Source organism: Pseudomonas sp. CJQ_9 (assembly GCF_043106615.1).
Classification (GTDB): Bacteria; Pseudomonadota; Gammaproteobacteria; order Pseudomonadales; family Pseudomonadaceae; genus Aquipseudomonas; species Aquipseudomonas juntendi.
This window is the reverse complement of the sequence record NZ_JBICMS010000085.1, coordinates 1-43911: the sequence shown is the minus strand read 5'-3', so window position 1 is coordinate 43911 and position 43911 is coordinate 1. Positions and strand designations below refer to the sequence as shown.

At 62.6% G+C, this 43911-nt stretch carries 36 protein-coding genes and 1 rRNA gene; 22 read left to right on the top strand and 15 right to left on the bottom strand.

Features of this window, described 5'->3' with window-relative positions:
- Positions 1-57: 57 nt before the first annotated feature.
- The 9 genes from rrf to ACF8SD_RS17555 all read left to right on the top strand — a co-directional run bounded on the left by rrf (position 58) and on the right by ACF8SD_RS17555 (position 9845).
- Positions 58-173, top strand: a 5S ribosomal RNA gene (gene rrf / locus ACF8SD_RS17595).
- A 229-nt stretch (positions 174-402) separates the two neighbouring features.
- The gene (locus ACF8SD_RS17590; RefSeq protein ID WP_392484554.1) at positions 403-2046 is read left to right on the top strand and encodes an acetolactate synthase large subunit; all 1644 of its coding nucleotides are present in this window, start codon (positions 403-405) and stop codon (positions 2044-2046) included.
- Positions 2047-2269: 223 nt separating this feature from the next.
- Positions 2270-3166 (top strand): nitrilase family protein, encoded by an 897-nt coding sequence (locus ACF8SD_RS17585; protein WP_392484553.1) that lies wholly within the window; start codon positions 2270-2272, stop codon positions 3164-3166.
- Between the two features lie 10 nt (positions 3167-3176).
- Entirely contained in the window at positions 3177-4331 is a 1155-nt protein-coding gene (locus tag ACF8SD_RS17580) for a hypothetical protein (RefSeq protein WP_029885572.1), read from the top strand.
- Positions 4328-5317 carry an asparaginase gene (locus ACF8SD_RS17575; RefSeq protein ID WP_392484552.1) on the top strand — a complete coding sequence of 330 codons (990 nt, stop codon included), beginning with the start codon at positions 4328-4330 and terminating at the stop codon, positions 5315-5317. Before ACF8SD_RS17580 ends, ACF8SD_RS17575 begins: the two co-directional genes overlap by 4 nt.
- 94 nt (positions 5318-5411) lie before the next feature.
- On the top strand, positions 5412-5963 hold the full coding sequence (locus tag ACF8SD_RS17570) for a UPF0149 family protein (protein WP_392484551.1): 552 nt from the start codon (positions 5412-5414) through the stop codon (positions 5961-5963).
- Between the two features lie 214 nt (positions 5964-6177).
- The gene (locus ACF8SD_RS17565) at positions 6178-6807 is read left to right on the top strand and encodes a glutathione S-transferase family protein (RefSeq protein ID WP_029885569.1); all 630 of its coding nucleotides are present in this window, start codon (positions 6178-6180) and stop codon (positions 6805-6807) included.
- A 21-nt stretch (positions 6808-6828) separates the two neighbouring features.
- Positions 6829-8865 (top strand): pyridoxamine 5'-phosphate oxidase family protein, encoded by a 2037-nt coding sequence (locus ACF8SD_RS17560; protein WP_392484550.1) that lies wholly within the window; start codon positions 6829-6831, stop codon positions 8863-8865.
- Positions 8866-8948: 83 nt separating this feature from the next.
- Positions 8949-9845, top strand: a complete 897-nt coding sequence (locus ACF8SD_RS17555; RefSeq protein WP_392484549.1) for a LysR family transcriptional regulator — start codon at positions 8949-8951, stop codon at positions 9843-9845.
- Positions 9846-9866: 21 nt separating this feature from the next.
- On the opposite strand, the gene ACF8SD_RS17550 is transcribed toward ACF8SD_RS17555, so the two are convergent.
- From ACF8SD_RS17550 to ACF8SD_RS17515, 8 genes are all read right to left on the bottom strand, one after another.
- A complete protein-coding gene (locus tag ACF8SD_RS17550) occupies positions 9867-10736 on the bottom strand; it encodes an aldose 1-epimerase (protein WP_392484548.1) in 870 nt (289 codons plus the stop codon).
- A 25-nt stretch (positions 10737-10761) separates the two neighbouring features.
- Positions 10762-11685, bottom strand: coding sequence for an EamA family transporter (locus ACF8SD_RS17545; protein ID WP_173890799.1), 924 nt, complete (start codon positions 11683-11685; stop codon positions 10762-10764).
- A gap of 154 nt (positions 11686-11839) precedes the next feature.
- Positions 11840-13120 (bottom strand): TRAP transporter large permease, encoded by a 1281-nt coding sequence (locus ACF8SD_RS17540; protein WP_173890798.1) that lies wholly within the window; start codon positions 13118-13120, stop codon positions 11840-11842.
- The gene (locus ACF8SD_RS17535) at positions 13121-13648 is read right to left on the bottom strand and encodes a TRAP transporter small permease (protein ID WP_173890797.1); all 528 of its coding nucleotides are present in this window, start codon (positions 13646-13648) and stop codon (positions 13121-13123) included.
- Positions 13649-13712: 64 nt separating this feature from the next.
- Positions 13713-14684, bottom strand: coding sequence for a TRAP transporter substrate-binding protein (locus ACF8SD_RS17530; RefSeq protein WP_029885563.1), 972 nt, complete (start codon positions 14682-14684; stop codon positions 13713-13715).
- A 67-nt stretch (positions 14685-14751) separates the two neighbouring features.
- On the bottom strand, positions 14752-15633 hold the full coding sequence (locus ACF8SD_RS17525; RefSeq protein ID WP_392484547.1) for an SMP-30/gluconolactonase/LRE family protein: 882 nt from the start codon (positions 15631-15633) through the stop codon (positions 14752-14754).
- A gap of 24 nt (positions 15634-15657) precedes the next feature.
- Complete coding sequence (locus ACF8SD_RS17520; RefSeq protein ID WP_392484546.1) at positions 15658-16464, bottom strand: NAD-dependent epimerase/dehydratase family protein; 807 nt, start codon at positions 16462-16464, stop codon at positions 15658-15660.
- A gap of 158 nt (positions 16465-16622) precedes the next feature.
- Positions 16623-17867: an OprD family porin gene (locus ACF8SD_RS17515; protein ID WP_392484545.1), complete on the bottom strand. Its 1245-nt coding sequence runs from the start codon at positions 17865-17867 to the stop codon at positions 16623-16625.
- Between the two features lie 312 nt (positions 17868-18179).
- Here ACF8SD_RS17515 and ACF8SD_RS17510 point away from each other — a divergent pair, with 312 nt between their 5' ends.
- The 7 genes from ACF8SD_RS17510 (at position 18180) to ACF8SD_RS17480 (ending at position 26724) form a co-directional block, all read left to right on the top strand.
- A complete protein-coding gene (locus ACF8SD_RS17510) occupies positions 18180-20561 on the top strand; it encodes a glucose/quinate/shikimate family membrane-bound PQQ-dependent dehydrogenase (protein ID WP_392484544.1) in 2382 nt (793 codons plus the stop codon).
- Between the two features lie 215 nt (positions 20562-20776).
- Positions 20777-21751 (top strand): 2-dehydro-3-deoxygalactonokinase, encoded by a 975-nt coding sequence (locus ACF8SD_RS17505; RefSeq protein ID WP_173890792.1) that lies wholly within the window; start codon positions 20777-20779, stop codon positions 21749-21751.
- A 12-nt stretch (positions 21752-21763) separates the two neighbouring features.
- Positions 21764-22384: a 2-dehydro-3-deoxy-6-phosphogalactonate aldolase gene (locus ACF8SD_RS17500; protein WP_173890791.1), complete on the top strand. Its 621-nt coding sequence runs from the start codon at positions 21764-21766 to the stop codon at positions 22382-22384.
- 38 nt (positions 22385-22422) lie between these two features.
- Positions 22423-23571 (top strand): galactonate dehydratase, encoded by a 1149-nt coding sequence (dgoD, locus tag ACF8SD_RS17495; protein ID WP_173890790.1) that lies wholly within the window; start codon positions 22423-22425, stop codon positions 23569-23571.
- Between the two features lie 58 nt (positions 23572-23629).
- Positions 23630-24940, top strand: a complete 1311-nt coding sequence (locus ACF8SD_RS17490; RefSeq protein WP_173890789.1) for an MFS transporter — start codon at positions 23630-23632, stop codon at positions 24938-24940.
- A 60-nt stretch (positions 24941-25000) separates the two neighbouring features.
- Positions 25001-25792 (top strand): IclR family transcriptional regulator, encoded by a 792-nt coding sequence (locus ACF8SD_RS17485; RefSeq protein ID WP_173890788.1) that lies wholly within the window; start codon positions 25001-25003, stop codon positions 25790-25792.
- Positions 25793-25887: 95 nt separating this feature from the next.
- Positions 25888-26724: a hypothetical protein gene (locus ACF8SD_RS17480; protein WP_173890787.1), complete on the top strand. Its 837-nt coding sequence runs from the start codon at positions 25888-25890 to the stop codon at positions 26722-26724.
- 352 nt (positions 26725-27076) lie between these two features.
- Here the strand turns inward: ACF8SD_RS17480 and ACF8SD_RS17475 are convergent, their stop codons facing one another.
- The 5 genes from ACF8SD_RS17475 to ACF8SD_RS17455 all read right to left on the bottom strand — a co-directional run bounded on the left by ACF8SD_RS17475 (position 27077) and on the right by ACF8SD_RS17455 (position 34399).
- Positions 27077-28300, bottom strand: a complete 1224-nt coding sequence (locus ACF8SD_RS17475; RefSeq protein WP_173890786.1) for a type II toxin-antitoxin system HipA family toxin — start codon at positions 28298-28300, stop codon at positions 27077-27079.
- Positions 28300-28566, bottom strand: coding sequence for a helix-turn-helix domain-containing protein (locus ACF8SD_RS17470; protein WP_283246111.1), 267 nt, complete (start codon positions 28564-28566; stop codon positions 28300-28302). The genes ACF8SD_RS17475 and ACF8SD_RS17470 overlap by 1 nt, the downstream gene beginning before the upstream one ends.
- 313 nt (positions 28567-28879) lie before the next feature.
- Complete coding sequence (locus ACF8SD_RS17465; protein WP_392484543.1) at positions 28880-29416, bottom strand: Bro-N domain-containing protein; 537 nt, start codon at positions 29414-29416, stop codon at positions 28880-28882.
- Between the two features lie 202 nt (positions 29417-29618).
- Complete coding sequence (locus ACF8SD_RS17460; protein WP_029885549.1) at positions 29619-30869, bottom strand: ribonucleotide-diphosphate reductase subunit beta; 1251 nt, start codon at positions 30867-30869, stop codon at positions 29619-29621.
- 650 nt (positions 30870-31519) lie between these two features.
- Positions 31520-34399 carry a ribonucleoside-diphosphate reductase subunit alpha gene (locus ACF8SD_RS17455; protein WP_173890784.1) on the bottom strand — a complete coding sequence of 960 codons (2880 nt, stop codon included), beginning with the start codon at positions 34397-34399 and terminating at the stop codon, positions 31520-31522.
- A gap of 746 nt (positions 34400-35145) precedes the next feature.
- On the opposite strand from ACF8SD_RS17455, the gene ACF8SD_RS17450 reads away from it, so the two are divergent.
- Both ACF8SD_RS17450 and ACF8SD_RS17445 read left to right on the top strand, forming a co-directional pair.
- Positions 35146-35844: a response regulator gene (locus ACF8SD_RS17450; RefSeq protein WP_173890783.1), complete on the top strand. Its 699-nt coding sequence runs from the start codon at positions 35146-35148 to the stop codon at positions 35842-35844.
- Positions 35841-37448: an ATP-binding protein gene (locus tag ACF8SD_RS17445; protein ID WP_392484542.1), complete on the top strand. Its 1608-nt coding sequence runs from the start codon at positions 35841-35843 to the stop codon at positions 37446-37448. Before ACF8SD_RS17450 ends, ACF8SD_RS17445 begins: the two co-directional genes overlap by 4 nt.
- A gap of 3 nt (positions 37449-37451) precedes the next feature.
- Here ACF8SD_RS17445 and ACF8SD_RS17440 read toward each other — a convergent pair whose 3' ends face one another.
- Together ACF8SD_RS17440 and ACF8SD_RS17435 are read right to left on the bottom strand one after the other, a co-directional pair.
- The gene (locus ACF8SD_RS17440; RefSeq protein ID WP_392484541.1) at positions 37452-38153 is read right to left on the bottom strand and encodes a 4'-phosphopantetheinyl transferase; all 702 of its coding nucleotides are present in this window, start codon (positions 38151-38153) and stop codon (positions 37452-37454) included.
- Positions 38154-38328: 175 nt separating this feature from the next.
- On the bottom strand, positions 38329-39120 hold the full coding sequence (locus tag ACF8SD_RS17435) for a dienelactone hydrolase family protein (protein ID WP_173890780.1): 792 nt from the start codon (positions 39118-39120) through the stop codon (positions 38329-38331).
- Positions 39121-39249: 129 nt separating this feature from the next.
- Here ACF8SD_RS17435 and ACF8SD_RS17430 point away from each other — a divergent pair, with 129 nt between their 5' ends.
- The 4 genes from ACF8SD_RS17430 to ACF8SD_RS17415 all read left to right on the top strand — a co-directional run bounded on the left by ACF8SD_RS17430 (position 39250) and on the right by ACF8SD_RS17415 (position 43645).
- On the top strand, positions 39250-39855 hold the full coding sequence (locus ACF8SD_RS17430) for an outer membrane protein (protein ID WP_197886317.1): 606 nt from the start codon (positions 39250-39252) through the stop codon (positions 39853-39855).
- A 149-nt stretch (positions 39856-40004) separates the two neighbouring features.
- On the top strand, positions 40005-40682 hold the full coding sequence (locus ACF8SD_RS17425) for a response regulator (protein ID WP_009682561.1): 678 nt from the start codon (positions 40005-40007) through the stop codon (positions 40680-40682).
- A complete protein-coding gene (locus ACF8SD_RS17420; protein ID WP_173890778.1) occupies positions 40679-42025 on the top strand; it encodes an ATP-binding protein in 1347 nt (448 codons plus the stop codon). Before ACF8SD_RS17425 ends, ACF8SD_RS17420 begins: the two co-directional genes overlap by 4 nt.
- A 297-nt stretch (positions 42026-42322) precedes the next feature.
- Positions 42323-43645, top strand: a complete 1323-nt coding sequence (locus ACF8SD_RS17415; protein ID WP_054911991.1) for a dicarboxylate/amino acid:cation symporter — start codon at positions 42323-42325, stop codon at positions 43643-43645.
- Positions 43646-43911 lie beyond the last annotated feature (266 nt).

The following is a 43911-nucleotide window of genomic DNA, read 5'->3' as shown; positions in this document are numbered from 1 at the left end:
ACATCACATATCCGAATTCGCTGGGCTGTCCATCTGGACATTCTGGCTACAGAATTTCTTGACGACCATAGAGCATTGGAACCACCTGATCCCATCCCGAACTCAGTAGTGAAACGATGCATCGCCGATGGTAGTGTGGGGTTTCCCCATGTGAGAGTAGGTCATCGTCAAGATTCATTTCGCAAAACCCCTATCTGCGCATGCAGGTAGGGGTTTTGTCTTTCTCACGCCGTTGTCCCGGGCTGCGACAATATTACCGCCCTCACAACGTGACTTTCCCTCGGCTACCCTTCGTCAAGGCTTAGGTCCGGGGCATCCCTGCCCCTCGACCTGGCGATGCCAGCGCACCGTGCTGCGCATTTCTGGACTTCCACCGTCCCATCACTTGAGGTAGCAAGCAAGATGGCCAAGGCCGCCGATGTCGTTGTGCAATGCCTGGAAAACGAAGGTGTCGAGTATGTATTCGGCATCCCTGGCGAGGAAAACCTCGACCTGCTCGAATCCCTGCGCAAGTCGAAGATCAAACTGGTACTGACCCGTCACGAGCAGTCTGCAGGCTTCATGGCGGCTACCTACGGCCGCCTGACCGGCAAGACCGACGTCAGCCTGTCGACCCTCGGCCCGGGTGCCACCAACCTGGTAACGGCCAGCGCCTATGCCTACCTGGGCGGCATGCCGATGATGATGATCACCGGCCAGAAGCCGATCAAGAAGTCCAAGCAGGGCCGCTTCCAGATCATCGACGTGTGCGGCATGATGGACCCCATCACCAAGTACACCCACCAGTTCGCTTCGGCCGACAACATCCCCTCGCGCATGCGTGAAGCCTTCCGCCTGGCTGAAGAAGAAAAGCCGGGTGCCGTGCACCTGGAACTGCCGGAAGACATCGCCGCCGAGCAGACCGACGCGCTGCCGATCCCGCGCAGCCTGCACCGCCGCCCATTGGCCGAGCACGTGGCCATCGAAGCAGCGATTGAAAAGCTACACAAAGCCCGCAGTCCGATTTTGGTTATCGGCGCCGGTGCCAACCGCAAGATGACCGCCAAGGTCCTCAAGCAACTGATCGACAAGACCGGCATCCCGTTCATCACTACCCAGCTGGGTAAAGGTGTGGTCGATGAGCGCCACCCACGCTTCCTGGGTAACGCTGCGCTGTCGTCCGGCGATTTCGTGCACCGTGCGATCGAAGCGGCGGACCTGATCGTCAACATCGGCCACGATGTGATCGAGAAGCCGCCGTTCTTCATGGTGCGTGGCGGCACCGAAGTCATCCATATCAACTTCCGTTCCGCCGAAGTCGATGCCGTGTACTTCCCGCAGGTTGAAGTGATCGGTGACATCGCCAACGCCGTGTGGCAGATCGCTGAAGGCCTGGGCGACACTTCGCACTGGGACTTCACCCGCCTCATGGCGATTCGTGAAGCCAACGAAGCCCAGATCGCCGAAGGCGCCGACGATGACCGCTTCCCGGTCTACCCACAGCGCCTGGTGGCCGACATTCGTCGCGTGCTGCCGTCCGAAGGCATCGTGGCCCTGGACAACGGCATCTACAAGATCTGGTTCGCCCGTAACTACAAGGCGCACAAGCCGAACACCGTGCTGCTGGACAACGCCCTGGCGACCATGGGCGCTGGCTTGCCATCGGCCATGGCTGCACACCTGGTCTACCCGGATCGCCCGGTGATTTCGGTGTGCGGTGACGGCGGCTTCATGATGAACAGCCAGGAGCTGGAAACCGCCGTGCGTCTGGGCATGCACATCACCGTGGTGATCCTGCGTGACGACGGCTACGGCATGATCCGCTGGAAGCAGGCCAACATGGGCTTCACCGATTTCGGCCTGGACTACGGCAACCCGGACTTCGTCAAGTATGCCGAAGCCTACGGCGCTAATGGCCACCGTGTGGAAAGCGCCGACGGCCTGCTGCCGCTGCTGGAGCACTGCATCAAGACCCCAGGCGTGCACGTGATCGACTGCCCGGTCGACTACAGCGAAAACGACCGCATCCTCAACAGCGAGCTGCGTGAGCGCGCGCTGGCGGTGTAAACAGATCCACAAGCCCTTCATAGGGCCAGCAGGCGCAGGGAGCTTATGATCCTGCGTCAGCTGGCTGTGGGCAATCACTCCTTCCCGCTCTTTATCCTAGGGCGTTTCCCACTCACTCCTCTCCAAGATCCTTCAACTGCTTGAGAATCGCCCGACTGTCTCTCCCAACCCCAACCCCGCTCTACTGGCGACCTTCCAAAACAACCACAAAAAGGAAGTCGCCATGTCCGAACATTGCCCCCCCGTCAGCCCTGTCCGTATCGCTGTCATCCAGTACGACCCACAAGTCGGGCTAGAGTACTGCGATGGCAACCTGAGCAGAGGCCTGGCACTGGCCCGGCGTGCGGTGCGTGAAGGTGCCAATCTGATCGTGCTGCCCGAGCTGGCCAACACCGGGTACACCTTTCACTCCCGTGCCGAGGCCTATGCCCATGCCGAAACGTTGCAGGCGGGCCGCAGCCTGAAAGCCTGGGCTGATTTCGCCAGGGAATATCAGGTGTACCTGGCAGCAGGATTCGCCGAGCGGGAGGGCTTTAAGCTCTACGACAGCGCCGTATTGTTTGGCCCCGACGGCCTGCTTGGCCACTATCGCAAGGCCCACCTGTGGAACCAGGAAAAGCTCTGGTTCACCCCTGGCGACCTCGGCTTCCCTGTATTCGAGACGCCAATCGGCCGTATCGGCCTGCTGATCTGCTGGGACATCTGGTTCCCTGAAGTGCCACGGCTCATGGCAGCGCAAGGGGCAGACATCATATGCAGCTTGAACAATTGGGTGTGGACACCGCCTCCACTGTTCGATGAAACAGGGCGTTGCATGGCGTCGTATCTGACCATGACAGCCGCGCATGTGAACAATGTCTACATCGCCGCCGCAAACCGTATCGGCAGTGAGCGAGGAGGGCGCTTTCTCGGTTGTTCGTTGATTGCCGGAACCAACGGTTGGCCCATTGGTGCTGTGGCCAGTGCGGAGGAGGAAAGCATTGTCTACGCCGATGTCGACCTCAGCAGCGCGCGTTCAGCGCCGATCTGGAGCAGCCTCAACGACCTGCAGCGTGATCGCCGTACCGACCTCTACGATGCTGCGCTTGGCTACCGCCTGCATGCGCCTATGCCACGCTGAGGATCCGCACATGAAGCCATTACTGCTGCCCAATCGGCAGCACGCCCCCGTGCTGATCTTCACCTGCCTGGCAATGCTGCTGGCAGCCAGTCTTGCGTTAGGCCCGTGGCCAGACTACGGGCAACTGGCGGCGACACTGGACCAACCGCTGAGTCGTTTGCGCTGGATAGTGGGCGATATCAGCGAGGTCGCATTCTACAAGCATGAGCTGCCTGCGCTGGGCTTGCTGCTAGGCGCCAGCCTGGCACATTGGGCCCATCTTCGGGGGTACCGCTGGCAGGGTTTTGCCATCTGCTATGGAAGCGGACTGTGGCCATGGGTGTTCACCAGCTCGCTGATGGGCCTTTTACTTAGCCATGCCTTGTGGGGATGGACCTTGGCCAGTGGTACCTGGCAACCAACGTTCGTGGCCTTCGTGTCGTTGCCGGCAGCCATGGTGCTGTTGTATGGGGCGGGCTGGCGTGTGGCGATAGCAGGCGCATTGCTGGGGGCATTACTGGTAACCCCGGCGAGTCTGCTGCTGGTCAACTACCTGTGCTACCCCCTGCAGTTGCCTGTGGTTATCGGCAACGTGGGTGGAATGGCCGTGGCAAGTGCCGCCGCTTTCCTGCTGTGCAAGCGCTACCCGTCATGGGTCCGTCAAAGCCACGAACCCGACGTTGTGAAGCCTGTGGCCAGCCAGCCATCCTACGGTGTGATCTGGACTTTGCGGCGTGTACTGGCCGATTTCAGTGAAGCCCCCTTCTTTGGCAATGAGCTGGCCAGTCTGGGTCTCCTACTGGGTTTGTTACTGGCTTACCTGTTGGCCCCGGCAGCACCTGCATACGGTTCAATGTTGGCGTTGCACATACTGGCCGGACAGGTCTTGGCATCCTTGGTCGGGGTCGTATTCTGGCGCGGCCAGTGGCAAGCCCGGGGGTGGTATCCGACTTATATTCCGATTGTCTCGATCGTGCCGGCCGCCGTGCTGACGCATGGCGGTAGTTGGCAAGTCATTGTGGCCAGTGCAGTGCTGGGGGCCCTGGTGGCTCCGCCGCTGGCAGTGGCGATCACGCAGCGGTTGCCGGGTTATGTGCATGGCTACATCGGCAACGTGGTGTCGATGGCGATCAGCACGTTGGGAATCGTACCGCTGATCGGGTTACTGGTGGGGGGAGAAGGATGATTGAGCATTCGGACCTGCCCAAGCTGTCGATCGCCAGTTTGGGCGGGACGGTCAGCATGCAGGCTACAGCGGGTGGGTGTGGCGTAACGCCCACCCTGGACTGTGAGCAGCAACTGCTTCAGGTACCGCAGTTGCGCGAAATGGCGCAGTTGACTGTAACGTCATTGAGCCTGGTCCCCAGTGCATCGCTCAGCTTCAACGCGTTGCTGGAAGTACTGGCCTGGGCTCGCTGCGAAGTCGAGGGCGGTGCCCGGGCCGTGATACTGACCCAAGGCACCGACAGCCTTGAGGAAACGGCCTATTTCCTTGACCTGCTCTGGCCATTCGATGCGCCTTTGGTGATGACCGGTGCAATGCGCTCGCCCAGCCAGCCGGGCAACGATGGCCCGGCCAACCTTCTGGCTGCGGCCCAGGTTGCATTGGCACGAGGCAGCGGTGGGCGTGGTGTGCTGGTGGTGATGAATGATCAGATCCATCGTGCGACAAAGGTTCGCAAGACAGCCAGCCTGGCGATAGCGGCATTCGACTCGCCTGGTTTCGGTCCTGTGGGGGAAGTTGTAGAAGGTGTTGCAACCTACCGCCATCCCCCAGACAGGCGGGAGGTACTCCCGCTACCGGGGCGTACCGACCAGCGCGTCATCCTGCTGGAGGCGTGCCTGGACGCCGACACTGTATTGCTGCAGGCTCTGCCCGCATTGCGCTACGACGGGCTGGTCATCGCCGGGTTCGGCGCCGGCCATGTTTCCGGCAATTGGTCTGATGTTCTGGAGCACATGACGCCAACCCTGCCAGTCATTGTCGCCACTCGTACAGGTGAGGGGGCTACAGCCCGCGCAACATACGGTTTTTCCGGCTCCGAGATCGACTTGCAGAAAAAAGGTGTGCACATGGCCGGGCACCTCTGCCCGCGCAAGTGCCGCATCTTGCTGTGGCTGCTGATTGGCGCCGACCGGCAGCATGAGTTGCCGGGTTGGCTGCCCACCTGAGGAAATTTGCCCGTGCAGTGCCTTGCACGGGCAACCCTTCAAGCATTGCTGTGCTAGGGTGCACACACTTTTGCTAGCAAGGATTCCCTGCCCGATGCTCCCGCCACTCAGCGAAAAAGAACTGCACCGCCTCGAAGACCTGTTGATCACTTACGGCAACGACTACTCGGTACTAAACCTGGCCGAGCTCAATGGCTTTTTCACTGCGCTGGCTAGCTCGCCGACCACGGTCACCCCTGAGCACTGGCTGCCGGCAGTGGCAGGTGGCAAGGTGCCCAAGTTCAAGAAACCGGCCCATGAAGAAGCCTACGTGGCATTGCTGCTGCGGTATGCCGGCCAGGTAGCTGAACAGTTGGGCGACCACATCGATCAGTTCGAGCCGCTGTTCGAGGAGACAGAAGACGAGCAGGGCACCGTGGTCGTGATGGAAGAATGGTGCTTCGGCTACATGCGCGCCACCCAGATCGCCAACTGGGAAGCTTTACCGCCGGAGCAGGACCAGTTGCTCAAAGCCATCTCTTTGCACGGGCTGGAGGATAACTTCGAGCTGCTGGACCAGATGAGCGAAGCGGATATCCAGGCTTGTGTGCCCAAGGTGATCGAAGCTGCGCGTGATTTGTACCGCTACTTCAAGAAGCCGCACTGAGGCACACGGGCTCGGTTGCTGCGGTACTTGCCGGGGCCGCACTGCTGATCCGTCAGCAAACGCCCGAAAAACGCAGACTGTTGTTTGTCATGGGCGGTTGATTATTCCATCTGGCGAAATTATGGTTTCCCCCGCGCACCGATTCTGCTGCCAGTCGAATCAGTGCAGCATGTGCTCCATCAGCCCAATCCGGTGCTGACCAGGAGCCAAGCCCATGTCGAACCCGATCAAACTCTACAACTTCCCCAAGTCCGGCCATGCCCACCGCATCGAGCTGATGCTTTCGCTGCTCAACCTGCCTACCGAGCTGGTGTTCGTTGACCTGGCCAAAGGTGCGCACAAGCAGCCGGACTTCCTGGCCCTCAACCCGTTCGGGCAGGTACCGGTCATCGATGACAACGGCACGGTGATCGCAGACTCCAACGCAATCCTCGTTTACCTCGCCAAAAAATATGACAACGGCACCTGGCTACCCGAAGCGCCAGCCGCTGCCGCCCGTGTACAACGCTGGTTGTCGGTCGCTGCAGGCCCGCTGGCCTTTGGCCCGGCCGCTGCACGCCTGGTGACCGTGTTCGGCGCTTCGTTCAACACTGACGAAGTGATTACCCGGGCGCACACCCTGCTCAAGGTGATTGATGCCGAACTGGCCAAGTCGCCGTTCCTGGCAGGCGACACGCCGACCATCGCCGACGTCGCCAACTACTCCTACATCGCCCACGCACCGGAGGGCAACGTGTCGCTGGAGCCGTATGCCAACGTACGTAGCTGGCTGGCGCGGATCGAGGCATTGCCGGGCTTCGTACCGATGCCCCGCACTGTCATCGGGCTGCAGACCAGCGTCTGATCCCCTGCGAGGAACGCCACCATGCAACAGTCCCCCGATCACCGCCCCTCGCCTTGGCATGCGGGCGAGAAAACCCTGCAGGAAAAGGTCGGAGTAGCAGAGCGCATGGAGGCGTTCGGGCAAAAGGTCATTCGTGACTACATGCCCGACCAGCACCGCACGTTCTACCACCAGTTGCCGTTCATGGTGGCGGCCAGCGTAGACGCTCAGGGGCGGCCCTGGGCGACGCTGCTGGAAGGGCCGGAAGGTTTCGTCAGTTCGCCCAACCCACGCCAGTTGACGATTGACACCAGGCTAGCGGCCGATGACCCGGCGACCCCTGGGTTGGTCGCCGGGCAGGCAATCGGCCTGCTGGGCATCGAACTGCACACCCGCCGGCGCAACCGCCTCAACGGGCAGATCCGCCAGGCGGTCGCAGGGCAATTGCAGGTGACGGTAGAGCAGTCGTTCGGCAACTGCCCGCAATACATCCAGTTACGCGACTACACGCGCGTCGCCGAACCGGCCCAGGGGCGCATCGATGCGACATTCCTGGATGCCACGACCGCCAGTATGATCCAGTCTGCCGACACCTTCTTCGTCGCCAGCTATGTCGAGCATGACACCGGTCAGCGCTCGGTGGATGTGTCCCACCGAGGCGGTCGGCCAGGATTCGTCAGGGTCCAAGGCAATACGCTGACCATCCCCGACTACGCCGGTAACCTGCACTTCAACACCTTGGGCAACTTGTTGGTCAACCCGAGGGCAGGTTTGCTGTTCATCGACTTCAGTAACGGCAACGTGCTGCAGGTGGGCGGGCGTGCCGAGGTGCTGCTGGAAAGCCCGGCCATCCAGGCGTTCGAAGGTGCAGAGCGGCTGTGGACGCTGGAGGTCGACCAGGTGGTGTGGCGGCCGGCTGCGGTTTCCCTGCGCTGGGCCTTCAAGGCGTACGCCCCCACCAGCCTGATGACCGGTACCTGGGCCGAGGCCGATGCGCGTTTGCAGCAACGTCAGCAGCAGCGCCAATGGCAAGCCTGGCGGGTGCTGCGGGTAGAGCAGGAGAGCCGCGATATCCGTTCGTTCTACCTCCAGCCGCCCAACGGTACCGCTGTGGCGTTTGCACCCGGGCAACATGTACCGGTGCAGGTCAAGCGCGACGGTGAGGCACCGCTTATCCGCACCTACAGCTTGTCCAGCGCACCTTCCGACGGCTATTGGCGCATCAGCGTCAAAGCCCAGGGCCCGGTTTCCCGCCACCTGCATGCGCGCATCGCGCCAGGCGATGTGCTTGACGTTCGCCCACCCATGGGCAGTTTCACGCTCGACATACAGAGCACGCGGCCGTTGGTGCTGATTGGCGCTGGCGTAGGCATTACGCCGTTGCTGGCCATGCTGCGTGAGCAATTGAGCCATGGGCAGGCCCGGGCTATCCACGTGTTCCAGGGGGCGCGTAGCCTGGCCGACCTGCCGTTCAGGCAGGAGCTGGCGAGTCTGCAGCAACGGGCCGAGGGCTTGCTGCACATTCATCGCGCCCTGAGCCAGCCGGAAAGCCATGCGCTGCTTGGGCGGGATTACGAGTTTGCCGGGCGCCTGGGCATCGGGCAGGTCAAGGCGACGCTGGCACTGGACGACTACGAGTTCTACCTGTGCGGACCGGGCAGTTTTACCCAGGACTTGTATGAAGGGTTGCGCGGCGTGCATGTGCCGGATGCGCGGATTCACGCAGAAGCGTTTGGGCCGTCGACGTTGCGCCGGCACACGCACGCCGACCAGCCCGCCTTGCAGCAGCCACCCGCTGCCAGCGAGCCAGTACCGGTGTACTTTGCGGCGTCGGCCAAGGAGGCGCGCTGGGCACCCGGCGGCGGTACCTTGCTGGAGCTGGCCGAGGCGCGCGGGCTGGCGCCGGAGTTCAGCTGCCGGGGTGGCTCGTGTGGTACCTGCAAGACCAGACTGGTGAGTGGCCAGGTGCATTACCCGAATCCACCGGCAGAGCTACCGGAGGCGGGGTCGGTGTTGATCTGTTGTGCCGTGCCGGCGCAGGTGCAGGCGGGGGTACAGGCCCTGGTGCTGGACATCTGATACACCAGCCCCGCCTCCTCGCGGGCAGCAGAAAATACCCAGATGAATAATAATCCCGACACCTCATGCCCCCAGGAGCTCGCATGGACCAGATCCACCTGATGAAGGTATTCGTCGCCGTAGGTGAGCTGGAAAGCTTCGCCGCTGCTGCCCGCCGCCTGGCCATCTCCCCGGCCGCCGTCACCCGTGCCGTCAGCGCCCTGGAGGAGCAGCTGGGGGTCAAGCTGCTGCTGCGTACCACTCGCAGCGTGCGCCTGACCGAGGCAGGCGGCCGCTACCTGGAGGACACCCGGCATATCCTGGCCAGCATTCACGAGGCCAACGAAGCGGCGGCCGGCATCAATGCCACACCCAAGGGCGACCTGGCGGTGACTGCACCGATCCTGTTCGGCAAGAATTTCGTCATGCCCAGCATCGTTCGCTACCTGCAGCAGTATCCGCAAGTCGACGTCGCCGCCTACTTTCTCGACCGCGTGGTGAACCTGGTCGAGGAAGGCATGGATGTGGCCGTGCGCATCGGCCCGTTGCCCGACTCCGGGTTGAAGGCCCTGCGGGTCGGTCAGGTCCGGCGCATGTTGTGCGCTGCGCCCGACTACCTGGCGCGCCACGGTGTGCCCAGGCACCCCTCTGACCTGGCCGGGCATGCGGTGATCGGTACCACCAACCTGTCCCCCCGAGCCGGCTGGCGCTTTGGCGTGACCGATGAGCCGACTTTGGTGCGCATGAAACCGCGGCTGACGGTGACCAGCAATGATGGGGCTATCGCTGCGGCCTGCGGTGGCTTCGGGATTGCCCGTTTATTGTCATACCAGGTGGCTGATGAACTGGCGAGCGGGCAGTTGCAGGTGATTCTGGCCGAGTATGAGGAAGCACCCTGGCCGATTCACATACTGCACCGCGAGAGCAAGTACGGGTCGGCCAAGGTCAGAACCTTCATCGACATGCTGGCGCAGGCGCTGCGGGACCAGCAGCTGGAGTGAGCACGTAGCGCCTACAACGCGTTACAACGCTTGGTACTGCATGCTGAACCCCAGGCTCATCGTGTCACCCTGTTGCAACAGCCTCAGCCCGGGCCGGCCGGGCAGGTGATGGGCGTTGACCGGGTGGCTGACCGGCTCGAAGCAGAAGAAGCCTTGCCCCAGCGGGCAGAACAGCAAGAAGTGCTCCGCCCCGCTGGCGCGACAGGCCAGCCGGTAGCCAGCCCCCGGCTGTTCGATCACACAGTGCCCCGGCCAGCCACTGAAGGCGTGGTCGACCAGCGTCTCGGGCAGGTGGCCCAGTGCTTCGAACCGCCACGGCTCGGGCACCGTGGCCTGATACGACGGCAAGCGCCCAGCCTCGGCCAGCCACACCTGGCGCGCGGGCGCAGACAGCCTGGTAGCCGGGTAGCGCGGAAAATAAGGGTGCAGGCCCAACCCATACCAGTTGGCCGAATCATCCCGGTGCGTCACATGCAGGTCCAGGGTCAGGCAGCCTTCATGCAGGTGTATATCCAGCGCGGCCTGGTAGGCGAAGGGTACGGTACTGTCCAGCGTCAGCCGTGCGCGCTGTTCGCTGTGATGCGCAACGTGCCAGGCTTGCTGCCAGGCGCTGCCATGAATGGGATAGGGGTCGTGCTCGGTATTCGGCGCCAACGCCTGCCAGCCCTGCGGCCGGGCATAACCACCCTCGGCAACCCGATTGTACCAAGGCGCCAGTGGGTAGCAAGCCAGCCGCCTGGGCGCGGCGCTGGCCAAGGCAGCTGCGTCGGAGTGGCGCAGCAGTGCCTGCCCGGTTGCCTTGACCTGCCAGTTGACCAGGCTGGCACCCAATTCCGGCGCCAGGCTCAGGCGGGTCAGGCGGTCCTGCAGGTGCAGTGTGGTCACAGCCATGCAAGGTTCCTCTGGAGCAGAGCGATCAATTGGCCCGCCGGTAAGTCAGCAGCACGATGCCGCATACCACCACGGCGCCGCCGAGCAATTGCAGCGGGCCCAGTTGCTGGTCGAGCAGGGCCCAACCCAGCAGTAAAGTTGCGATGGGTTCGACGTTCATCACCGGGGCGTTTTGCGCCATGTTCAGCCTGGGTACGCAGACGAACAGCAAGCTGAACGCCAGCCCGTACAGCAGCACCAGGCTGGCCAGCGCCACCCAGCCACTGCTGCTGCCCGGCAGCGACAAACCGGCCGGCATCACCCCGCTGGCGCCCGCGAGCAGCATGCTGGAGAACACGATCAGCAGGGTCAGCAGGCTGCGTACCGGGCCCCGCACGCTAGCCAGCTTGTGGTCGGTGATCCACAACGCGCATGCAAAGGCACAAGCGGCGCCGAAGGCCAGGCTGACCCCCTGCCCCCAGTGCGGGTTGCCCGCACCGCTGTCGGCCAGGCGTGCCGGCACATCCAGCGCCAACACCAGGCCGCATAGGATCAAGCCCATGAACAGCACGGTGCGGCCAGTGGGGCGCGCACCGCCCAGCGCCCAGGTCAGCAACGCCAGCAGCATCGGGAAGGTATTGCCCACCAGCAAGGCCAGGGCCACCGGAATGCGCGCCACCGCCGAATAAAGGCACAGGCTCTGGGTGGCGATGAGCAAGCCAAGCAGCAGTTGCCAGCGGTGGGTGCCAGCGGGCAGCGCCAGCGCCTGGCGTTGCCACAGCAGTACCCCGGCCAGCACCAGGAAGGTGAGGCCGGAACGGCAGAGTATGGCCAGCAGCACGCCGGTGCCGTCATCGAAGGCGATGCGTGCGGCGATGTGGTTACCGGCGAATGAGCAGGCAAGCAGAGCCAGCAGGGCGATGGCCAGCTTGCGCGGGAACAGCGGGGGAGCAGAGGAGGGGACAGCCATGTGCAGGATCCGTTTGCAGGTAGGGCCAAGGGGGCTGCTCAGCACCCCATCGCCGGCAAGCCAGCTCCTACAGGACAGCACCGCTGTTAGGCTTGCGCAATACCTGTGGGAGCTGGCTTGCCGGCGATGGGCCGCAAAGCGGCCCCGCTTTTATTTACAGCACCACGCTAGGCAGCCACAGCGAAATGGCCGGAATGTAGGTCACCGCCATCAGCACCAGGAACAGTGCCAGGTAGAACGGCACCATCGCCTTGACCGTCGATTCGATACTCACCTTGCCCACCGCCGAGCCGACGAACAACACGGCGCCCACCGGCGGTGTGATCAGGCCAATCCCCAGGTTCACCAGCATGATCATGCCGAAATGCACCGGGTCCACGCCGATGCCGGTGATCACCGGCAACAGGATCGGCGTAAGGATCAGGATCAGCGGCGCCATGTCCATCACCGTGCCCAGCAGCAGCAACATGAAGTTGATGCACATCAGGATCACATAGCGGTTGTCCGACAGGGTGAGGAACGCCGTGGTGATCTTCGATGGAATCTGCATCAGCGTCATCACGTAGCCAAAGCTGGCCGCGAAGCCGATCAATATCATCACGATCGAGATGGTGCGCACCGTGCGGTGCATCAGCGTGGGCAGGTCGCGCCACTTGTAGTCACGGTAGATGAACATGGTCACGAAGAATGACCAGACGACCGCCACGGCTGCCGACTCGGTCGCAGTGAACACGCCCGAGAGGATACCGCCCAGGATGATCACCATGGCCATCAGGCCCCACAGTGCCTCACCGGCAATCTTCAGCGCCTGGCGCAGCGGGATGACCTCACCCTTGGGGTAGTTGCGCTTCTTGGCGAACAGCAGGCACAGGCCCATCATCACCGCGCTCAGCAGCAACCCCGGCATTACCCCGGCCATGAACAGCGAGGCGATCGAGACCGTGCCGCCCGCCGCCAGCGAGTACAGCACCGAGTTGTGGCTGGGCGGGGTCAGCAGCGCCTGTACCGAGCCGCTGACCGTCACGGCGGTAGAGAACTCGCGCGGGTAGCCTTTGCGCTCCATCTCCGGGATCAGCACCGAGCCCACCGAGGCGGTGTCTGCCACCGACGAGCCTGAAATTGCACCAAAGAACGTCGAGGCCATGATGTTGACCAGCGAAAGGCCGCCGCGCACGAAACCCACCAGCACCCCGGCAAAGGCCACCAGCCGCCGTGACATGCCGCCTTCGGCCATGATGGCGCCGGCCAGCACGAAGAACGGAATGGCCAGCAGCGAGAATTTGTTAACCCCGCTGGCCACCTGGATCATCATCGCTTGCAGCGGTATGTCGATCCACCAGGCGCCGATCAGCGCCGAAAGGCCCAAGGCATAGGCCACGGGCATGCCCAGCAGGATGAGCGCAATGAAACTGCCCAACAGAATGAACGCATCCATTTACGCCGCTCCTTCGTTTTCTTCCAGTTGGTCGAAGCGCACCACTTTGCGGTGGCTCTGGTCGCCCAGCAGGAGTTTTTCCAGCACAAATACCAAGGTCAGCACGCCACCTACCGGGATCGGCGCATAGGTCATGCCCACCCGCACACTGGGCAGGGAGGCCAGAAACTGGTTCCAGGTGGTGATGCACAGCTGGGTGCCGTACCAGGTCATGAACAGGCACACCAGAACCATCAGCACCTGCACCAGCAGGGCCACCAGCCGGCGCTGCAGCGGTGGCAGGCGGTCGGTGATCATCGCCACCGCCATGTGCGCCCCGGCGCGGTAGCTGGCGGCGGCGCCAACGAAGGTGAACACCACCATCAGCAAGATGGCCACTGGCTCTGGCCAGCTGGCCCCGGTGCCGAGTACATAGCGGGCGAAGATGCCCCACGGGATGATCAGCGACATGCTCAGGATCGACAGGCCGGCGACCCAGATACAGGCGCGGTACAACGTGTCGTTGGCACGCAGAAAGAGGTTTTTCATGGGCATCACCAAAGCGGCAGGGCGGCTGACGCGGCCCTGCCGAGGTCGGTAGGAAAGGTCGCGCTTACTGCACCGCGTCGATACGTTTCATCAGGTCGGCGTATTGCGCGCCGTATTTTTCCCGGACCGGTGCGGTCGCGTCGTAGAAGGGTTTCTTGTCGACGGTGATGAACTCGACACCGGCGGCCTTGAGCTTCTCTTCGCTGCTGGCCGTTTTCGCATCCCACAGCACCCGCTCTTCCATCTGCGCCTCACGCGCTACCTTTTTCACCAGCGCTTGCTGTTCGGGTGTGAGCTTGTTCCAGGTGGTCTTGGACATCACCACCGGCTCGGGCAGGATCAGGTGGCCGGTCAGGGTGAAGTATTTGGCACTCTGGTAGTGGTTGTGTTCGAGCAGGGTCGGCGGGTTGTTCTCGGCGCCGTCGATTACCCCGGTCTGCAGTGCGCTGAAGATTTCCCCGGTGTCCATGGCGATCCCGTTGCCACCCATGGCGTTCATCATATCGATGAACAGCGGGTTGCCCTGCACGCGAATCTTCATACCCTTCAGGTCTTCCAGGCTGCGCACCGGCTTTTTCGTGTAGAGGCTGCGCGAGCCACCATCCATCCAGGCCAGGGCCACCAGGTTGAAGTCGGAGTTGGTAATCTTGTCGAGGATTTCCTGGCCGATCTCGCCATCGATGACCTTGCGCATGTGGTCGTGGTCGCGGAATACGAACGGCATGTTGAACACGTTCACATCCGGCACCACCGGGCCGACGATCCCCAGGCTGACGCGGGTCATCTGCACGGCGCCGATCTGCGCCTGTTCGATCACTTCCTTCTCCGAGCCCAGCACACCGCCGGCAAACATCTTGAAGGTGATGTCGCCATTGCTGGCCTGTTCCAGTTTCTTGCCCATGTTCTGCTCGGCCACCACCGTGGGGTAGCCGGCGGGGTGAATTTCCGCGAACTTGATGTCCAGCGCCGAAACGGGCATGGCCACGCTGCAGGCGAAGGGAAGTACGGCAAGAAGCAGCTTGCGTTTGAACGTCATGATGAAACTCCGTGGTTTTTATTATCTGGTTTCGGGCGTGCAAAGGGTGTGGTGCGCGTCGCGGGGCTCAGCCCCGCCAGGCTGGCTCCTCCAGGCCCTTGGTGCCTGGGTTGAGGGCAAATACCCCGCCCGCCAGCGGCTGGTCGCCAAGGTCGACCCCTGCCGGGCGGATCGAGGTGACGTACAGGGTGTCGAGGTTGGCGCCACCGAAGGCGCACATCGCCGGCTTCTTCACCGGTACGCTGAGCGAGCGGTCCAGGCGCCCGTCAGGGGTGAACCGGTGGATCTGCCCGGCGTCATTGCCGCATATCCAATAGCAGCCGTCCTGGTCGATGGCGGCACCGTCGGGGCGGCCGGGGTATTTGCGCATGTCCACGAACAGCCGCGGGTCATGGGGTGTGCCTGTGTCGGTGTCGTAGTCGAAGGCCCAGACCTTCTGCACGCTGGGGTGCGAATCAGACAGGTACATGCGTGTGCCGTCGGGGCTGAAAGCCAGCCCGTTGGGCACGATCAGGCCCGCTTGCTGCAGGTGCAAATGGCCCTCGCGATCAAGCCGGTACAGTGCCCCTACCTGGGCGCCTTGCTGCATGTCCAGCAGCATGCTGCCGGCCCAGAAGCGCCCTTGGCGATCGCAGCGGCCATCGTTGAAGCGCATGCCCGGCTGGGCATGCGTCACGCCGCTGAGCACACGGCTGGCCAGGCTGCCGTCGGCCCTGGTTTGAATGTGGAAGATGCCGCTTTCCATGCCGGCGACCCAGCCGTCGTCACAGCGGGCGATACAGGCGAGCATCTGGTCGCCCTGCCAGACCTGGTGCGTGTTATCCACCGGCTGCCAGCGGTGCAACTGGCGCGCGGGTATGTCGACCCAATACAAGGCCTGCTCGCTAGGGTGCCACACGGGGCTTTCCCCGGTGCCGTTGCGGGCGTCGACGATCAGTTCACAGTCCATGGCCGTGCCTCCTGGCGCGTGCGGTCAGTTGAACGGTCCGGCCACGGCAAATGCGCCGCCCTGATAGACCATGCTCGGGTCATCGGCGGCAGGCGCCGGCTCGGCTTCAACCGCTGCGCGGAAGGGCTCCGAGCTGTCCTTGGGCACGTAGCCCAAGTGTGCGGCATGGCGGTTGTCCCACCATACGGTGCGGTTGCCAGAGGCACCGTAGACAATGGTGTGGCCGACGTTCGGCTTGAACAGGCCGCGCTCGATCAATTGCACCAGGTCGTCGTAACTTAACCACGTGCAGAGCATGCGCGGGTTCTGTGGCCGGGGGAACGAAGAGCCGATGCGGATGCTGACGGTTTCGATGCCGTAACGATCGAAATAGAAGCTGGCGACATCTTCGCCATAGCACTTGGACAGCCCGTAGTAGCTGTCGGGGCGGCGCGGGGCATGCGCGTCGATGCGCTCGTCCTGGCGGTAGAAGCCGATGGTATGGTTGGAGCTGGCGAAGACCACCCTTTGCACCCCATGCTTGCGTGCCGCCTCGTAGACATGGAACACGCCGCAGATATTGGGGCCGAGAATCTCTTCGAACGAATGCTCGGTAGACACCCCGCCGAAGTGCACGATGGCATCGACGCCTTCGACCAGGGCATGCACGGCTGCCTTGTCGGCCAGGTCGCAGGTGACCACTTCTTCGTGTGGGCCAGCGGCTGGGGCCATGGGGTTGATGTCGGAAAGGCGCAGGACCTCGGCGCAGCCTTGCAGGCGTTCGCGAAGGACCTTGCCCAGGCCGCCTGCGGCTCCGGTGAGCAGCAGGCGTTTGAGGGGGGTAGTGGTCATGACCGGCTCTTGTTGTTAATTGTTGTAGGTTGTCGTATGACTTTTGTGATTATTGGCGGTGCGATTCAGTGTTGTCAATGACAACGCAATGTCAGTTTGGTGTTATGCGCGTGCCCTGCAGGAGCGGCCTCGTGTCGCGAAATGAGCGGCGTAAAGCCTTACAGCAACGACAACGGGTAGTTGAAAATCAACCGGTTCTCATCGAACTCGTTATTGCTGTAGTCCCGCCGAATCGACGAATTGCGCCATTTCACACTCAAATCCTTGAACGCTCCGCTCTGGATCACATACGCCAGTTCAGTCTCACGGACCCATTCCTTGCCATCCGTCACCACCCCGCTGTGCACGTCGCGGCCGCTGATGTAGCGGTTCATCAAGGTCAGCCCCGGCACGCCGACGGTGACGAAGTTGAAGTCATGGCGCACCTGCCACGAGCGTTCGTTGGCGTTGTCGAAGCTGGCGTTGTAGCTGTCATTGGCCAGGGTCCCGCCACTGGTGCCATTGACCCGCATCCAGGTATCGCCATCGACCTTCTGCAGCCCGACCCAGAAGGTGCTGCCGCCGTATTTGGCGGAGAACATCCCCGAGTACGTCTTGTTGTCCAGCTGGCCAGCGCGCCTGGAACCGTCCTCATCGCCCTGGAAATAGCCCAGGTTGGCGCCCAGGGTCCAGTCGCCGAGCGGCTGGCTGTGGCTCAGTTGCAGGTATTGCTGCTGGTACACGTCCTTGAGCACCGCATTCCACAGCCCGACCAGGGTGCGCTCTTGGTTGAACCTGTACTCGCCCCCGACGAAATTGAAGCGGTCCGACACCGCGCCGCCGTAGCTCATGTCCTCCATGCTGGCGTCGTTGCGCGGGCTGTTGGCGCGGAACTGGCCGCCGTACAAGGTCAGCCCGGCAATCTCGTTGGACGTGACCTGCCCGCCACGCAATGTTTGCGGCAGTGAACGCCCGTCGTCCGCACGCAGAATTGGCAGTACCGGCATCCATTCGCCGATCTTCAGTTCGGTTTTCGAAATGCGCGCCTTGCCCGCCACGGCAAGCCGGCCAAAGTCATCCGCCGGCCGCCCATCGTCGTGGCGTGGCAGCAGCGCGGTGCCATAGGTGCCGCCCCCGCCATCGAGCTTCACCGACCACAGCCCCAGCACGTCTACGCCAAAACCCACCGGGCCCTCGGTGAAACCGGAACGGGCATCGAGGATCACGCTCTGGGTCCATTCTTCGGCTTTGCTTTGTGGGTTGGCGGGGTTGGTGAAGTTGCGGTTGATATAGAAATTGCGCAGGCCCAGCACGGCTTTGCTGTCTTCGATGAAACCTTGGGCGAGGCTGGTGCCCGGCAGGCAGCTGAGCAGGCTGGCGCCCAGCAGCGCACAGGGGAGGGTGGTCTGGCAGATTTTCGACATGGGTTGCTTCCGCTGATGTTGTTTTTGTTATGTGTTGTCGTACAACTTCGGCTTTTTTAACAAGTGAAAAACCAGCTGTCAACGGCGTTCGTAGCCGGAAATCAGCTACTTTCAGCGAGGAGGGATCAAGCGCAGGCTCTAGCTCGGGCTTCGCAATGAGCGTTAGTCATACTATGACCACATGCGAATTGTTGCATTTGTCGCAACGCTCTCCCTCGAGTGCGTCAGTTTGTCGCAGAATCATTTAGTAATACTATTCTTCGTTGCTGGATGTCTTATTGATTCAGTCCCATGGAAACGGAGATTTCACCGATGAGCACCACCCGTGCTTCACACCCCCCACGCTTGCTGCCCAGATTGCTAGGCGTGGTTTTTTTGCTGATGGGCCTGGCCTTGCTGGCCGGCGGCATCAAACTGGCAACCCTTGGCGGTTCGCTGTATTACCTGCTGGCCGGCGTTGGCTTGGCAATTACCGCAGCCTTGTTACTGGCTGGCCGCCGTGAGGCGTTGAGCGTTTATGGCGTCGTGCTGTTGCTGAGTTCGCTCTGGTCGTTGGTCGAGGTGGGCCTGGACTGGTGGCAACTGGTCCCCCGGCTGGCCCTCTGGTTCGTCCTTGGCCTGGTGTTGTTATTGCCTTGGCTGCGCAGGCCGTTGACGCAGGGGCAGCCTTATCCCCTCGGTACAGGGGTATTGAGTGTGGGCGTGGCGGCCGCGGGCCTGATGGCGCTGGCCAGCCAGTTCACCCAGCCCGACACCGTGGTAGGCCGCCTGGACCGCGACACGGCAGGCACCACCAGCACGGCACCGGCAATACCTGACGGTGACTGGCAGTCCTACGGGCGTACCGAGTTTGGCGACCGTTACTCGCCACTCAAGCAGATCACCCCGCAGAACGTCGGCAAGCTCAAGCTGGCCTGGACCTACCGCACCGGTGATATCCCCGGGCCAAACGACCCGGGCGAGACCACGGCGGAAAACACCCCGCTGAAAGTCAACGGCAAGCTCTACGTATGCACCCCGCATAGCCAGGTGATTGCCCTGGACCCCGACAGCGGCAAGGAGATCTGGCGTTTCGATCCCAAGCTCAGCACGCAGAATGCGGCCAACTTCAAAGGCTGGGCGCACATGACCTGCCGCGGCGTGGCCTATTACGACACGGCCAGCTCGCAAGCGAGCCCCGCGCAGGGGCAGGCCTGCGCCAAGCGCATCTACGTACCCACCGCCGACACCCGCCTGATCGCGCTGGATGCTGATACCGGCCAACAGTGCGCCGGCTTTGGCGATAACGGCCAGATCGACCTTACCCGCAACATCGGCAGCTTCGCCCCCGGTGGCTATTACTCCACGTCGCCACCCACCGTGGCCGGCGGCCTGGTGATACTTGGCGGTCATGTCACCGACAACGTTTCCACCGACGAGCCGTCCGGCGTCGTCCGCGCCTATGATGCGATCACCGGCCAGCTGGTGTGGAACTGGGACAGCGGCAACCCCGACGCCACGGCGCCGATCAGTGACGGCCAGTTCTACACCCGCAACTCGCCAAACGTGTGGTCGGTGATCAGCGCCGATGAGAAGCTCGGCCTGCTGTACCTGCCCATGGGCAACCAGATGCCCGACCAGTGGGGCGGCAACCGCACGCCAGAGGCGGAGAAATTCAGTGCCGGCCTGGTGGCCCTGGACATCGCTACCGGCAAGGTGCGCTGGAACTACCAGTTCACCCATCACGACTTGTGGGACATGGATGTCGGTGGCCAGCCGAGCCTGGTCGACATCAAGACCGCCGAAGGCGTCAAACCGGCAGTAATGGCATCGACCAAGCAGGGCAGCATCTATGTGCTGGACCGCAGCAACGGTCAGCCGCTGGTGCCCATCCACGAAACCCCGGTACCGCAAGGCGCCGTGGAAGGTGATCACACCGCACCGACCCAGCCGATGTCCGAGCTCAATTTCATGCCGCCTACCCTGCGTGAGCGAGACATGTGGGGGGTAACGCCGTTCGATCAGATGCTGTGCCGCATCGACTTCCGTTCGCTGCGTTATGACGGCATCTACACCCCACCATCGTTGCAGGGCTCGCTGGTCTACCCGGGCAACTTCGGTGTCTTCGACTGGGGGGGCATTTCGGTCGATCCGGTACGCCAGATTGCTTTCGTCAACCCCAGCTACATGGCCTTCAAGTCGCAGTTGGTGCCTGCCTCGAAAATCGCCGGGCAGCCGGCGCGCAAGAGTGAGACCGAAGGTATCCAGGCCAACAAGGGCGCGCCTTACGGCGTGATCATGGGCGCTTTCCTGTCGCCGCTGGGGCTGCCTTGCCAGGCACCGGCCTGGGGTTATGTGGCGGCAGTGGACCTGACCACCCACAAGGTGATCTGGAAGCACAAAAACGGCACCGTGCGAGACAGCTCGCCCATTCCGATCCCGCTGACCATGGGCGTGCCGAGCCTGGGCGGAAGCTTCACCACCGCCAGCGGTTTGGCGTTCCTCAGCGGTACCCTCGACCAGTACCTGCGCGCCTATGACGTGCGCGATGGCAAGGTGCTTTGGGAAGGGCGCCTGCCGGCAGGTGCCCAGACCACGCCGATGACCTACACCGGCAAGGATGGTCGCCAGTACGTGCTGGTGATGGCCGGCGGGCATGGCTCTTTGGGTACCCGGCAAGGGGACTATGTGATGGCGTTCGCCCTGCCGGAGTAAGCCGCGGCAGGTTCAAGGCCTGTGATACCGAGCACCGCGCGGCCGGCGCTTGGTTTCACAGGCTTTTTTGATGGCCGGCATGTCGCGACCCAGTTACCTTCCATAAAGCGAACGCAAAATCCCTATATGTGGGATTGTGTTTTACATATTGGAATTTTCCTTCGCCCAGGGTTATAGTCGCCTCACTCACTGCCAAAAACAGAACAGGTGAAGCGATGCAGGCGCAATTGATCGCGCTCGACTGGGGAACCACCTCCCTTCGTGCTTACAAACTCGCCGCGCAAGGCCAGGTGCTGGATGTGCGCACCCTGCCCAGCGGCATCATGCACTTGCCAAAAGCCCCGCGCCTGATCAACGGCCAACTTTGCAATGACGGTTTCGAACTGGCATTCGACGACGCCTGTGGCGATTGGCTCGACGCCCAGCCCGGGCTGCCCGTGATTGCCTGTGGCATGGTCGGCAGCGCCCAGGGCTGGCGCGAGGCCGTGTACCGCGAAACCCCGGCCAGCGTCGCCAACCTCGGTGGCGCGCTGCAAACTGTCGGCAGCCTTCGCGGCGTCGAGGTGCATATCGTGCCCGGCGTGATCCAGCACGCGCGCCTGCCCAATGTCATGCGGGGTGAAGAGACGCAGGTGCTGGGCGCGCTGCCTGGGGTGAACACCGATGACCTGCTCATTGGCCTGCCCGGCAGTCATTCGAAATGGGTAGAGGTCGTCGATGGCTGCATCGTCCATTTCGATACCTTCATGACCGGCGAAATTTTCGCCGTGCTCAGCGCGCACAGCATCCTCGGCCGTACCCAGCAACGCGGCGCCGCGTTCGATGCGCCAGCCTTCGACCTCGGTGTGCAGGCCGCCTGCTCCGCCGAGGGGGAAATCGGCCCGCTGTCCACCCTGTTCAGCGCCCGCACCCTAGGCCTGACCGGTGAGCTGAGCGCCAGCGCCCAGCCTGATTACTTGTCGGGTTTACTGATCGGTCACGAACTTTCAGCCCTGGCCAAACTGCAACGCCAGCGGCGCCACAGTGTGCATCTGCCTGGGATCCTGCTGATCGGCAACGGCCCGCTGTGCGCGCGTTACAGCCGGGCCCTGCAGGCATGCGGCTTCACCCATGTGAGTGTCGCCGAGCAGGCCACCGAGCGCGGTCTTTGGCAACTGGCGCTCGCCGCCGGCCTGGTTCATTCATCCTGAAGGGAGCTCGACATGCTCGAACAAGCATTGGCACACAATGGCCTGATTGCGATTCTGCGCGGTTTGCAACTGCATGAAGCGGCTGCGGTTGGCGAAGTGCTCTACAGCGCCGGCTTTCGCATCATCGAAGTACCGCTCAATTCGCCTGACCCGTTCGCCAGTATCCGCCTGCTGCGTCGCACCCTACCTGCCGATTGCCTGATCGGTGCAGGTACCGTGCTGACGCCGGCCCAGGTCGCGCAGGTGAAAGAGGCGGGCGGCCAGTTGATCGTCATGCCCCACAGCGACCCTCATGTACTGCGTGCTGCCAAGGCGGCAGGCCTGTACCTGGCACCGGGCGTCGCCACACCGACCGAAGCCTTTGCCGCCTTGGCGCAAGGGGCCGACGTGCTCAAGCTGTTCCCAGCCGAGCAACTGGGCCCGGCGGTGGTCAAGGCCTGGCTTGCCGTGCTGCCCGCCGGCACCGTGCTGGCGCCGGTCGGCGGCATCACCCCCGGCAACCTGCAGCAGTTCCATGCCGCTGGCGCCCGGGGCTTCGGCCTGGGCTCCGGCCTGTACAAGCCAGGCATGACCCCTGAACAGGTCGAGGCCGCTGCCAAGGCTTACGTGAGCGCCTGGCAGAGCCTGCGCTGAGCCGGCCCTGCACTGCATCCAACAAGAGAGACAAGCAGATGAAAATTACCAAGCTGACCACCTTCATCGTTCCGCCGCGCTGGTGCTTCCTCAAGGTCGAAACCGATCAGGGCGTCACCGGCTGGGGCGAGCCTGTTGTCGAGGGCCGGGCCCACACCGTGGCTGCCGCCGTCGAGGAACTGTCCGATTACCTGATCGGCAAGGACCCGCGCAACATCGAGGATATCTGGACCGTGCTCTACCGCGGCGGCTTCTACCGCGGTGGTGCCATCCACATGAGCGCCCTGGCGGGTATCGACCAAGCGTTGTGGGACATCAAGGGCAAGGCGCTGGGTGTGTCGGTCAGCGACCTGCTCGGCGGCCAGGTGCGCGACAAGATCCGCGTGTATTCGTGGATCGGCGGCGATCGCCCCGCTGACACCGCGCAAGCGGCAAAAGAGGCCGTGGCGCGTGGTTTCACCGCCGTGAAGATGAACGGCACCGAGGAACTGCAGTTCCTCGACACCTTCGACAAGGTCGACCAGGCGTTGGCCAACGTCGCCGCCGTGCGCGATGCGGTGGGGCCGAACGTGGGCATTGGCGTGGACTTTCATGGCCGCGTGCACAAGCCCATGGCCAAGGTGCTGATGAAGGAACTCGACCCTTACAAGCTGATGTTCATCGAAGAGCCGGTGCTCAGTGAAAACTACGAAGCGTTGAAAGAACTGGCGCCGCTGACCAGCACCCCGATTGCCCTGGGTGAGCGGCTGTTCTCGCGCTGGGACTTCAAGCGCGTGCTCAGCGAAGGCTACGTCGACATCATTCAGCCAGACGCGTCGCATGCCGGCGGCATCACCGAAACCCGCAAGATCGCCAACATGGCCGAGGCCTACGACGTCGCCCTGGCGCTGCACTGCCCGCTGGGCCCGATCGCCCTGGCGGCCTGCCTGCAGCTCGACGCTGCCTGCTACAACGCTTTCATCCAGGAGCAGAGCCTGGGCATTCATTACAACGAGAGCAACGACCTGCTCGACTATGTGCGCGACCCCGGCGTGTTCGACTACCAGCAGGGCATGGTCAAGATCCCCAACGGTCCTGGTCTGGGCATCGAGATCAACGAGGATTACGTGATCGAGCGCGCCGCTGTCGGCCACCGCTGGCGCAACCCGGTGTGGCGCCACGCCGATGGCAGCTTTGCCGAGTGGTGACTGCCTGGCCCCAACTGCGCTGAAACGACCTCAATAACCATAACAAGAGGCACTGCTCATGCACCCGCATACCCTTACCGGGCAGGCGACCCTGTCGGCGCCCAGCCGCAAGCGCTTTTTCATCATGGTGCTGCTGTTCATCACGGTGGTGATCAACTACCTGGACCGCAGCAATCTGTCCATTGCCGCACCGGCCTTGACCAGCGAGTTGGGCATCGACCCGATTCACGTCGGCCTGGTGTTCTCGGCGTTTGGCTGGACCTACGCCGCCATGCAGATCCCAGGCGGCTGGCTGGTCGACCGCGTACCACCGCGCATTCTGTATACCGTGGCGCTGGTGCTGTGGTCGCTGGCCACCGTGATGCTCGGTTTCGCCGCCAGCTTCATCGCGCTGTTCGTGCTGCGCATGGCGGTCGGCGCCTTGGAGGCGCCGGCCTACCCGATCAACAGCCGCGTGGTCACCACGTGGTTCCCCGAGCGGGAGCGGGCCACGGCCATTGGCTTCTACACCTCTGGGCAGTTCGTCGGCCTGGCATTCCTGACCCCGGTGCTGGCCTGGCTGCAGCATGCGTTCGGCTGGCACATGGTGTTCGTCGCCACCGGCGCGGTGGGCATCCTCTGGGGCGTGATCTGGTACGCGGTGTATCGCGAACCGCGCGATTTCAAGGGTGCCAATGAGGCCGAGATCGAACTGATCCGCGAAGGTGGCGGGTTGGTGGATATCCAGCAGGAGCAGGCCAAGACCAAGGCCAGGTTCAGCTGGGCCGACCTGGGCATCGTGCTGACACAGCGCAAGCTCTGGGGCATTTACCTCGGCCAGTTCTGCCTGAATTCGACACTGTGGTTCTTCCTCACCTGGTTCCCGACCTACCTGGTGAAGTACCGCGGCATGGACTTCATCAAGTCCGGCATGTTGGCCTCGTTGCCGTTTCTCGCCGCCTTTGTCGGGGTGCTGTGTTCGGGCTTTTTCTCCGACTGGCTGATCCGCCGTGGGGCCAGCGTGGGCCTTGCGCGCAAGCTGCCGATCATCAGCGGCCTGTTGATTTCCACCGCCATCATTGGCGCCAACTTCGTCGACTCCACCCCGCTGGTGATTGCCTTCCTGGCGCTGGCGTTCTTCGGTAACGGCCTTGCCTCGATCACCTGGTCGCTGGTTTCTACCTTGGCCCCGGCGCGCCTGCTCGGGCTGACCGGCGGGGTGTTCAACTTCATCGGCAACTTGTCGGCGATCGTCACACCCATCGTGATCGGCTTCCTTGCCAGCGGCGATTCGTTCGCCCCGGCGATCACTTACATCGCCGCGTTGGCCCTGCTTGGCGCGCTGTCGTACATCCTGCTGGTCGGCAAGGTCGAGCGTATCGAGTTGTAGCCGCGCCCTGCGGGTGAACATAATGTCGCCCGCCCATACGCACTTCGATAAAGGCCGCACATGCAGGAAGACCCTACCAAAACCGCCCCTACCGGCACCCAGACCCTGCTGCGCGGCCTGGCCGTTGTGCAGGCCGTGGCCGCAGGCGCGCGCGACCTCAAGGACATCGCCCAGCACATCGGCACCACCCGCAGCACCACCCACCGCCTGGTCAGTTGCCTGGTGGACGAGCGCTACCTGCGTGTGGTGCCCCAGGTCGGTTACCTGCTTGGCCCCAAACTGATCGAACTCGGCTTCCAGGCCCGAGAAGAGCTGCCGTTGGTCACCCTTGCCGGGCCGTACCTCGACGAGCTCTCGGCGCTGACCGGCGACACCATCCACCTGGCGGTCCGCGAAGGCGATGAGGTGCTGTACCTGCACAAGACCCCGGGGCGCAACGGGCCGGAGATGCGCTCCCGGGTCGGCCACCGCATGCCGCTGGCGCGCACGGGTATCGGCAAGGCGCTGATGCTCGACGACACCCCGGCCGAGTGGCAGAGGTTGTATGAAACCAGCCTGCCGGCAGGTGGCAAAAGCGCGTTCTGGCCGCACCACGCCGCGCAAACCTGGGCGCAGTTCGAGCAGCGTATGGTCGAGTATGGGGCGGGCGGTTATGCCTTCGACCTGGAGGACAATGAACCGTCGATCCGCTGCGTGGCGGCGCCGGTACGTGATGCCAGCCGGCGGATCGTGGCGGCGGTCAGTGTGGCCAGTACGGTGCCTTACATGCCTGAGGAAAAGATGCGCGAGCTGGTACCGGTGGTCAAAGGCGTGACCGCGCGGCTGTCGGCAGAGCTTGGGCTAAAGCACTAGCCTGAACCGCGTTGGCACTGAACTACGCGCTCCAATTGGTGTCTGAGGGCCAACTATGACATGACGTCCATTTCCCCAAGCAAGGAGGCTTCCCCATGCAACCCACCCCAGTCACGTCCGCCGGCAAGCTGCTCGGCAGTTATGGTTATGGCAAGGCGCTGATCGTCTGCATGCTTATGCTGGGCAGTATCTTCCTGGGCCTGGCCGCTTTCGTCGGCTACCTGAGTGCTACCAGCGGCCAGAACTTCAACGGCCCGCAAAGCCTGTTCTATTCCACCATCGCCTTGCTGGCGGTGCTCGGTGGGGTGATGTTCGCCCTGGCGCTGTGGCAGAAGAAACTGCGCGCTGCCCGTTATGAGGTTTATGAGAAAGGCATCTGCCAGATCATCGGCAACCAGCGCGATTATGTGCCTTTCAGCGAGATGGGCGACTTCTACCTATTCGCTTCTGGGCAGACTGCCATAGCCGGCCTGATCAACAATCTCGCTTATCGCCGTAACGCCAGTGAGCCGTTTCGCCGGGTCAACCCACACCTGCAAAAGCTTTATGTGTTTCTTGAGCAGGTACGCGAGCTGTACCTGAACGAACGCCTGCCAGCAGTATTCGCCACCCTGCAAAGCGGCGGGGCGGTGCAGTTTAACTACCTCGAAACGTCCCAGGTTTGGGGCAAGCGCATGAGCGGCGACTTCTTCAATGTCACCACCAAACCGCTGACCATCACTCGCGAAGCGCTCGACGTGGCTGGCCGCAAGGTGGCGTTGAGCAGCCTGCGCAATGTTGACCTCAACCAGTGGAGCGAGCAGGTGGTGATCAAGGACGAAAACGGTCAGACCGTGCTGTCGACCGTTTCGACCGGCATCATCAGCTTCGACCTGTTCCTCAATACCTTGCATAACCTGCTGGAAACCCAGCAGGCACAAACCACCGCCTGATGCCCTGCGCGACCCATGCAGGCGCGGCTTTTCCGTAACGCCGGACCTATTGGGAAGGGGCGCAACGCGCCCCCAGCCGGCCGTTGATAATTCCCGTATTTCAATTATCAAGTCGGTTTTTTGATTAATGGTTGTTTTTTTAGGAGCTACGGACGCTGACTCCAAGCTGGTGAGTCTTCGGCGACTTTTGCAAAGGGTTGGTTTCGTCCAAGATCAATCTATACTCAAGCCGACCTCGCCCACGACCACGTAGACTGGCAAGTCCAGTCCCGGCACATGGCAACTGAGTGTGCCGTACCCCTCCTGTCGGCGTGGGCGAGGTCTCTTGTCACTCCGCCTTATCTCGGCAGAATCAAGTGCGCAGCTTATCAGCGCCTATGGCAACCAATGCCTGCTCCAGTTCTGCCGGCTGCAAGTACCGCCGATAATGGGCCGCTAATTCAGCTTCCCATCCAGCCACCTCATCAATGATGGATTCCGCCTGAGCGTGAGACAGGCCATAGTGGCCTACCTGGCTGAGCAGATTGCGCCGCGACAGTTCCTTTCCGAAACTCCCGATGCCCATGGCCAGGCTGGAGGGCGCAGCCCCCTCGGTCGTTGGCAGCACGTCATACATGGGTGACAGCCGCCAACTGCCATTCAAGAAAAGCACGGCTACATTCTTGGGGTGGTCATCATCGTTGCCGACCAGAATGTTGAAGCAGATGCGTTTGAAAAGCTCCTGAAGGTCACTGTGAGGCACGCCGCGCCGGCTCATTTCGTCTGCCAGCAAGCCATAGTGCCATTCCTGTGCCCAGCTCATCTGGTTGTTCCAGTCACTGTCGAGCAATGTCAAACCGCTCAACATGGGGACGCGGTAGAAATGTCCGTCGCCAGCTGGCGACCGGTCGAAGCGTTCGACCAGCAATGTGTTGACCCGCCCCCGATGCAACTGCACCTGCGCCACGTTCATGCCCTTGCTCGCTGCGAATGTCATGCACGCATGTTCGAGTGCCGGCACATCGTAGGTATCGTAGCGGTCGCGCGGCTTGGCCAGCAGCAGCCTGTTTTCATTTATCAGCGTGCATTTGGGACGAGCCCCGCCCAGTGACGAGCGCTGCTGCAAGGTTGCTTTGGTGGCTTTATCGGTGTTCTGCGGGAATCCACCCTGCACGCCATCCGCAAATTGTATGAAGGCGTCCAGCTGGGTGATCTTACCCAGTCCGGCCTGGCCGATACCTGCAGGAGGTTTACGGCCGGCGCCAGCCATGAGGTTGCCCGTGCGGTCATGGTTTGGTGATCTCAAAATGAAGCCAATGGCATCTTGCTGGTCACCATGCTCTCGCGCAACCAGGCGCTCGCCCCAGCCATCGGGGGCCGCGTCCCGGATAAACCCAGGTATACCCCGGTTCTTGGTAATGCGTTCATAAGGTTGCGTTCGAAGCGGGTAGCGCGACGCATCCGGTACCCAACCACCTGCTTCGACATGGGCCGGGTTGTAGACGAACTCGCCTACGTTGTTCTCTACGCTCAACCGCCCGATGGTGCGCACTTCCAGCGAGCCTGGCATCTGCATGTAAAGGTAGATGACAGTCATCAGAAGTCATCCCCGGTCACGCTCTTCAGGCGTACCCTGTGCTCGGTTGCGAAGGAAGCGGGTGCGGACATCGGCACGTCCTGGAATACCTCGTCCAGCAAGCCCAGGTGCCACAGCGCGATCATGTAGCTGCGCATCTCTACGGTAGGCGTACCTGATTCGATCTTGGCAAGGGTAGTAATGGACAATCCGGATTGGGCTGCCAAGTCTTTTTGGCGAATTTTCCGTTCAAGGCGCCTTGTTTTCGCCAGAAGCCCTATCTTCATTAGCCTGTCGGCACATGCCAAAGGAAAAACATTCATTTTAAGACCTGCTAAGACAGTGCTTATATGGTTTAAAAACCACTATAGCAGCTCTTATGATTCGAAGAGCGTCCGATTTCGAGGTGGTGAATGAGTAGAGGCTCGCTGATGGCGCGCGGCGTAATCAACCCCCACAGTGTTGGCACATCCATGCCTTGGGCGATACGCAAAACCTGTGGGAGCGGGCTTGCCTGCGAAGCAAGCGACGCGGTGTCTGGCACCGGCTTCGCCGGTGTTCGCGGGCAAGCCCGCTCCCACAGTTTCCGCCACAGGTCAGCTACACCCCATGTAACCTGAGAGCCCGCTGAGCATATTCCTTCCAATTGATCCTGCGCTTCAGCAGCGGCGTTACCTCATCACTTTCAGCCGCCAGCACCATCGGCATGTCCCGCATCCTGACCCACGGCTCACTCTGCCAATACAACAACGTCGCCGTCCTTCCCCCAGGCCAGCACATCTGCCCCAGCCGCGGCGCATCCTCAACCCCGTCCGCCTGCCCATCCCGCAGCACCGCCACCACCTCATGCGTCAGCCACCAGCGCAGATGGCGGTTCTCCGGAACATGGTGATGCGCCAGCAAGGTATAGGCCCCGGACTCGCTGACCATCGTGGTTTCCTGATACTTGCCATAGCGCAGCAACTGCACCGTGCGGTACTGGTCCGGGTCGAGCTTGCGCATGCAGTGTTCGTCGAAGAAATGCCCGCTCAGCCGGCCGAGTTCGTGGGCGCAGAACCAGGCTTCGGATTCTAGCCAGAGCGTGTGAAGAGGGCGGTTGTGGCGGGTGAAGAGGGTAGGTGTATTGAGACTGTCCATGCTTGGCCATCCTGAAGTTGGAGAGCCGTTGCTAACGGGAACGGGGTTCCGCTGCGTGAGCGTTCTTAAGCGCCATGAAACGTTATCGCGACGCCTTCAAAGTGACAATCGCGAAGCTTGTAGGATGCTTCCTGTTTTGCAATTCCTGCGCTAATAAAAAAGGCTGCCATTCGGCAGCCTTCTCGATGCTCAGCCCGGACGATCAATCCCAGCTCAACGCCCCACCAGTCTGATACTCAATCACCCGCGTCTCAAAGAAGTTCTTCTCTTTCTTCAAGTCCATGATCTCGCTCATCCACGGGAACGGGTTGGTAGTCCCCGGGTACTCTTCCTTCAGACCAATCTGGGTCAAACGACGGTTGGCGATGAACTTGAGGTAGTCCTCCATCATCGCTGCGTTCATGCCCAGTACGCCGCGTGGCATGGTGTCGCGGGCGTATTCGATCTCCAGCTGGGTCCCTTGCAGGATCATCTGGGTCGCTTCTTCCTTCATCGCCGCATCCCACAGGTGCGGGTTCTCGATCTTGATCTGGTTGATCACGTCGATACCGAAGTTCAGGTGCATCGACTCGTCACGCAGGATGTACTGGAACTGCTCGGCAACGCCGGTCATCTTGTTGCGGCGGCCCATGGACAGGATCTGGGTGAAGCCGCAGTAGAAGAAGATGCCTTCCAGTACGCAGTAGTAGGCGATCAGGTTGCGCAGCAGCTCCTTGTCGGTTTCGACGGTGCCGGTGTTGAACTCCGGGTCGGAAATGGCGCGGGTGTACTTCAGGCCCCAGGCGGCTTTCTTCGCGACCGACGGGATCTCGTGGTACATGTTGAAGATCTCGCCTTCATCCATGCCCAGCGACTCGATGCAGTACTGGTAGGCGTGGGTATGGATCGCCTCCTCGAAGGCCTGGCGCAGAATGTACTGGCGGCACTCGGGGTTGGTGATCAGGCGGTACACGGCCAGGGCCAGGTTGTTGGCAACCAGCGAGTCGGCGGTGGAGAAGAAGCCCAGGTTGCGCATGACGATGCGGCGCTCGTCTTCGGTCAGGCCGTCCTGGCTCTTCCACAGGGCGATGTCGGCGGTCATGTTGACCTCTTGCGGCATCCAGTGGTTGGCGCAGCCGTCCAGGTACTTCTGCCAGGCCCAGTCGTACTTGAACGGTACCAGCTGGTTGAGGTCGGCACGGCAGTTGATCATGCGCTTTTCATCAACCGCAACGCGGGCCGAGGAGCCTTCCAGTTCGGCTAGGCCTTCGGCAACGTCGAGGGCGTCGAGGGCTGCCTTGGCACGTTTGACCGCGTCGGAGTCAGCAGCAGTGGCCGCACGGGCTTCCAGGGCGGCGGCACCGCCGGCGCTGTCGAGCTTGTCGAGGGTGGCGGCGGCAGCGGCCTGCGCAGGGTTGTTGCCTTTGGCGGCTACTTCGCCGTCTTCTTTGTCGAATTCGTCCCAGCTCAGCATGGTTTGGCTCCTGCTTGAGGGTTGCCCTGGGGCAACCGCTTGGATTTAAAGAATGTGATGCCTGACGCAAGGCCGTAACGGCGAATGGACAGCTCGAGAGGCTGGCTCTCGTTTACATCTGAATGTGTTCTGGCTTGTACCTGGCCAGGCCTCGGGGAGGGGCCAGGACAATTGAATGGTGCTCTTTTCAGAGGGGGCGAAGTATATCGGATTTCGCCTTGGATCGGGGCGCGTCTCTTGCGGGCGAGGGTAACTTTTTCGACCGGAAATGCGTGCGTCCGTTCACCGGGTTTGTGTGGCTTGCTATGGGAAGGGAGTGTAGCGGCAAAAAGCGGATGGCACTACATGTTGTGGCTTTTTATTTTTAAGGCACATTATGTGGTGTTGGCGTGATTTTTGTGAGAGCGGCCTTGTGTCGCGAACGGGCCGCAAAGCGGCCCCGCGAATCATGCGGCGAAGCTGCAATCTTTGGGGGCGCTTCGCACCCCAATCGCGCCACAAGGCCGCTCCCACAGTGACTGCGTTTTGTGAGAAGTCCTGTTCTTTTGCCGAGCCGCGTGAGCGCTGGGCAAAGGGCAAGGTTTCTCCGGGGTGCAGATACAAAAATGCCGCGCGGGGCACCCAAGGGCACCCCGTGCGGCATTCAGGCCTTACTGGCAGGCTTCGCAGTCGGGCTCGTCGATCGCGCAGGCCTTCGGCACTGGCGCTGGGCCTGCTGCCTGGACCGGGGCGCTGTCGCCACCGCTGGAAACGGCGTTGAGCTTGCCGGTGTTGATGGTCGACTTCTCGGTGCTGGTCGCGGCCAGGGCACGGAGGTAGTAGGTGGTTTTCAGGCCACGGTACCAGGCCATGCGGTAGGTCACGTCCAGTTTCTTGCCCGAGGCGCCGGCAATGTACAGGTTCAGCGATTGCGCTTGGTCGATCCACTTCTGACGACGCGAGGCAGCATCGACAATCCACTTGGTTTCGACTTCGAACGCCGTGGCGTACAGGTCTTTGAGCTCTTGCGGAATACGCTCGATCTGCTGCACCGAACCGTCGTAGTACTTCAGGTCGTTGATCATGACCGAGTCCCACAGGCCGCGGGCTTTCAGGTCGCGAACCAGGTACGGGTTGATCACGGTGAATTCGCCCGACAGGTTGGATTTCACGTACAGGTTCTGGTAGGTCGGCTCGATCGACTGCGACACGCCGGTGATGTTGGCGATGGTTGCAGTTGGCGCGATGGCCATGATGTTCGAGTTGCGAATACCTTTTTTAACGCGCTCGCGCACCGGGGCCCAGTCCAGCGACTCTTCCAGGTTGACGTCGATGTACTTGGCACCACGCGCCTCGATCAGGATCTGTTGCGAGTCCAGTGGCAGGATGCCCTTGGACCATAGCGAGCCCTGGAAGGTCTCGTAGGCGCCACGCTCGTCGGCCAGGTCGCACGAAGCCTGGATGGCGAAGTAGCTGACCGCCTCCATCGACTTATCGGCGAACTCGACGGCGGCGTCGGAGCCGTATGGGATGTGCTGCAGGTACAGCGCATCCTGGAAGCCCATGATGCCCAGGCCGACCGGGCGGTGCTTGAAGTTCGAGTTACGCGCTTGCGGCACCGAGTAGTAGTTGATGTCGATCACGTTGTCGAGCATGCGCACGGCGGTGTTCACGGTGCGTTGCAGCTTGGCGGTGTCCAGCTTGCCATCATTGATGTGGTTCGGCAGGTTGATCGAGCCCAGGTTGCAGACCGCGATCTCGTCCTTGTTGGTGTTCAGGGTGATCTCGGTGCACAGGTTCGAGCTGTGGACCACGCCCACGTGTTGCTGCGGCGAACGCAGGTTGCACGGGTCCTTGAAGGTCAGCCATGGGTGGCCGGTCTCGAACAGCATCGACAGCATCTTGCGCCACAGGTCTTTGGCCTGGATGGTCTTGAACACCTTGATCTTGTTGTACTCGGTCAGGGCTTCGTAGTACTCGTAGCGCTCTTCGAAGGCCTTGCCGGTCAGGTCGTGCAGGTCGGGCACTTCCGATGGCGAGAACAGGGTCCACTTGCCGTCATCGAAGACGCGCTTCATGAACAGGTCAGGGATCCAGTTGGCGGTGTTCATGTCGTGGGTACGACGGCGGTCATCACCGGTGTTCTTGCGCAGCTCGATGAATTCTTCGATGTCCAGGTGCCAGGTTTCCAGGTACGCACACACGGCGCCTTTGCGCTTGCCACCCTGGTTTACGGCAACGGCCGTGTCGTTGACCACTTTCAGGAACGGCACGACGCCCTGGGACTTGCCATTGGTGCCCTTGATGTACGAGCCCAGTGCACGGACCGGGGTCCAGTCGTTGCCCAGGCCACCGGCGAATTTCGACAGCATGGCGTTGTCGTGGATCGCGTGGTAGATGCCCGACAGGTCGTCCGGCACGGTGGTCAGGTAGCAGCTGGACAGCTGCGGGCGCAGGGTACCGGCGTTGAACAGGGTCGGGGTCGAGGCCATATAGTCGAACGACGACAACAGGTTATAGAACTCGATCGCACGGGCTTCCTTGTCTTTCTCTTCCAGCGCCAGGCCCATGGCCACACGCATGAAGAACACCTGTGGCAGCTCGAAGCGCACGCCATCCTTGTGGATGAAGTAGCGGTCGTACAGGGTCTGCAGGCCCAGGTAGGTGAACTGCTGGTCGCGCTCGTGGTTGATGGCCTTGCCCAGACGCTCCAGGTCGTAGCCTTTCAGGGCAGGGTCCAGCAGCTCGAATTCGACGCCTTTCTCGACATAGGCCGGCAGCGCCTTGGCGTACAGGTCGGCCATTTCGTGGTGGGTGGCGCTTTCGGCGACGTTCAGGAAGCCCAGGCCTTCGGCGCGCAGGGTGTCCATCAGCAGGCGTGCAGTGACGAACGAGTAGTTCGGCTCGCGCTCTACCAGGGTACGGGCAGTCATGACCAGGGCGGTGTTGACGTCCTTGATGGCTACGCCGTCGTAGAGGTTCTTCAGGGTTTCGCGCTGGATCAGGTCGCCATCGACTTCGGCCAGGCCTTCGCAGGCTTCGCTGATGATGGTGTTCAGGCGGGCCATGTCCAGTGGTGCCAGGCTGCCGTCGGCCAGGGTAATGCGGATGCTCGGGTGCGGCTCGACCACGGCGTCGTTGTTGGCGCGGGTCGCACGCTCCTTGGCACGCTGGTCGCGGTAGATCACGTAGTCGCGGGCGACTTTCTGCTCGCCGGCGCGCATCAGGGCCAGCTCGACCTGGTCCTGGATTTCTTCGATGTGGATGGTGCCACCCGATGGCATGCGACGCTTGAACGTGGCGGTAACCTGCTCGGTCAGGCGCGCGACGGTGTCGTGGATGCGCGACGAGGCGGCGGCGGTGCCGCCTTCAACTGCGAGGAACGCCTTGGTGATGGCAACGGTGATCTTGTCGTCGGTATACGGGACGACAGTGCCGTTACGCTTGATCACGCGCAGTTGGCCAGGGGCGGTAGCAGCCAGATCCTGCTGGGAATCGGCGGCCTGCGGCACCTTGGCCTGCGGGTTCTCGCGAGTTGTGTCGGTTTGCATGGGTGGGTGTCTCCACAGTTTCTATATTGTACAGGCGCCTTTTGAGCGCCCACCGTTCCGTCCACTTGCTCGATAACCTCACGGGGATGCGCACTGCATGCGCACCCGCCCGCGCGGGCGTACCGACTTCGGGACAGACTCAGGAATAAGGGGCAATGGCTTGCCGCTCCCTGGCCGAAGTCAAAGGTTTTGGGCTGGGCCCAAAAACTGTTGCTGATGGGTGCCAGGCTGGCCTGCAACACCCATGCCCGAACAAGGCCCTGGATGGGCTTGCCTCGGTCGCCTCCGCAGGAGCGGTTTGGCTGCTGAAATCACTTGAAGTTCCACCCCGAAGATCGTTTGATCTAGCGGGTTGACTTTTGTGTGTGATTTTGCACGAACCCCTATATCTAGTGGTTCGCTGCGATCGGGATACAAGATAATGCGGTATTGGGGTGTTTGCAAGGCGAGCGTCTGTGGATAACGTGTGGGTACTTTGTGGGTGAAAGGTGAGTATTCGCTGTAGGCCTTGTGCCAAGTGGTTTGCAGTATTTTTCGGCCGTTCGCCGCCCCGTCGCAGTTTTTGCGGGCGCGCACCCTACCACAAAAAACGCTTCAGTCCAGCGCCTCGGTACACGCCGGCAGGCGGTTGTTGCCGGCCGGTACAAGCACCGCGCGGGCCCCGCTCGATTTCATGGACAGCAAAGATCTACAGTCATACGCTCAAAGGCCAAGATTGCGATCCAGAGAATTAAAAGGCCAAAGCCATGGACCAGACCCAACCCCGCATTCTGATCGTCGAGGACGACCCGCGCTTGGCCGAGCTGACCGCCGAGTACCTGCAGGCCAACGGCTTCGAGGTCGCGGTTGAGGGCGATGGCGCGCGTGCCGTGCGTCGGATCGTCGACAGCCAACCTGATCTGGTCATCCTCGACCTGATGCTGCCGGGCGAGGACGGCTTGAGCATCTGCCGCCGGGCGCGCAACCAGTATCCTGGGCCGATCCTCATGCTCACCGCACGCAGCGACGAACTCGACCAGATCCACGGGCTGGACCTGGGCGCCGACGACTATGTCTGCAAACCGGTGCGCCCACGCCTGCTGTTGGCGCGCATCCAGGCCTTGCTGCGCCGTAGCGAAGCCCTGGACAGCAAGCGCCAGCACCTGGCGTTCGGTGCGCTGCACATCGACAACCGGCTGCGCGAGGCGCGCCTCGGTGAGCAACTGATCGAACTGACCGGTGCCGAATTCGACTTGCTATGGCTACTGGCCAGCAACGCCGGGCGGGTGCTTACCCGTGAACAGATCTTCACTGCGCTGCGTGGTGTTGGCTACGACGGCCAGGACCGTTCCATCGACATCCGCATTTCCAGGATCCGCCCCAAGATCGGCGATGACCCGCTGCAGCCGCGGCTGATCAAGACCCTGCGCAGCAAGGGCTACCTGTTCGTCGGCGAGGCGCCATGAACAATTCGATATTCCTGCGCATCTATGGCGGCATGCTGGCGGTGCTGGTGCTGGTGGCGCTGCTGGGCGTGCTCAGCCTGCACCTGGTCAACGAGGTGCGTGCCGCCCAGCACCGTGAGCGCCTGGCGCAAGGCACCTTCAGCCTGATGGCGGACAACCTGGCGGTACAGAACGCAACCGAACGCAAGCGCTCGCTATTGATCTGGGAGCGCCTGCTGGGCGTGCCACTGGCGCTGCAACCGATGAGCGCACGCCGGCTTGATGGCAGCCAGCGGGCGCGCCTGGCCCGTGGCCTGGTGGTGGTGGAAAAAACCGGCCCGCATGCGGCACAGGTGCTGCGCAAGGTTGGCCAGGAAGACCTGATGCTGGTGGCGCAGATCAACCAGATCAGCGAGCAGCTGGCACGCGCGACACTTTATCTGCTGGCCGATGAGCTGGTGCGCTACCCGGTCACCGAACAACAGCAGCGCCTGGCCCAGTTGACGCAGGAAAAAGGCTTCGGCTTTGGCGTTGCATTGCAACGGATCGAGCGCGTCAGCCTGGACGATGACCAGCGGCACAGGGTCGAGGAGGGCGACACGGTGATGGCGCTGGGCAAGGATGGCGATTCGATCCGGGTGTTCGCCGGGTTGACCGGCTCGCCTTGGGTGCTGGAGATCGGCCCGCTGTACCAGCTCAACCCGTATCCGCCGCAATTGCTGGTCCTGATCGCGTTTCTGGGCCTGTGCCTGATCGGTCTGGTGGTCTACTTGCTGGTCCGCCACCTGGAGCGCCGCGTGTCGGGCCTGGAAATCGCCGCCACACGCATCGCCCAGGGCAGTCTGGACACGCGCGTACCGGCTGGCGATACCGACTCGGTAGGGCGCCTGGCCGCCGCATTCAATGGCATGGCCGAGCACTTGCAGCGTTCGCTGACCATGCAGCGCGAGCTGGTGCGCGCAGTATCCCACGAGTTGCGCACGCCGGTGGCGCGCCTGCGCTTTGGCCTGGAGATGATCGAAAGTGCCAGCACCGAGCAGGCGCGCGCCAAGCACTTGGCTGGCATGGACGGCGACATCCAGGACCTCGACAGGCTGGTCGACGAAATGCTCACTTACGCGCGGCTGGAGCAAGGCGCGCCGGCCTTGCAGTTCCAGCGGATCGACCTCGATGCCTTGCTCGACCGGGTGATCGACGAGCTGGCGCCGCTGCGTGCCGATGTGCGCGTCGAGCGGGGTGAGTGCCAGGGGTCCGATGCCGACGGCGCCTGGGTCGAGGCGGAGCCGCGCTACCTGCACCGGGCGCTGCAGAATCTGGTTGGCAATGCCATGCGCCACGCCGAGTCGCAGGTACGCCTGAGCTACCAGCTGGGGCAGCAACGCTGCCGCATCGATGTGGAAGACGATGGCCCGGGGATCCCGGAGGGGGTATGGGACCGCATTTTCACGCCGTTCACCCGCCTGGACGACAGCCGCACCCGCGCCTCGGGCGGCCACGGCCTGGGCCTTTCGATCGTGCGGCGAATCATCTACTGGCATGCCGGGCGAGCCACGGTGGGGCGCAGTGCGGCGTTGGGGGGCGCCTGCTTCAGCCTGAACTGGCCGCGCCAGCAGGCACCGTTGTAGGCCTCAGACGCTTACCAGGCTAAGCAGATGGCCGTGTTGCAGGCTGAACTGGCCGTGCAGCTCTGCCCCGCGTTGCCACTGTGGCGACAGGTCGGTGAGCAGGCGCAGGCGCGCCAGCCCTTCGCCAGACCAGTCGAGCACTTCGGCGTGCTCGAAGTAGAAGCGCTGGCGTGTCAGAGGGTACAGGGTCTTGAACAGGCTTTCCTTCAGCGAGAAGGTCAGGGTGACCGTCAGCCCAAGTTGAGCGCGGTCCAGGCGCTCCAGCTCGGCCGGGGTGAGAATTTCGCCCATCAAGCGCTCGGCGCGTTCGTCATCGAGCAGGGCTTCCTGATCCAGGCCCAGGCCCTGGCAGCTGCCCTCGGCGGCGACCACCGCGGCGGCCCAGCCTTTGCCGTGGGTGATCGAACCACGGATGCCGCCGGGCCAGATGGGCGAGCGGTCTTCGTGGGTACCGGGTATGTAGTCGCGGCCGTCCAGGCGCTGTAGGGCGGCGCGGGCGCATACGCGACCGGCCAGGTACTCGGCCTGGCGCTTGGCCACTGAGCGCTGCAGGCTGCTGCTGGGTACGATGCCGGCGCGCTGGAAGTCGTCAGGTGCCAGGTGGGCGGGGTCGAAGGCACAGCTGACCAGCACCGCGCCGGGCAGTGGGCGGGGCAGGGGCCAGTGGTGCTGGAGCGGGGCGCAGCAGGCGGGGAGTGTGTTCATGGGGGCTATTGTGCCAGCCGCGGCGGCGGTGTGGGAGGTGCAATAGTTGGGGCTGCTTCGCAGCCCAATCGCCGGCAAGCCAGCTCCCACAGGTTCAAGACAGGCCTCAAGACCTGTGCGGTCCCTGTGGGAGCTGGCTTGCCTGCGATGGGCCGCAAGGCGGCCCCGGCGTTCTTTACTTGAACACCTTCTTGAAAAACGCCTGCATGTCCGCCCAGGAACTCTCATCCGCCGCCTTGTTGTAGCCAATGTCCGGCCCGCCATGCTCACCATGGCTCAAGCGATCCGCGTCCGGGTTGGTAAACCCGTGCTTTGCCCCTTCGATACTGACGAACTGATAGTTGACCTTGGCCGCATCCATCTCGGCCTTGAATGCCTCTACCTGTTGCGGGGTGACCATGCTGTCGGCCGCGCCATGCTCGACCAGGATATCCGCGCGCACCACACCCGGCTTGGCCGGGGTCTGGGTGGCCAGTGCGCCATGGAAGCTCACTACGCCGTCCAGCTTCTCGCCACGGCGCGCAGCATCCAGCACCACCTTGCCGCCGAAGCAGTAGCCGACCGCGCCCAGCTGGTGCTTGTTGGTGTTCGGTTGCAGTTTCAGCAACTCCAGGCCCGCATCGAAGCGCCTGGCCGCAGCGGCAGGGTCTTTCAGGGCGGCCGCCATGAACGCCTGGGCGTCCTGCGGGTGCTCGGTGTGCTTGCCATCGCCGTACATGTCGATGGCCAGGGCGTTGTAGCCCAGCGCTGCCAGGTCACGGGCGCGGCGCTTGGCATAATCGTTCAGCCCCCACCATTCATGCACCACGACAATGCCTGGGCGCTTGCCCTCGACGGCGTCGTCGTATGCGTAGTAGCCGACCAGGCGGTTGCCGTCGGCATCCTGGTAAGGAATTTCGCGGGTTTGTACCGCCGCTTGGGCAAGGGCGGCGCTGCACATCAGGGTCAGAGCCAGCAGGACACGCATGGGTACTACTCCTAGGTCGGCAATCAAGTCGTTCAGCCGAGGTTCAGTCAGGGTTCAGTCGCGGTTCAGGGTGTCCTGCTTACTCTAGCTTCCAGACCGAAACAGCGCACCCAACTGGAGTAACCTGCCATGAAAACCTTCAATACCCTGCTTGCCGCCATGGCCGTCTGCGCCGCTGGCATCACCACCGCCCAGGCTGCCGACGACAACTTCGCCAGCCTCACCTACGGCCAGACCAGCGACAAGGTTCGCAAGTCCGGCCTGTTGCAGCGCAACACCGACAACCTCAACACCGACGGCATCATCGGCAAGGATGACACCTGGGGTGTGCGTGTGGGCAAGATCAACGACCAAGGCCGTTACTACATGACCTATGACAACGTCTCGGGCGATCACAGCGGCCTGAAACTGCGTCAGGAAAACCTGTTGGGCAGCTATGACCTGTTCCTGCCGGTGGGCGATACCACCAAACTGTTTGGTGGTGGCAGCCTGGGCATGACCAAGCTCACCCAGGACTCGCCAGGTGCCCGCCGCGATACCGACTACGGTTATGCCTACGGGCTGCAGGCCGGTGTGATCCAGGACATCACCGACAAGGCTTCGGTCGAGCTGGGCTACCGTTACCTGCGCACCAATGCGGCAACCGAAGTGGGCGCGCATGGCGGGCCGAAGGATGGCACCCTGCGCCTGAGCAGCAGTGCGCAGACTTACCTGGCGGCTTCCTACAAGTTCTGACGGCCTGCCGGGTTATCCTGTACCGGCCCCTTCGTGGCTAAAGCCGCTGCCACAGCGATCGCACAGGCCAGCAAACCTGTGTGCTTCCTGTGGCAGCGGCTTTAGCCGCAAAGAGGCCGGTACAGGCAATAGATGAAAAGGAGCTGCATATGAAACTGCTGGTGGTCGAGGACGAAGCCCTGCTTCGCCATCACCTCTACACCCGCCTGGGCGAAAGCGGCCACGTGGTCGAGGCGGTCGCCGATGCCGAAGAGGCGCTGTACCAGGCCGGGCAGTATCACTTCGACCTGGCCATCATCGACCTGGGCCTGCCCGGTATCAGTGGCCTGGAGCTGATCACGCGCTTGCGCAGCCAGGACAAGACCTTCCCCATCCTCATCCTCACGGCCCGTGGCAACTGGCAGGACAAGGTCGAAGGCCTGGCCGCAGGCGCCGACGACTACCTGGTCAAACCCTTCCAGTTCGAAGAGCTCGAAGCCCGCCTGAATGCGCTGCTGCGTCGCTCCAGCGGCTTCACCCAGTCGACCATCGCTGCCGGCCCGCTGGTGCTCGACCTCAACCGCAAGCAGGCCAGCCTCGATGCGCAGCCGTTGGCGCTCACGGCTTATGAGTACCGCATCCTCGAATACCTCATGCGCCATCATCAGCAAGTGGTGGCCAAGGACCGCTTGATGGAGCAACTGTACCCAGGCGATGAGGAGCGTGACCCGAATGTCATCGAAGTACTGATCGGCCGCCTGCGCCGCAAGCTGGAAGGCGAGCAGGGGTTCAAACCCATCGATACCGTACGTGGCCTGGGCTACCTGTTCACCGAGCGCTGCCGATGATTCGTTCCCTGCGCGTGCGCCTAATGCTGGCCGCCGCCGTGCTGGCGCTGCTGTTCATGCTGGGGTTGCTGCCCGCGTTACAGAAGGCGTTCAGCCTGGCCCTGCAGGAGTCGATCGAGCAGCGCCTGGCCTCGGACGTGACCACGCTGATATCGGCCGCGCGCATCGAAGGCGGCCAGTTGCAGATGCCCGAACTGCTGCCGGACGAGCGTTACAACCTGCCGTACACCGGCCTGCTCGGGTATATCTTCGACCGCGGTGGCCACCTGGTCTGGCAGTCCCGCGCCACTGCCGACCGGCACATCAACTACCGGCCGCGCTATGACGGGCGCGGCAACGAATTTGCCCGCATCCACCAGGCCGATGGTGAAGAGTTCTTTGTCTACGACGTCGAGATCAAGCTGCTGGGTGGCCAGAGCGCAGCCTACAGCATTGTCGCCCTGCAGCCGGTGAGCGAGTACAAGGCCACCCTCAGCGGCCTGCGCGAAAAGCTCTACCTGGGCTTCGGCGCCGCCTTGCTGGCGCTGCTCGTGTTGCTGTGGGCAGGCTTGACCTGGGGTTTGCGCTCGCTGCGCCGGCTAAGCCACGAACTGGATGAAGTGGAAGCAGGGGCGCGCGATGGCCTGAGCGGCGAGCACCCCCGCGAGCTGCTGCGCCTGACCCGCTCGCTCAACCGTTTGCTGCGCAGTGAACGCGAGCAGCGTACGCGCTACCGGGATTCGCTGGACGACCTGGCACACAGCCTGAAAACTCCGCTGGCGGTGTTGCAGGGGGTGGGCGAAAGCCTGCAGCAGCGCAGTGGCGAACGCGAACAGGCGCGGGTGCTGCAAAGCCAGATCGAACGCATGAGCCAGCAGATCGACTACCAGTTGCAGCGCGCCAGCCTGCGCAAGAGCGGCCTGGTGCGCCACAGTGTGCCGCTACGGCCTGTGCTCGACAGCCTGTGCAGCACGTTGGCCAAGGTATACCGGGACAAACGCGTGGAGGTGCAACGGGTGTTACCCGGGGCGGCCCAGGTGCCGATGGAGCAGGGCGCCTTGCTGGAGATGCTCGGCAACCTGCTGGAAAACGCCTATCGGTTGAGCCTTGGCCAGGTGCGCGTAAGCCTTGAGCAAGTGCCAGGGCGCCTGACCTTGTGCATCGAAGACGACGGGCCGGGCGTGCCGGTCGACCAGCGCGAGCGCATCCTCGAGCGCGGTGAGCGGCTGGACAGCCAGCACCCGGGGCAGGGCATCGGCCTGGCGGTGGTCAAGGATATCGTCGACAGCTATGACGCCGTGCTCAGCCTGGGGGACTCCCCACTGGGTGGGGCTGCGTTCAGGATTACCTTCAACCTCGATTGATTCACGGCCCGGGTGGGCGGATTCCCGCCAACATGCCTGTACAAAACCCGCCACCGGGCGGAAATCCGCCAGCTTTCCTCACCTTTATCGCCCCGTCGTTGGGCACTAATCCTTGCTAAACAAGGCATTTGCACCCTTGCTGGGCACTTTGGCACCACCCTTGCTATTGATCTACGCAGAGGCCTGCCCAGGCAGCTCGAACACAACGACAAATCCCTCCAGGTGCAGGAGGGTTAGCGATTCAGGTGCCCCATCACCCTGGGAAGGGTGAGCCGGCACACTTGAGGAAAATTAGCCATGACGACACGTCAGCCGCTGTACAAATCCCTGTATGTCCAGGTGTTGGTCGCCATCACCATCGGCATCCTGCTCGGCCACTTCTACCCGGAAACGGGCGTCGCGCTCAAACCTTTCGGTGACGGTTTCGTCAAACTGATCAAGATGGTCATCGCCCCGATCATCTTCTGTACCGTGGTCAGCGGCATCGCCGGCATGCAGAGCATGAAGTCGGTCGGCAAGACTGGCGGCTACGCGCTGCTGTACTTTGAAATCGTCTCCACCATCGCCTTGATCATTGGCCTCATCGTCGTCAACGTGGTCAAGCCAGGCGCTGGCATGCACATCGACGTCAGCACCCTGAACGCCAGCAGTGTGGCTGCCTACGCCGCCGCCGGTGCGCAGCAGACCACGGTCGGCTTCCTGCTCAACGTCATCCCCAACACGGTGGTCGGTGCATTCGCCAACGGCGATATCCTGCAAGTGCTGATGTTCTCGGTCCTGTTCGGCTTCGCCCTGCACCGCCTGGGCAGCTACGGCAAGCCGCTGCTGGACATGATCGACCGCTTCGCCCATGTCATGTTCAACATCATCAACATGATCATGAAGCTGGCACCGCTTGGCGCCTTCGGTGCCATGGCCTTCACCATCGGCCAGTACGGCGTGGGTTCGCTGGTGCAGCTGGGCTACCTGATGGCCTGCTTCTACATCACCTGCCTGTTGTTCGTACTGGTGGTGCTGGGCGGTATCTGCCGCGCCCACGGCTTCAGCGTGCTGAAGCTGATCCGCTACATCCGTGAAGAGCTGATGATCGTACTGGGCACCTCCTCGTCGGAATCGGCCCTGCCGCGCATGCTGGCCAAGATGGAACGCCTGGGTGCCAAGAAGTCCGTGGTAGGCCTGGTGATCCCGACCGGTTACTCGTTCAACCTCGACGGCACCTCGATCTACCTGACCATGGCTGCGGTCTTCATCGCCCAGGCCACCGACACCACCATGGACATCACCCACCAGATCACCTTGCTGCTGGTGCTGCTGGTGGCTTCCAAGGGTGCTGCCGGCGTCACCGGGTCGGGCTTCATCGTGCTGGCTGCCACCCTGTCGGCGGTGGGCCACCTGCCGGTTGCCGGCCTGGCGCTGATCCTCGGTATCGACCGCTTCATGTCCGAAGCCCGCGCCCTCACCAACCTGGTCGGCAACGCCGTTGCCACCGTGGTCGTGGCCAAGTGGGTCAAGGAAATGGACAACGACAAGCTGGCCTCGGAGCTGGCGTCCGGCGGTGCACCGCTGGTTGATACCCGCCCAACCGACGACCTGGGTGTGGCTGAAGGCCCGGCTCGTTGATAGCGGCTTGAAATGCAAAAAGGCGACCCCGGGTCGCCTTTTTCATGCCTACGCGGTTCTTGTATGAGCAACGGTCTTTCTCAAAATTTGAAAAGCCTGCGCGATTCATTGTAGGAGCGGGTTCACCCGCGAAAGGGCCAGGCCTGCGGGCCAGTTTCTGTGAGGCATTGTGCATTGCCGGCACCACCGTATTCGCGGGTGAACCCGCTCCTACATCGATCAATGATGCCGGCCCGGCCCCGCAGGGCTACCGGCCACCCCCACCC

Coding starts and splice junctions, on each gene's coding strand:
- ACF8SD_RS17555 (WP_392484549.1), top strand. CDS start 8,949: ATGGACCAGATCCACCTGATGAAGGTATTCGTCGCCGTAGGTGAGCTG.
- ACF8SD_RS17540 (WP_173890798.1), bottom strand. CDS start 13,120: ATGGATGCGTTCATTCTGTTGGGCAGTTTCATTGCGCTCATCCTGCTG.
- ACF8SD_RS17470 (WP_283246111.1), bottom strand. CDS start 28,566: ATGAAGATAGGGCTTCTGGCGAAAACAAGGCGCCTTGAACGGAAAATT.
- ACF8SD_RS17455 (WP_173890784.1), bottom strand. CDS start 34,399: ATGCAAACCGACACAACTCGCGAGAACCCGCAGGCCAAGGTGCCGCAG.
- ACF8SD_RS17480 (WP_173890787.1), top strand. CDS start 25,888: ATGCAACCCACCCCAGTCACGTCCGCCGGCAAGCTGCTCGGCAGTTAT.
- ACF8SD_RS17505 (WP_173890792.1), top strand. CDS start 20,777: ATGCAGGCGCAATTGATCGCGCTCGACTGGGGAACCACCTCCCTTCGT.
- ACF8SD_RS17515 (WP_392484545.1), bottom strand. CDS start 17,867: ATGTCGAAAATCTGCCAGACCACCCTCCCCTGTGCGCTGCTGGGCGCC.
- ACF8SD_RS17440 (WP_392484541.1), bottom strand. CDS start 38,153: ATGAACACACTCCCCGCCTGCTGCGCCCCGCTCCAGCACCACTGGCCC.
- ACF8SD_RS17430 (WP_197886317.1), top strand. CDS start 39,250: ATGAAAACCTTCAATACCCTGCTTGCCGCCATGGCCGTCTGCGCCGCT.
- ACF8SD_RS17580 (WP_029885572.1), top strand. CDS start 3,177: ATGAAGCCATTACTGCTGCCCAATCGGCAGCACGCCCCCGTGCTGATC.
- ACF8SD_RS17415 (WP_054911991.1), top strand. CDS start 42,323: ATGACGACACGTCAGCCGCTGTACAAATCCCTGTATGTCCAGGTGTTG.
- ACF8SD_RS17590 (WP_392484554.1), top strand. CDS start 403: ATGGCCAAGGCCGCCGATGTCGTTGTGCAATGCCTGGAAAACGAAGGT.
- ACF8SD_RS17425 (WP_009682561.1), top strand. CDS start 40,005: ATGAAACTGCTGGTGGTCGAGGACGAAGCCCTGCTTCGCCATCACCTC.
- ACF8SD_RS17460 (WP_029885549.1), bottom strand. CDS start 30,869: ATGCTGAGCTGGGACGAATTCGACAAAGAAGACGGCGAAGTAGCCGCC.
- ACF8SD_RS17535 (WP_173890797.1), bottom strand. CDS start 13,648: ATGAAAAACCTCTTTCTGCGTGCCAACGACACGTTGTACCGCGCCTGT.
- ACF8SD_RS17500 (WP_173890791.1), top strand. CDS start 21,764: ATGCTCGAACAAGCATTGGCACACAATGGCCTGATTGCGATTCTGCGC.
- ACF8SD_RS17570 (WP_392484551.1), top strand. CDS start 5,412: ATGCTCCCGCCACTCAGCGAAAAAGAACTGCACCGCCTCGAAGACCTG.
- ACF8SD_RS17450 (WP_173890783.1), top strand. CDS start 35,146: ATGGACCAGACCCAACCCCGCATTCTGATCGTCGAGGACGACCCGCGC.
- ACF8SD_RS17435 (WP_173890780.1), bottom strand. CDS start 39,120: ATGCGTGTCCTGCTGGCTCTGACCCTGATGTGCAGCGCCGCCCTTGCC.
- ACF8SD_RS17575 (WP_392484552.1), top strand. CDS start 4,328: ATGATTGAGCATTCGGACCTGCCCAAGCTGTCGATCGCCAGTTTGGGC.
- ACF8SD_RS17550 (WP_392484548.1), bottom strand. CDS start 10,736: ATGGCTGTGACCACACTGCACCTGCAGGACCGCCTGACCCGCCTGAGC.
- ACF8SD_RS17530 (WP_029885563.1), bottom strand. CDS start 14,684: ATGACGTTCAAACGCAAGCTGCTTCTTGCCGTACTTCCCTTCGCCTGC.
- ACF8SD_RS17525 (WP_392484547.1), bottom strand. CDS start 15,633: ATGGACTGTGAACTGATCGTCGACGCCCGCAACGGCACCGGGGAAAGC.
- ACF8SD_RS17510 (WP_392484544.1), top strand. CDS start 18,180: ATGAGCACCACCCGTGCTTCACACCCCCCACGCTTGCTGCCCAGATTG.
- ACF8SD_RS17420 (WP_173890778.1), top strand. CDS start 40,679: ATGATTCGTTCCCTGCGCGTGCGCCTAATGCTGGCCGCCGCCGTGCTG.
- ACF8SD_RS17490 (WP_173890789.1), top strand. CDS start 23,630: ATGCACCCGCATACCCTTACCGGGCAGGCGACCCTGTCGGCGCCCAGC.
- ACF8SD_RS17520 (WP_392484546.1), bottom strand. CDS start 16,464: ATGACCACTACCCCCCTCAAACGCCTGCTGCTCACCGGAGCCGCAGGC.
- ACF8SD_RS17585 (WP_392484553.1), top strand. CDS start 2,270: ATGTCCGAACATTGCCCCCCCGTCAGCCCTGTCCGTATCGCTGTCATC.
- dgoD (WP_173890790.1), top strand. CDS start 22,423: ATGAAAATTACCAAGCTGACCACCTTCATCGTTCCGCCGCGCTGGTGC.
- ACF8SD_RS17545 (WP_173890799.1), bottom strand. CDS start 11,685: ATGGCTGTCCCCTCCTCTGCTCCCCCGCTGTTCCCGCGCAAGCTGGCC.
- ACF8SD_RS17560 (WP_392484550.1), top strand. CDS start 6,829: ATGCAACAGTCCCCCGATCACCGCCCCTCGCCTTGGCATGCGGGCGAG.
- ACF8SD_RS17445 (WP_392484542.1), top strand. CDS start 35,841: ATGAACAATTCGATATTCCTGCGCATCTATGGCGGCATGCTGGCGGTG.
- ACF8SD_RS17465 (WP_392484543.1), bottom strand. CDS start 29,416: ATGGACAGTCTCAATACACCTACCCTCTTCACCCGCCACAACCGCCCT.
- ACF8SD_RS17485 (WP_173890788.1), top strand. CDS start 25,001: ATGCAGGAAGACCCTACCAAAACCGCCCCTACCGGCACCCAGACCCTG.
- ACF8SD_RS17565 (WP_029885569.1), top strand. CDS start 6,178: ATGTCGAACCCGATCAAACTCTACAACTTCCCCAAGTCCGGCCATGCC.
- ACF8SD_RS17475 (WP_173890786.1), bottom strand. CDS start 28,300: ATGACTGTCATCTACCTTTACATGCAGATGCCAGGCTCGCTGGAAGTG.